The following is a 57,671-nucleotide window of genomic DNA, read 5'->3' on the forward strand; positions in this document are numbered from 1 at the left end:
CTCACGTACGCGGTCCGCAAGTTCGAAGAGGTCTGCGTGACCCGCTACGACGACGTAGTGGCGGAGGCGGGCTCGGCCGAGGAGCTGAAACACGGCTTCGGCGCGGCGATGGCAGGCACGTTGCGGACCGACGCGGCGATGCACCGTCTCTGGTACGACCTGCGCAATCAGAGCCTGTTCGAGGAGTCTTTCCGCGGCGATGTGCTCGACATCGACGAACAGCGCCAGGACATGGTGTGGCGCGTCGTGCGGCGCTACGCCGAGTTCACCGGCCGGCCGGCCCAGGTGTCGCCAGAGGTCGCGTACGCCGCCTTCGACGGCCTGTTCCAGCGCGCTTTGCTGCAGCAACTCGCCGGTCAGGACGCGGCCGCGGACGGCTTGGAGGCCGATGTCGCGGCTCTGCTCACGCACTTCGTCTGACGGTTACCCCTCCGGAGTGGCGATGCCGGGTGCGCCGGCCCGTCCGTGGTTAGGATGCGCTCGGACGGTCACCGGGTGAGAAGGGGTGCGCGAGCGTGCAAGCGGGGGACCTTGAACCGCCTGAGCCGCAGGCCGTTTCCGCACCGTTGACCAGGGCGGCGATCTTCCTGATGGTGCAGGTCGACGCCGGTGCCGAGCAGGTCGCGAAAGACCTTCTCGCCGATCTCGCCGGGCTGCAGCGCGCGGTGGGGTTCCGCGACGCGGGGGCCGGGCTGACCTGCGTCGCCGGGATCTCGTCGGCGGCGTGGGACCGGATCTACGGCGGTCCGCGACCGGCGGAACTGCACGAGCTGCCGGTTTTCTCCGGCGACAAGCACACGAGCGTCCTCACCGCCGAGGCCGACCTGCTGTTCCACCTCCGCGCCGAGCGGCTCGACCTGTGCTTCGAGCTGGAATCGCTGATCATGGACCGGCTGCGCGGTTCGGTGAAGGTGCTCGACGAGGTGCAGGGCTTCCGGTACTTCGACGCGCGCGACGTGCTCGGCTTCGTCGACGGCACGGAGAACCCGACCGGCAACGGCGTCAACCAGGCGGTGCTGGTGGACGACGACGAACCGTTCAATCGCGGCAGCTACGTGGTCGTGCAGAAGTACCTGCACGACATGGCGGCGTGGAACGCGCTCACCACCGAGCAGCAGGAACTGGTGATCGGACGGCGCAAACTGTCCGATGTGGAGATGTCGGACGAGGAAAAGCCCGCCGACGCGCACATCGCGCTCAACGTGATCACCGACGACGAGGGCAACGAACTCGACATCCTGCGCGACAACATGCCGTTCGGCCGTCCGGGGCACGACGAGTTCGGCACCTATTTCATCGGCTACACCAAATCTCCGGCGGTGATCGAGAAAATGCTGGAGAACATGTTCGTCGGGTCGCCGCCGGGCACCTACGACCGGATTCTCGACTTCTCCACGCCTCACACCGGCGCGCTGTTCTACGTGCCGACCGCGGACTTCCTTGAAGATCCGCCGGACGCCCCGCCCGAGCCGGAACCGCCGGCTGCCGCGACGCCCGCCGGGTCGTCGCTGGGCATCGGAAGCCTGCGAAGGAGCACTCGGTCATGAACAACCTGCATCGCGAACTCGCCCCGATCTCCGCCGCCGCGTGGGCGGACCTGGAGGAAGAGGCGAAGCGCACCTTCGCCGAGTTCGCCGCGGCGCGCCGGGTGGTCGACGTCGTCGTCACCGGAGACCCGGCACTCGCCGCGGTCGGCACCGGACGCCGCGAGCGCGTCGGCGACAAGTTCGACGGCGTCGCGACGAGCCTGCGCACGGCACAGCGGATCGTGGAACTGCGGGTGCCGTTCACGGTGTCGCGCGAGGAAGTCGATTCGGTCGAGTGGGGCGCGAAAGACGCGGACTGGCAGCCGGTGAAGGACGCCGCGCAGCAGATCGCGTACGCCGAGGACCGGATCGTAGTCGACGGTTTCGCCGAAGCGGGCATCACCGGCATCCGCCCGGCTTCGTCGCTTTCGCCGATCGCGCTGCCGCCGGAAGCCCCGCGCTACCCGAAGGCAATCGGCGACGCGATCGCCGAACTGCGCGACGCGGGCGTGGCCGGCCCGTACACCGTTCTGCTGAGCGACGACGAGTTCACCGCTGCGTACGAGGCGGCGAACCACGGTTATCCGGTGCTGGAACACCTGAAGCAGATCGTGGACGGCGAACTCATCCGCACGCCCGCGATCAGCGGCGCCTGCGTCCTGTCCACCCGCGGCGGCGACTACGAGCTCCACTTCGGACAGGATCTGTCCATCGGGTACTCCAGCCACGACGCGTCCACTGTGGAGCTGTACTTCTACGAGACGCTGACCTTCCTGGTCAACACCGCCGAGGCGGGGATCGGGCTGACCGCCTGAGGCGTTACCTGATCCTGCGGTCTTGTTACGCAGCGCGGACATTCGCCGAACCTTCCGGGGATACCCGCTCGCGATAGTTGCGGCGTGCTGCGGAACAAGATCAAAATCGTGCTGCTCGTGCTGCCCGCGATCGTCGTCGCCGGGTGCTCCGGCCTCCCGGTGCTCGACGGCGATCCGGACCACGACCCGGCTCAAGGCGGTGCTCCCGAAGGCGTCACGCTGAGGCCGTCCGACACGAGCTACCCGGCTGTCGGAAATCTCGATCCTGCGTTGCGGAAAGCGTTGCAGGAGGCGGCAACGGACGCGCGTCGGCGCAATGTGGACATTCAGATCGCGTCGGGCTGGCGGACGAAGGAGTACCAGCAGAAGCTGCTCGACGCGGGCATCGAAAAGTACGGCAGCCTGGAGAAGGCGCGGAAGTATGTGAACACGCCGGAACAATCGACGCACGTGTCCGGCAAGGCGGTCGACGTCGCCCCCACCCGAGCCGACGACTGGCTCATCCAGCACGGCGCGAAATACGGCCTGTGCCAGGTGTACGCGAACGAGATGTGGCACTTCGAACTGCTGACCACTCCGGGCGGGAAATGCCCGCCCACCCGTACGGACGCCGCCGGTTGACGTCCGTACGGGCGGCTGGGGTCACGGGGCCCAGTAGTTGCCGGACATCACCAGGTAGACCAGCAGTTTGATGGTCTCGCCGTAGTAAGTGTCGTCGTACGGGTTGCCCGCCATGTATTTCCACAGCGAATCGGTCCACGCCTGGTCGCCCGCGACCATCGCCGCGACCCCCACCGGATTCGCCGCGACCTCGGACTGGTCACTGGTTTTGGTCGGCGTCCCGTCCAATTTGGTGTGCGGGTAAATCTTGGCCGGGTTGGCGCCGGAGTGGCTCTTGTAGCTGGCCGATTCCTTCTTGGCGACCTCGGTCGCGACCTTGCCGCCGTACAGCAGCGCATCGGTGCCCATGTGCCAAGGCACCCGAACGGAGTTGTAGCCGACGATGTTGTCCGGCTGGTTCTCCAGATGATCCGCGGGCGCGGGCTTCGGGCTGTTGGTGTTCGCACCGACCACGAAGTCGGACAGCAGATTCGCGTTCGGCGAATACTTGCTGGTGAACTGGGTGATCAGCTGCTCGGTCCGGGTGACGACCTTGTTCCAGTCGTGCGCGGTGTCGTACTTCGCGAACGCGCGCAGGTGGTCGAGCATGAAGTCGGAGGGCCGGGTGTCGTCGTTGCCCGCGTCGTCGGCGATCTTGAGATGCCCGTCGGACGCGACGTCGTGCTTGTAGATCTTGGCAAGCCAGTCCTTGGCGGCGGCGCTGTAGCCGCCCCACTGCTTGTCCGCGAGAATCAGCCCGTAGCCGACGTCGAGATCGCCGTCGGTGGCCGAGTCAGGGGTCCCGTCGTCGGCGTACTTGCAGGTCTTGCCGTCGATCACCCACTGGAAGAGCCCCTTGCTGTCCCGGTGGTCCTGGACGAACTTCCACATCCCGTCGAAAATCGTCTTGGCCTGGTCGTCGTAGCCCGCCATCAACGGGACGATGTTCATCCCGTAGCCCTGGGCCTCGGAAACCGTGCCCTTGTTGGGCGCGTCGTCGGTCGCCCAGACGAGGTAACCGCCGCAAGCCTGGCGGAGGTAAGTTTTCTTCCAGGAGTCGTACTGTCTCTTGACCGCGTTGTCCTGCTCAGCCTGACTGACGGAAGGCCGGACACCAGTCTGATAGGTGACGTGCGCCGGAAACGGACGCGCGACGGACGCCGCAGTGGCAGGCCCAGCACCAGCCAACGCAGCAGTAAGCGAAACGGAAGCGGCAGCGAACAACGCCACCTTCCGGGAAGCGGGCATTTTCGGGGTCTCCTTGTTAGTTAACTTTCCTAACTAGGCGGCGTGAGAAAAGCCTGCTGTACCGGGTGTTTGGTGTCAAGATGTCCGGCCCTGAGCTCGAAGGTGAACCGGTTCCGTAGCGTTCCGTGAGGGCCACCCTCACAGCCGCTGATTCCCCGCGGCCGGTCCGTGAGGGGCTCCTTGAGGGACTTAGATTCCCTGAAGGAGCCCTTCACGGCTTTTGGCGTACGTGAGGGTCGCCCTGAGGGAATCTGATTCCGTGAGGGTTCCCCTCACGACCCTCCGCCCGTCCCGCGCCTGCTCGGGAAGCGCCCCAATGCCACATTGGGTGCGTCAGATGCACCGAACGCCACATTGGGTGCGTCGCATGCACCCAATGCCACATTGGGGCGCTAGCCCCCACCTCAAGCAGGCCGCCGCCGGTGTACGCAACTGTCGGTGCACCCACACCTCCCCCGCACCCCGATACGAAGCTCTCCTGCGGTCTGGGGTGGCTTGTCAAGGCATCTTTCCCGCCTTGACAAGCCACCCCAGACCGTCAGCACAATCAAGCTTCGGGGTGCCCCACCGCACTACAGACGGGCGATGTGCGAAGCACGAGCCGTCGAAAACGCCCCCCACGCTCCCTGCCCCAACCCAAGACCCATGGAATCATCACCCCCAGCAACACCCCAGCACCAGGGAGCCAGCATGACCACCGGCCGTCCGGCCCAAGTCGAACTCAACAGCGGCGTCCTCCCCGGCAACGTCCGGGCCGACGACTGGATCATGCTCGCCCTGGCAGTCGTCTCCACCGGCATGCTGGCCTGGCTCCTCATCGGCCCGCCCCCGCCCAACATCAGCCAGTGGTTCTTCCTCGCCGACTGCATCATCTGCGGCATCTTCTTCCTGGAACTCCTCCACCGCTGGCGCAAACAAGGCTGGCGCGCCGCCTTCCTGGCCCGCACCTGGTACGAAATCTTCGCGATGATCCCGGTCGCCCACCCGGCCTTCACCGCGAACCATCACGTCATCGGCGTAATCCTACTGATCATCCGCCTGGGAAGGGCCGCCGACCGCGCGGTAGGGGAGCAGTTCACCTACCGCCTGGTGGACAAACTCTCCGAACCCATAGTCCGCGCCATCAAAAAGCCCGTCACCATCGCCGTCCTCGACGAGGTGGTCAAGGTGCTGGAAACCGGGAACTACCCGGAGAACCTTGCCAAGTCCCTGAGCGAAAACAAGACCGAACTCCGCGCCATCATCACCGAAAAGATCTCCGAGGACCCGCAGCTGGGCAGACTGCGCAGGCTGCCGTTCCACGACGAGATCGTCCGCGCCACCGTCGACACGTCCTTCCGGGTCCTGCTGGAAGTCCTTCTGGACCCGCGCATCGACGACTTCTTCTCCTCCGTCGTCCGCGACAACCGCGAGCAGATCCGCCGCGCGGTCGCGCTCGGACTGGCCGATGTGGACGAGTCCCCGGACGAGCAGCTCCTGCGCACCCGCACCCAGCGCACCGCCGCGCACGAGTACGACGCCCAGCATCCGCGGCGTTGATCATCCATTGTGGACATACCTACCGTGCGCCGTCGGGTGCGCACTCTCCGTTGCAGCACAGGAGATTCACCGTTGACGCCGGGCAGTGAACGCGTCAACCGCTGAAAGAGTGCACTGTGGTCGCGCGGCGCGCGCACAGACGCCTGGAGTAGGGTGAGATCTCTCGTTCCGTTGCTGCACAAGGGTTGTGTTGGCGCGAGTACGGGGCGTTCCCGCCGGAGCCGAGGCAGACTGGAGCCGGCGGGGAGGTTGAGCGCGGTTTGGAGTCGTGGACGTGATTGATAGCGGGCAGCAGGTACGCAGGTGTCGCCGGCGGGACTGCACGGAGGATTCCTTGTGGCGCGGACTGTGCTCCGTGCACTGGAACCGCTGGCAGAGCGGCGCGGACGCACTCGAACTTCCAGACGATGACGTACCCCCGCCGCCCGCGCAGGTCTGGTGGCCGCCGGAGCGTTCGCACGCGCCGCTGAGCAGCCGGGTGCCGGGCTCGTAGCAGCCCCCGGCGCGCGTCGAACACGGTCGGCGCGCGCTCGGTTACCTCGGGCCACCGAAAGGCCCGGGCACAGCTGTTCCCCGGACCCGTGCGGATCCGGGGAACAAACGCCTTACCGGCGAGAACGCGGGATGTGCGGCTCGTCCGGCGCGGAGAGCATCCGCACCAGCCGGGCCCGCGCCACGCGGTAGAGCAGGTCGCCGTGCTCATCGGGGACGACCCTGCCGTCGAGGTCCCGGCCCGCCGCCCGCACCACCACCTTGATCGCCTCGGCGGGCACCCGGCCCGCGAATTCCCCGGTCAGCCACGTGGTGACCTCGTCGGTCACCCGGCTTCGCACCGTCATCGGACACTCCAGTCTCCGCTCGCGGGGCCGTTCGGGGCGGCCCCGGCACTGGTCCGACGGCCGCGCCCGGAACCCGTGACGCGAAACCCGAGAGAAAGTCTTTCCCGGCGGTGCGAATGAACCCGGGAGTAGGTCACCGCAACGCGTTGCGCGCGATCACCTCCGCGTACCACCGTGCGCTGCGCTTCGGCGTGCGCTGCTGAGTGCGGTAATCGACGTGCACGAGACCGAAGCGTTTCGCGTACCCCTCGGCCCATTCGAAGTTGTCCAGCAGCGACCAGTAGAAGTACCCGCGCAGATCAACTCCGTGGGCCAGTGCGTCGTGTGCGGCCCGCAGATGTGCGTCGAGGAAAGCGATGCGGTCGTCGTCGGTGACTTCGCCGTCGCGGATCGGGTCCGGATACGCGGCGCCGTTCTCCGTGACGTACAACGGCACCGGCGGATAGTCCCGATGCACTTGCAGCAATGACTCGGTCAGCCCGCCGGGACGCACCTCCCAGCCGGAATCCGTGCGCGGCGCGGCCGGGTCCGGGACGAAGTGCACCTGGTCGGCTCCCGGCCACTCCCGGCCCGCCGGGATGCTTCCCGGCCGCGCCGATCCGGCCACCCGGTAGCCGCGGTAGTAGTTCACGCCAAGCCAGTCGATCGGCTTGCCGAGCACCGCCTCGTCGCCGTCCTGCACCACGGCGTCGAAGCCGAACCGGGCCAGGTCTTCGCGCAGGTCAGCGGGGTAGCCGCCGCGCAGCAACGGGTCGAGGTACAACCGGTTCTGCAGTCCGTCGATCCGCCGGGCGGCGTCGGCGTCGGCATCGTCGGATGAGTCCGCGACGACCGGGTACAGGTTCAGCGTGATCCCGGACGGGCTGCTCGTGTGCTGCCGGAGGACGTCCATCGCCAGCCCGTGCGCCAGCAGCAGGTGATGCGCCGCCGCCACAGCAGCCTCCGGGGACGTCCGGCCGGGCGCGTGAACGCCCGAACCGTAGCCGAGCATCGCCGCGCACCACGGTTCGTTGAGCGTCGACCAGCTGGCCACCCGGTCGCCGAGCCGGGCCGCGATGACCTCGGCGTATTCGGCGAACCGGTACGCGGTGTCGCGCGCGGTCCAGCCGCCGCGATCCTCCAGCGATTGCGGAAGATCCCAGTGATACAGCGTCGCCCACGGCTGGATGCCCGCGGCCAGCAGCCGGTCCACGAGCCGGTCGTAGAAGTCCAGTCCGCGCGGTTCCGGTTTGCCGTGCGGGAGGATTCTCGGCCAGGACAGGGAAAACCGGTACGCGGTGAGCCCGAGCGACTGCATCAGCGCCACGTCGTCGGCGTAGCGGCGGTAATGGTCGGCCGCCGGGTCGCCGGTGTCGCCGCGGGCCACCGCGCCCGGGCGCGCGGCGAAGGTATCCCAGACGGACGTCTCGCGTCCGTCCACTGTGGTCGATCCTTCGACCTGGAAGGCCGCCGTGGCGGCGCCCCAGACGAACGCGTCCGGGAACGCGAGCACGTCGGGGATCGGCTGTGCGGACATGGTCACCCTTTCACGGCACCTTGCATGATCCCGGCCACGATCTGGCGGCCGAGCAGGAGGAAGACGATGAGGATCGGAATCGTGGCCAGCGTGGTGCCCGCGAGCACCAGCGAATAGTCGACGTAGTAACCGCTTTGCAGTTTCTCCAGCGCCACCTGCACGGTCGGATTGCCCGCGTCGAGCACCACCAGCGGCCACAGGAAATCGTTCCAGGACGTCATGAACGTGAACATCGCGAGGATCGCGGCGGCCGGGCGGACCGCGGGCAGGCACACGTTCCAGAAGACCCGGATCATGCTGCAGCCGTCCATGCGCGCGGCCTCGATCAGTTCGTACGGCAGAGCGTCCACTGTGTACTGCCGCATCCAGAACACGCCGAACGCGGTGACCAGGTTCGGCACGATCACCGACTGCAGTCCGCCCGCCCAGCCGAGTTTCGACATCGCGATGAACAGCGGGATGATTCCGAGCTGGGTCGGCACCGCGAGCGTCACCACGATGAATACGAACAACCCGTTGCGGCCGCGGAAGCGCAGTTTGGCGAAGGCGAACCCGGCCAGCGACGAGAAGAGCACCGTGGTGAGCGTGACCGTGCCGGACACAATGACGCTGTTGGCCAGCGCCCGCCAGAACGGCACGGTGTCGAACACCCGCGCCGCGTTGGCGAAGAAGTTGCCGCCCGGCAGCAGCGGCGGGATCCGTTCGGTGAGCATTCCGTTGTCACGGCTGGAGACGAGAAACGACCAGTAGAACGGGAACAGCGAGCCGAGCACGAACACGATCAGCACGCCGTAGGTCGCCCTGCGCGGTTTGCCGAGCCCGGTCATTTTCGCCTCCCCGCGAGCCGTCCGGTGACGAAGTAGTTGACGAGCGCGATCGCGATGATGATCAGGAAAAGCACCCAGGCGATCGCGGACGCGTAGCCGAGATTGAAGTTCTCGAAAGCGCTTTGGTACAGATACAGCGTCACCGTCTGGAACTGATGCGTGGAGCCGCCGTTGTTCGACCCGGGCATCGCGTCGAACAGCTTGGGCTCGGTGAAGATCTGCAGCCCGCCGATCGTCGAGGTGATGGTGACGAAGATCAGCGTGGGTTTGAGCAGCGGCAGCGTCACGTGGGTGAACCGGCGCACGGTGCCCGCGCCGTCGATCAGCGCGGCCTCGTGCAATTCCTTCGGAATCGCTTGCATGGCAGCGAGAACGATCAGCGCGTTGTACCCGGTCCACCGCCAGTTCACCATGATCGCGATGGCGACATGGCTGGCGAACCGATTGGCCTGCCAGTCCACCGGGGACAGTCCGAACGTCTGGAGCACGCCGTTGACGAGACCGTAGCGCGGCCCGAAAAGGTTCGCGAAAATGATCCCCAGCGCGACCAGACTCGCCGCGTAGGGCAGCAGGATGCCGACCCGCCAGCCGGTCGCGCCGCGCAACCGGAGACTGAGCACCGCGGCGAGCAGCACCGCGATGATCAGCTGGGGCACGCTGGACAGCAGGAAGATGCTGACCGTGTTTTCCAGCGCGTGCCAGAACTGCGCGTCGGTGAAGAGTTCCTTGAAGTTGTCCAGTCCGATGAAATCGGGATTGTCGTCGCCGGCCTCCCAATGAAACAGCGACACGTAAGCCGTGTACAGCAACGGGAACATGCCCACGATGGCGAACACGATAAAGAACGGTGCCACGTAGAGATAAGGCGAGACCTTGACATCCCAGCGCGCCAGCCGGTCGCGCAGGCCGGGCCGCGGTGCGGCCCGGCCTTCCGGAGCGACCTTGTCGATGACTGTCATCGTCAGCGGGCGAGTTTCTTCGCGCCGTCGACCAGCCGCTGCCAGCCGTCGGCGGCCGAGGCTCCTTGTTCCACCGACTGCAGTGCCGGGCTGGCGACGTTTTCCTGGATCTGACCGTCGTTCGGGCCCTTGTACTGCGGTTTCGCCACCTTCTTCGCCTGCTCGGCGAACAGTTCGCCGATCTTCGCGCCGCCGAAGTACGCGTCGGTGGCGTTCAGCAGCTGCGGGCTTTCCAGCGCCTTCGCCTGGCTCGGGAAGTTGCCCTTGGCCTCGAACGCCTTGATCTGCTGCTCCGGCGCGGTGAGCCAGGCGGCCAGTTCAGCGGCTTCCCGCGGGTGCTTGCTCTGCTTCGGCACGGTCAGATACGACCCGCCCCAGTTGCCGCCTCCGCCGGGAAACGCCGCGGTGACCGCCCATTTGCCCGCGTTGTCCGGCCCGGCCTGTTCCTTGATCACGCCGAGCATCCACGCCGGGCAGGCCTTTGTCGCGAACGCGCTCTGCTTGAACCCGGAATTCCATTCGTTGCTGAACGCGGTGAGCTTCGCCGATTCGCCTTTCGCGACCGCGTCGGTCACCTTCGCCCAGGCGTCCTTGATGCCCTGGTTGTTCTCCACGGTGAGCTTGTCGTTGGTGTCGAGGTAGCCGACCGGCAGCTGGTTGACCATGGAGTTGAAGTTCTGCGCCGCCGAATCGAACCACGCCTTGCCGGTCTTGGCGGTGTACTGGGCGCCGGCCGCGAAATAGCTGTCCCAGGTGGCGAACAGCGGTTTCACCGCCTGCGGGTCGCTGGGCAGCCCGGCCGCGGCGAGCAGGTCCTTGCGGTAGCACATGGCGAGCGGGCCGATGTCCGTGCCGTAGCCGATGAGCTTGCCGTTCTTGTCTTTGCCCGCGTCGTATTTCCACGAAAGCCACCGGTCCGGCGAAACGCCCGACGGCCCGATCTGGCTCAGGTCGTTGAACTTCGAGGACTTGCTGAGGATGTCCGACAGGTGGCCTTCCTCGACGGCCTGCACGTCGGCCAGTCCCGAGCCCGCCGCGAGTTTCGTCATCATGTCCTGGGCGTACGGCCCGCCCTGGCCGGTCTTGCGGTGGGTGATCTTGATGTTCGGGTGCAGCCGCTCGTACTCCGGGATGAGCGCCTCGTAGCCGAACTCCGTGAACGTCGCGAGCGTCAGGTCCACGTGCTCGTTCGGCCCGGCCGCCGCGGGCACGTCGCCGCCGCCGCCACCGCCGCACGCCGCGGCGCTCACCGCGGTCATCGTGATGCCCAGTGCCAGCACCAGGCCCTTCCGGAACGTTGTCACCGTCGTCAACCCCTTGGAAGTCGTTCTGGGAGCGCTCCCAGATGCCGAACGAGTGTGTTGCAGGTAACGGGGGATGTCAAGGCCAGAGTCTCCGGGAGCGCTCCCGGGCGGACCCCGTTAAGCTGACCCGATCGACAGTCAGGGGGTGGGCGGAGTGGCGCCTCGGTCCGAGGACGAGCGGCCGACGCTGGAGGACGTCGCGGCGTTCGCCGGGGTCTCGCGGTCCACCGCGTCGCGGGCGCTGAACGACGACGCGTACGTCAGCGCGCGCTCGCGCGAAAAGGTGCTGGCCGCGGCGCGTGACCTCGGGTATTCGCCGAACCAGGCGGCGCGCTCGCTCGTCACCCGGCGGACCGGTGCGATCGCGGTGGTGCTCTCGGAGCCGGAAGCACGACTGCTCGACGACCCGTACCGGACCGCGGTGATGCGCGCGGGCTACCGGGAACTGGCCGACGTCGGCTGTCAGATGGTGCTGCTCTTCAGCGACACCCGGGAGGATCTCGGCCGGACTGTGCGGTTTCTCGAGGGCGGACACGTCGACGGCGTGCTCGTCTTCGCTCCGCACCGTGCGGATCCGCTGCCCCGGGCGTTGCGGTTGCTGAAGCTGCCCACGGTGTTCGGCGGGCCGGCCGCCGATCTGCGCCGGGGAGTGCACCTGGTGGATTTCGACAACGAAGGCGGCGCCCGGCAGGCGGTGACGCACCTGGTGGAGTCCGGCCGTCGCCGGATCGCGACGATCGCGGGCCCGCAGGATCAAGGCGCGCCGATTGACCGGCTCGCCGGCTGGCGCAAGACGCTCGTGGACGCGGGGATCGACCCGTCCGGGCTGGCCGAGGAAGCCGACTTCACCCTGGCTGGCGGTGCGAAAGCGATGGCCGCGCTGCTGGAACGGGTGCCCGATCTCGACGCGGTGTTCGTCGGCAGCGACATGATGGCGGTGGGCGCGTTGCGCACGCTGTCGGATGCCGGACGCGACGTGCCCGGCGATGTCGCGGTGGTCAGCTTCGACGACAACGCCGCGCTGGCTCCGGCCATGACCCCGCCGTTGACCTCGGTGCATCAGGATCCGCGCGAGCAGGTCCACGCGATGGTCTCGACGCTGATGCGGCTGCTGGACGGCGAGGACGTCGCGCCGGGTGCGCAGATCCTGCCGGTGTCGCTGGTCGTCCGCGAGTCGAGCGGGTCCAGCTAGCTCGGTCCTTCCGGGACCCCTCCCAGCCGGGTCGTTTTACCTTCCCGGGCATGGGAGCGAACGAGGGGCGCGGCCGGACCGCCGCGGCGCGGGTGCGGGAGGTGTCGACCCCCGAGCTGTACCGGCGCAACCCGTTCCGGCTCGTCGGCCTCACCGCGGTCGCGACCCGGCGCGAGGTGCGGGAGCGGCGACTTCGAGTTCTAGGGGTGCTCGAAGTCGGCGGCGCGGTGCCGGACGGGGTGCCCGCGGACGCGACCGTCGACGAGGTGCGGGCTGCCTTCGACGCGCTCGGCAACACCGAACACCGGTTCGTCGACGAGGTCTTCTGGATCTGGGGCGTGCCAGTCGACTGCGAATGCCCGATCCAGCTCCACCGCGCGCACGACAACGCGGTCGCCGCCTACGCGGCAGCCCTCGACGCGGAGGCCGACCGCACCGACGACCACCCGACTCCCTTGTGGACCGAAGCCGCCCGTTGCTGGACGGTGGTGCTGCGCAGCGAATCCTTCTGGCGGCATCTGAACCACCGCGTCGAGAAGCTGGGCGATCGACGGCTTGACGAATCCACTGTGGACGGATTACGGACGGCGTTGCCGGACGCGTTGCTCGCGCCGTTGATCGAAGTAGCCACGAGGTCGGCTGAGCCGCAGCGGTTCACCGGGTATCTCGCGTTGTTCGAGGCTGATCGGCACGCGGTCGAGGACGCACGGGCGGCTATCGCCGACGGGACGTATCGGCGGGTCGAGGCATTGCTCAAAGACCTTCGCGGCGACCTGGACGGCAATCGGGTGCAGGCCGCCGCGGAGCGGGCCGTCAAAGAGGTCGAGCCGCTGTTCGACCGGCTCGAAGAGGTGGTCCCGCGGGCGGAATTCCGGCGGACCGCCTCGCTTTCGGAGTCGATCGCGGTGGTGGCGAACAACATCGGGGTTGCCCTCGCGGAGGTGCGCGGCGCGTCCGCGAGCCTGATCCGGGACGTGTTCGCGGTCGCCCGGCGATACAGCCTCGACCCGGAGACACTGGAAGCCGTGGCGCGCAACGAGTTCGCTGCAACGGTGTACGCGCCGACTCCACCGCCGGAACGGGAACCGTCGGCGGCGCGGATTTTCGGAGCATTGCTGCACGCGTTGGCAGCATCAGTGTTCCTGGCTTTGAAGCTTCCGGAAAGCGCGCTGCTGGCGGTCATCTTTCTCGGCGCGGTTGCCGGTGCGATGACGAATTGCCTCCTCGCGGCCCGGCCGTGGATCGAGCCGGGCCGGTACCCGGTTCTGCTGGGGCTGGACTTCGTGGTTTACCTGGCGCTCAGTCCGGTCGAGCTGCCGTATTGGCTGGCTGTCGCCGTGGCGGCGGCGCTGTTGTATGTCGCCCCGTTCGTTCGACTGCGGAGGAGATTGTGATGCGAGACCGGCGGGGCGAAGAAGCGCGGCAGCGCAAGCAGCACAAGGAATTCCGGATCGCCGAACCTGGCCTCCAGCCAGAAGAACGCGCTCGGTTGCGGGAATTGCTTGACCAGCTCGCCGCGGTATTGACCACTAAGGACGACGCGCCGCCACTGTCCGAATCGGACCTGGCCGAGGCGGCGACGGCGTTGTGGCGGGCGCGGCGAAAGCTCGCCGGTGCCGAGGACCGGGTGGCGCGGCAGGCGGGCCGGTTCCTCAGCGCGAGCCAAGACGCGCTCGACGCGGCGGGCGTGCTGGTGCAGGACCACGACCGGATCCCGTTCGGCTCCGGGATGGCGCTCGAGGTGCTGTTGTTCCAGGACGAACCGGACCTGGACGTCGAGCGGGTGGTGGAGACCGTGCGGCCGTCGATTTACCTGACCGGCCGCCGGATCCAAATGGGACAGGTCATCGTCGGGCGCCCGGCCGCCCGGGGGAACGGGGAAGCGGATGCGTGACACGATCGATTTCGGGATCGACCTCGGCACCACGAACAGCGCGATCGCGGTGCTCGACGACGGTGCGGTGTCGGTGATCAAGAACAACATGCAGATGGATTACACGCCCTCCGCGGTCTGGTGCCGCCGGCGCGGCGTGATCGAGGTCGGGGCGGGGGCGCGGCGCAGGCTCGAGGACGACCCGGACAGCGTGCAGGTCGAATTCAAGCAGTCCATGGGATTGCCGGACGCGCGGCGGGAATTCCCGAAGGCCGGGGTCAGCATGACGCCGGTGGAACTGTCCGCGGAAGTGCTGCGGTCGCTGCGCAGTTCCGTTGCTCCGCGGGAAATGCCGGACGCGGCGGTGATCACCGTGCCCGCCGCGTTCCTGCTGAACCAGACCGAGGCGACGCAGGAAGCGGCGAAACTGGCCGGGTTCACCGGGAATTGCCCGCTGCTGCAGGAACCGACCGCGGCGGCGTTCGCGTTCGGGTTCCAGAACGAAAGCAAAGGCGCGCACTGGATGGTGTTCGACTTCGGCGGCGGCACGTTCGACTCCGCGGTCGTCAGCACTGCCGAGGGAGAATTGAGCGTGCTGCACCACGCGGGCGACACGCACCTCGGCGGACGCAACATCGACCAAGCGGTGCTGGACCACGTGCTGGCTCCGGAGGTGGTGCGACAACTCGGGCTCACCGATTTCCGCCGGGACAACCCGCGCTGGCGGCGGAACTTCGCCCGGCTGCGCAGTACCGCCGAGACCGCGAAAATCCAGCTCTCCCAAGCGGAACAGACTCAGGTGCTGCTCGACCTCGACCGGGGCGACGGGCAGGAGGAGATGTTCGAGTACACCCTGCGCCGCGAGGAAGTCGATCAGGTCGCGCGACCGTTTTATCTCCGTGCCGTGCAGTTGTGCCGGACCGCGCTGGAGTCGGCAAACCTGCGCCCGGCAGATATCGACCGGTTGCTGCTGGTCGGCGGACCGACGCTCGCGCCCGGGTTGCGCGAGCTGCTGGCCGATCCGTCGGTCGGGCTCGGCATTCCGCTCGACCACAGTCAGGACCCGAGCACAGTGGTGGCGCGTGGTGCCGCCGCATACGCCGGAACTGTGGCGCGCCCGAGGACGGTACGCCCGGCGAAACGCGGCGAGTACTCGCTGGAACTGTCCTATCCGGCCACTACCAGCCTGCCGAGCGTGCCAGTGTCCGGCCGCTGCTCGACGGACGGTTCGGCGGACTGGGCGCGGTTCCGGATCGCGCTGAGCGCCCCGCAGCGCAGGCCGGTCTACCGGACGTCCGAGGTCTCGCTTTCCGCGGACGGCACTTTCACCGTCGACGCGGTGCTCGACGAGCTGAGCACGAACCGGTTCGAGATCGAGCTGCTCGACCCGACCGGCGCGCGCGTTCCGGTGCAGCCGGACTCGCTCACGATCACCCACCAGCTCAACGAAATGATGGGCCAGACCGTGGTCAACACGGTCGGCCTGACCGAGGCTGATGGTTCCTTCACCCCGATGTTGATGAAGAACGCGCCGCTGCCGGCCGCGAAACGGCAGACGTTCTTCACCACGGCGACACTGTTGCGCGGCAACACGTCCTCGGTGATCCGGATTCCGGTCGCGGAGGGCGAACGTCGCCGCGGCGAGCGGAACCAGCAGGTGGGCGTCATCGAAATCCGCGCCAAGGACGTGCGATTCGACCTGCCGCGCGGCAGCGAGGTCGTGATGACTTTCGAGATGGACGATTCGCGCCAGGTGTCCGTGGTGGCCGAGGTTCCGTTGCTGGACAACGAATTCGAGGCGGTCATCGACCTCAAACAGCAGCACGTGCCGGATCCGCAGACGCTGCGGCGGCTGCTGAACGAGCTGGAAGCGCGGCACGAGCAGGTGCGGACGCAGGTCGAGGGGACGCGGTCGGACCGGGCGCGCGGGCTGCTGAACCGGCTGGACGAACAGGGGAGCGTCGCGGCGGTCCGGGACGAGGTGCGCTCCGGCGGCACCGACGAGGGGGCCGCGGTCGCCGCGGAACGGCGGATGCGCGACGTGCAGGCGGATCTCGACGACATCGAGGCGGAGCTGCGCGTACCCGAAGTGCTGGAACGGCTGCGGGACCAGATCGACCACTGCCGCGAGCTGGTCGACCGGGTCGGCGCGGACGAGGACCGGACCGAACTGGCCGAGATCGAGCGCCGGTACGCGACCATCGCCGACTCGCACGACGCCGAAGCGGGCGAGCGGCTGTCCGAGCGGGCGCTGGACCTGCAAGTGCTGTTGCTGCGCCGGGACGGTTCGCTGGATCTGGAGGTGTTCAACGCGCTGCGGGCCGCGCGCGACACGATGTCCGACCCGGCTCGCGCGCGGGAGCTGATCCGGGAGGGCGAGCACGTGGTCGCGACGTCGAACTGGGCCGCGCTGCCGGACGTCAACCGCCGGTTGCGGCGTCTGCTCCCCGACGACCGGCCAGGTCAGCCAGGCGGCGGCATTCTGCGCGGGGAGCGGTGATGAGCGGGCTTTCGCAGGCACTGGAACGGGAACTCGTCCTCGCCGAAGGCGCCGACCTCGCCCGACGCGGCGATTACGAGGCCGCCATCGCACTCCTGGAACCGGATTCGGCGGGCGATCCCGCGCGGCTCGATCTGCTGGCTCGCGTACACGCACAGTCCGGCGATCTAGCGGCGGCGGATGCGGCGTGGGCAGCCGTCCTGGCTTTGCAACCGGACAATTCCGCTGCCGAGGCGGGACGTCGGGTGATCGCGAAAGTCCACTCTGGACGCTTGCGACGGCGGCCGGTTCGGCGATATCTGCTGACCGCCGGTGCGGTGGTGCTGGTCGGCGGCGCGATCGCGGGTGGGGTGGTGTTGACTACGCGACAGCCGCCTCCTCCGGTCGCCACCGCGGCCAAGTCGGACGACAGTCTCCGCGCAGAGCTGGATCGCCTCCACAGCCAGGAAACCCGTGATGCCGCCGCCGCGAAGGAACGGCAGGAGAGGTTGAAGCAGCTAACGCAAACGCTGGCGGCACCAGGTGTGTCCACAAAGGCCGGTTCCGACGCGGTCACTGTCAGCTTCGGCCGCAGTCTGTTCAGTCCTAACGCGACAACTCCGAACGCAGCCGGGCGAACGGCGTTGACCGATTGGGCTCCTGTCCTCAAAGGACAGTCCCTTCGCGTCACCGTGATCGGCCACGGCGTCGCAGTCCCCGGCGGCCCAGCAAGCGGCGGTTCAACGGTCTCCTTGGCTCGCGCGTCCTCGGCGGCCCGAGTGCTGGCCGCGGAGAGCGGGTTGCCGTTGACCGCGTTCGCCGTATCCAGCGCGGATCAAGGCGCGGATTCGGGCCGGACAGTCACACTCGAAGTGCGACCGACCGGCGCATGAAAGCCACATACAACGCGCCAGGCACGATGAGCCCGAGCAACCACGAGATGTCCGCGCCGCCAAGCAACGGAGCGATCGGCCCGACGAAAATGCCTTCGACGTTGGCGAACGGGATCTGCACCGCGATACCGAGCACGTACGCGGCCAGTGCGGGCCAGGCCCAGCGACCGTAGCGGCCGTTCGGGTCGTAGAGCGCGTCGAGGTCGTACTTTTCCTTGCGCAGCAGATAGAAGTCGACCAGGTTGATCGAGCTCCACGGCGTCAGGAAGTACAGCAGAAAGTCCAGGAACAACACGAAGTTCGACAGGAACTGCCCGCGGCCGAGGATGGCGATCACCGCGCCGACCACGCCGACGCCTGCGATGTAGCCGATCCGTGTCGCCTGGGAGAGCGCGGCGCGGCGGCCGAAACCGGTCAGTGCGGTCGCGACGGTCATGTAGCCGCCGTAGATGTTCAGCACGTTCACCGTGAACTTGCCGAGCGCGATGGCCAGCAGCAAGGGAATGAGCAGCGCTTCACCGCCGAGGCCGACGACGTACGCGACTTCGTGGCCCTTGAACGCCTTCCCGGCAATCGCGTAGGCCAGCGCACCGAACGACATCGCCCACACCGCGCCGAGCACCGTGCCGCCGTAGGTCCACCAGAACGTCGCGCGCACCGACGTCGCTGACGGCAGGTAGCGCGAGGTGTCGGCGACGTACGGGCCGAAGGTGAGCTGCCACGACGCGGTCAGGGAGACCGCGAGGAGGAACTTCGGGAAGTCCAGGTGCGGCGCGGCGAGCACGGCGCCGAGGTCGTGCCCGCTGATCAGCCGGATCGTCAGGTAGAGGAAGACGATCACGGACAGCGCGGACGCGAGCCAGCCGAACCGGTGGATCAGCCGGTATCCGACGATCGCGATCAGCGCCGAGGCGAGTGCGTAGACCGCGATGGCGGCGTCCGTCGGCAGGTGCGTGATCTGGGCGACGGCCTGGCCGCCGAGCAGCGAACCGCTCGCGAAGTAGCCCAGGTACATCACCACGACCAGCACCAGCGGGAGCGCCGCACCGTATACCCCGAACTGTGCCCGCGACTGGATCATCTGCGGAATGCCGAGCTTCGGCCCCTGCGCGGCGTGCAGCGCCATCGGAATGCCGCCGAGCGCGTTGCCCGCCACGACCGCGACGATCGCCCACAGCGGATGCACGCCGACCAGCACGGTCAGCGCGCCGGTGACCGCCGACGTGATCTGGGTGTTCGCGGCGAACCACAGGGTGAAGAGGCTGCGCGGGTGCCCGTGCCGCTCGGACTCCGGGACCGGGTCGATCGAGCGTCGCTCCAGTGTGGCCGCCACGTGCCCCTCCTGCGGTTCTTCGGTGATTGCGCTGGACGAACTCAACGTCAGCGCGCTCTTCCGGCCAAGTAGCCGCCGGACGATTCTGTCTCGGATCCCAGACCCTGACCAGCTGTCAGCGCCTGGCAGCGGACTGCCAGCGAAGTGTGCGGCCGGTGCCAGCGACGGCCGCCACTCTTCGGAGGTCACCAGCTCACCAGGGGAGAACAATGCAGACTCCAGTCACCATCATCGGCGCCGGCCTCGGCGGACTGACCCTGGCCCGGGTCCTGTACCTGCACGGGATTCCGGCCGAGGTCTACGAGGCCGAACCGTCGCCGATGTCGCGGTCCCAGGGCGGACTGCTCGACATTCACGACTACAACGGCCAGCTCGCCGTCGAGGCGGCCGGCCTGATGGACGAGTTCCGCGGCCTGATCCTCGAGGGCCGCCAGCAGATGCGGATCCTCGATCCCGACGGCACCGTCCTGCTGGACCACCCCGACGACGGCACCGGCGGCCGTCCCGAACTCCTGCGCGGCGAGTTGCGGCAGATGCTGCTCGACTCGCTCCCCGACGGCACCGTCCGCTGGGGCCGGAAGGTCAGCGGCGTCCGCACGGTCGCCGACGGCCACGAGGTTTCCTTTGCCGACGGGAGTTCGGTCGTCGCGAAACTACTGGTCGGCGCGGACGGGGCGTGGTCGCGGGTACGCCCGCTGCTGTCCGACGCGGTGCCGGAGTACATGGGCCTCGCCTTCGTAGAGACCTACCTCTACGACGCCGAGACCCGGCATCCGGCGGCCGCGGAAGTCGTGGGCGGCGGCGGGATGGGCTCACCCGGACCGGACCGGCGCATCATGGTGCACCGCGAACGCGACGCCCTGCACACCTACGCGATGCTCAACAAGCCTGCGGAGTGGTTCGACGCGCTCGACGGCCTCGAGCCCCAGGACGCGCTCGCCCGGATCGCGGCCGAGTTCGCCGTCTGGGCCCCGGAAATCCGCGAGCTGATCTCCGGCGGCGACACCCCGCCGATCCTGCGCAGGCACTACACGCTGCCGGGCGTGCACCGCTGGGAGCGGACCCCGGGCGTGACGCTGATCGGCGACGCGGCACACCTGCGCGGCCCGAACGGCGAAGGCGCGAACCTGGCCATGCTCGACGGTTCCGACCTCGCCCAGTTGCTGGCCGCGCATCCCGACGACGTCGAGACCGCGCTGGCTCTGCACGAGGAACGGATGTTCGCCCGCAGCGAGGCGATCGCCGCGGAGTCCGCGGAGATGGTCAAGCGGATCACCGCCGACAACGGCAAGGACACCGCGAAGGTGGTCGCCGAAGGGTTCCGCCGGATGCTGGCCAAGAAGCGGGAACCGGCGGAACGGGTCAGCTGAGGGGTGCCTGGCTGCCGCGAGGTACGGCGGGCTTCGGGTCGATGGCCTTGAACTGCTCGAGCAGGCGGCGGGCGGGCGCGGATTCCGCGTCGAACGGGTCAAGCTCGTGCTCTGCCCTGCCGGGCAGCAGGGTCAGCACGCCGTTGCAGCGGAAGCAGAAGGCGAGCTCGAACAAGACCCCCTCGGCACCGTGCGCGCGAACTCCGTAGCGGGGCAGGAAGCAGCGCATCAACTCCCCGTCTGGCAGGTCGGAGATGAGCTCGGCGGTCGCGGCGGCGTCCTCGCCGTCCCAAACGCCGAGCACGTCCCCGGGGATGCTGACCCAGTCCCGGGTCTCGATGTCGGTGATCCGGAGACATTCGAAGCGCCGGATCTGGTCAGCGGGGGTTGGCAGGTGCACCCGGTCACGATGCCATACCCGGGGATCGCCCGGCGCGGAAATTCAGGCTCCGGCGAGGCGGTGCGCTTTGAAGAACTGAAGGATGACCGGGGTGGCGTCGAGCGCGGAAGGAGTGTCGGAGTCGTTGTTCGGGCGAGTGCTCGGCCAGACGTGTCCGGCCCCTTCCATCCGGTAATGCACCAGCGAGCATCCAGGCCACCACTGCTTCACCACGTTCCGCACCGGAGAAACCGAGACGGGGTAAGGGAAACACCGGTCGCGGGCGGCCCAGCCGTTCAACCAGTCCGGAATGGACGGCAGTCCCTTGGCCGGATTGCCGGTATAGGGAATGGTGGTGTCGGCGGTGCCGTGGAAGTCGAGCAGCGCGACCTTCCGGCTCGGCTGGCAGGCGCCGCCCTGGGGGTAGAACGCGCCGGAAACGGGGGCGAACGCGGCGATCCGGTCGGCCATCCGGCACGCAAGCACGCCGACGAACCCGCCGCCGTTCGATTTGCCCGCCGCGTAGATCCGGGCCGGGTCCACGCACATCCGGTGCTGCAGCGAGGTGAGCAGGTCGCCGGTGAAGCGGACGTCGTCGACCGGGGCCGAGTAGGGTGCGCCGGTCCAGGCGGATTTGCCGTCGGTGCCGGTGACGCCCTGCGGGTACACCGCGATCACGTCCGAGCCGGAGAAGCCGGACAGCTGTTCCTGGTACTCCGCCGTGCGGCCGTGCCCGTGATAGGAGAGGACGACCGGGTACCGCCGGTGCGAGTCGTACCGCGCGGGCACGTAGATCCGGTACTCGCGATCGATCCCGCCGGAGGTCAGATGCTCGACGGTCGTGGCGCCGGGATGGGCGACCGCCTGCCCGCACCCGGTCGTCGGCGATACCGCTTCGGCCGATGCGGGCGCGGCGAGCACCCCGAGTCCGATCGCCGCCGCTAGTACGGCAACGCCTGCACGGAAACGTCCGGACATCCGATCCTCCTCGATCGACGGGCGAGCGCGACAATAGTCACCCCGCATCGGCCCCGGACGAACCTTTCGTTCATTGAGTTAACGGCTAGGCTCGTTCCCGTGACGGACGCGGAAGAGTCCTCTGTCAACCGCATCGCCGGCGGCCAGTTCGACAAGGTCGTGATGGCCGGGGCGGTGCACGGCGACATCAACGTCGGCCGGTCGGGCGACAGCCCGGCGGACCTGGCCGACCCGCTCATCGCCTCGGTCCGCCTGAAACCCGGCGGAACCTTGGCCGACCTGGTGCTCGACACCGATCCGCCGCAGGTTGCCGTGCCCGGCGGGACGGTCCACGTCATCACGGTGGAAGCCAGAACGAACCGAGCCGTCGTCCTGCAATCCGCGCGGATCGCGGTCGTCTCGCGAACCCGGCCGCGCCCGGCGTGCCTGGTGGTCCGGGTCGGCGGGCACCTGAAACCGCGCCCCTTCACGACCGACTTCGACGCCCCGTCGCCGCGGCTGGTCGCGGAGGGCCCGGACTTCCCCTTCACCGTCAGCGCCACCGATGTCGAGCAATTCGAAATCGAACCGATCACCACCACCCACGAGGTCGCCTGGCGGCTGGAAGTGGACTGGACCTGCGCGGGCCGCCACGGCACCACGGTCATCGACAACCACGGCGAGCCGTTCCACGCGTACCCGGTGCCGGCGCTCTACTCCGGCCGCTCGCATACGGTGCTCAGCTCCGGCTGCGACCTCTTCCACGAACGCGGCTGCCCGTCGAACCTGCTCGCCGCGTCGGGTGCGCCCGTTTCGCTCTGGGACCAGCCTTCGTCCTACCCCGTGCTGGCTCCGCTCGCGGAAACTCCGGCTGCCGTGGACCGGGATCCCGACCTGAAGGAATCGTGGCCCGAATACCGCCGCGTCGCCAACGCCATCCGGATGGCGGCCGCCTCGGGCGACTTGCGCAGCCACGAGCCGCCTGAGCGCCGCGCGCTGCTCATCCGAGTGCTGCGCTACCTCTTCGTCTCCGGCCAAGCTCATCCCGGCGCCGCCCTGGGCCGGCTCATCCACGCCGAATGGACCACGGCGCTGGGCGCGGACCACCCGGACACCCTCGCCGCCGCCAACCGCCTGGCCGGTTGCCTGATCGGCACCACCGAACACGCGGAGGCACGCGACCTGCTGGCCGACCTGCTGCCCCGGGCGAGCCGCGTCCTGGGCGAGGAGGATCCGCTGACGTTGATCGTCGCGAGCAACCTCTGCGTGGCGTACATGGGGCTGAACGAATACGAACGCGCCCGCGACCAGACGGAGGACGTCCTGGCCCGAACCCGCCGCGCCCTGGGGCCGGACGCACTCGGCACCTTGCGGACTACCGGAAACCTAATGCGGATCCACCTCCGCCTCGACGACCGGGCCGCGGCGCTTGAGGTGCTGGACGACCTGCTGCCGAGGTGCCGAAGGGTGCTGGGGGAGGACCATCCCCTGACGGTGAGTGCTGCCGCGGAGCTGGCTCAGATCCAGGAGTGAGTCAGGGTTTGCCTTGCTGCAGGGCGGTTTCCGCCGCGGTGAGGTGGTCCGGGCCTATGCCCTTGGCTGGATGGACCGGGATCAGGGCGGTCGCGAGGCGTCCTCGGCGTTCGAGGAACCGCTGCCGGGCGCTGGGGAACAGCTCGAAGTCGTCGTCGAGCCACGCCAAGGGCCGCCCCGCTGCGAAGCGGCCGACCGCGCCGTATTTCCAGTCCGGGTGCTGCTCGTAGGCACGGACGCCGACCACGGGTAGCGCGGGCAGCCCGAGCGCCGGTCCGACGGTGGTGTTGGCCTCGTCTTCCCACGAACTCACCCACGCCAGATCGGCGCCAGTCCGCTCGGCGAGAGCCAGCAGCGCGGCACCGTGCTCCGGATTGAGCCAGGCCCGCCGCCCGGCTTTCCGCCGCCAGAGCGAAACACGCCACTCGTGCTCGACGTAGCCGAGCGGCGGAGCCTCAGCCGCGAAAGGGTTCAGCGGCCCGTCCACGTCGAGCAGCAGAATCGGCTTCACGCTCCGACGCTACGCAGCCCTCTCGCCAGGTCAAGGACGGCAAAACCCCTTCGCCGCCAACACCCGCTCCACCGAAGCCGCCACCTGCGCCCCGGACAGTTCCCCGCTCTCCACCGCCCGCTGGAGCCGGTCCACGACCGCCCCCACGTCGTTGTGCCCGGAGGAGAACAACGCCTGATCCGCCCCCGCCTGCAGCGCCTTCAGCACCGCGTCCGGCAGCGCGAACCGGTCCGTGATCGCCTTCATCCCGCCGAGGTCGTCGGTGATCACCGGCCCCGTGAAGTGGAACTCGTTGCGCAGCAACCGATACGCCTCAGGAGCCAGCGAGGCGGGCTCGTCCCCGGTCAGCCCAGGCACCTCGAGATGCCCGACCATCACCGCGACCTGTCCGTAATCCGAGATGTCGCGATAAGGCACCAGATCGACCCGGCGCAGCTGATCCAGCGGCGGCGTGACGACGGTGCCCCGGTGCGAGTCGCCCGAACCGTGGCCGTGGCCGGGGAAATGCTTCAGCACCGGCTGCACCCCGGCCGCGCGCAGGCCCTCGGCGAAGGCCAGTGCGTACTGCCGCACCTTTTCCGGGTCCGGGCTGTAGGAACGGTCGCCGATCACCGCGTCGTCGGGTTCGTCGCTCACGTCCGCGTCCGGTGCGTAGTCGACCGTCACCCCGCGTGCCCGCAGTTGCTTGCCCCGCTGCTCGCCGATCGCGCGCACCTCGTCCGGCGTCTTCGAGGCCGCCAGCTGCCGGGCGCTCGGGAGCGAGCCGTCGAGGTCGTCGATGCGCTGCACGCGGCCGCCCTCCTCGTCGACCGCGACCGAAACCGGGATCTTCGCCGCCCGCTGGACCCCGTCGAGCGCGCCATTTTGCAACAGCGTGGTCTTTTTGTCTCCCACGAAGATCCCGCCGACCTGCTGCGTCCGCACGAGGTTCGCGACGCCCGCCGGATCGCCCGCGTTGACGCCCGGCACCACCAGCTGCGCCACGCGCGCCCGCGGATCCATCGCCGACACCGCCGACGCGCACGACCCCCGTCCTGGCACAGTCTGCGCCGGCGAGGTTGACGCAGGTGGAGCGGCTTGCGGCGAGCTCCCCGCACTCGGCGGGGTGAGCGCGGTGGGCGTTGCTGTTCCGGAAGCGGAACGATCCCCGGAGCACGCGGAAAGCGCACATATGAGCGTCAACGCGCTGACGGCTCCTGCGGTGCTCCAGCGGGGTCGTGCGTGCGCCTTCATCATTTCCTCTGCTGGTCTGGACAGGTCTCCGTGACGGTAACGGAACCCCACCGGCGGGCCCAACTTCACGCTGTGAAGAATGAGCGCGTCCCGACTAGAGATTTCGTGAAGCCGCGGTGGGCACACTGACCGGCACACGACAAGCACAGGCTCTGCACCGGGGAGGCAGCGATGAATCAGGTCAAGGTTGCGGCATGGGCTTCGGACCCGATCACCCTCGCGGGCCTCATCGACCATCTGCGCACGCGCCGCGAGGTGCGGGTGATGCCGGGCCAGCAGCGCGGTGAAGCCGCGGTGCTCGTGTTCGCCGCGAACCGCGTCACCCGCGAGGTGAAGGCGGCGCTGCGGGCCGCGGCCTCGGAGACCCCCGCGGCCATCGTGTTCGTCGCCGGATACGTCGACGCCGACGATCTCGCCGAGCTGGCCGCCTGGCACGTCGCGGCGGTGCTGCCGCGCGATGCGATCGGCGGCGACCAGCTGGTGCGCAGCATCGTGGCCGCCGCCTCCGGGCGCGAGACCTCGATGCGGGACCTGCTGCAGCAGGCGGAGACCCTGCGCCGGGGCGGCGACCGCACCAACCTGTCGCCGCGCGAGGTCGACGTGCTGCGGCTGATGGCCGAGGGCTGGGACACCGCGGAAATCGCGAACAAGCTCTGCTACTCGGAGCGGACCGTGAAGAACGTGATCTACGGAATGACGAACCGGCTCAAGCTGCGGAACCGTCCGCACGCCGTCGCCTACGCGCTGCGCGCCGGAGTGATTTGAAGGATGCTCACCACGTGCGAAAGCTGACCCGGCGCCCGGCCGTTGCCGCGCTCGCCGCCGCATTCCTGTTACTGGCGGCCGCGTGCGGTTCCGCCGCGTCCTCGGGGAAGATCACGCTGAGCGTGGCCACGTTCGGCGAGTTCGGCTACGCGCCGTTGTTCGAGCAGTATCAGAAGGACCATCCGAACATCGAGATCCGCAGCCGGGTCACCGATTTCGACACGCATTTCAAGAGCCTCGCCACGCAGCTGGCGGCCGGTCGCGGCGCGGCCGACGTCGTCGCGGTCGAGGAGCAGTACATCCCGAAGTACATCCGGGCCAAGGACAAATTCGTCAACCTGGCCGATTACGGCGCGGACAAGCTCAAACAGCAATGGGCGCCGTGGAAGTGGGCGCAGGGCACCGCGGGCGATTACGTCTTCGGGCTCGGCACCGACATGGGCAGCCTCGCGATGTGCTACCGCCGGGATCTGTTCCAGCAGGCCGGATTGCCGACCGACCGCAAGGCCGTCGCCGAGCTGATGCCGGACTGGCAGGGGTACGCGAATGCCGCCGCCCGGTTCACCGAAAAGCTGCCGAAGGTGAAGTTCGCCGATTCGGCGGGCACCGTTTACACCGCGATGCTCAACCAGTCGCCGGAGAACTACTTCTCCGCCAAGGACGATTCCTACATCGCCGACCGCAATCCCAGTGTGCGCAATGCCTTCCAGCTGTCCGGCGGTCTCGCGCAAGCCCACGAAACGGCCGGCGCGACCACCTACACCCAGGCTTGGAACGTCGCGATCAAACAGGGCACCTTCGCCACGATCGCGTGTCCGGCGTGGATGCTCGCGCAGATCAAGGAAGCCGGCGGCGACGCGGGTAGCGGCAAATGGGACGTCACCACGGTGCCGGGCAACAGCGGCAACCAGGGCGGTTCCTTCCTCGCCGTGCCGAAGCAAAGCGCGCACCCGAAGGAAGCCTACGATCTCGCGCAGTGGCTGACCGCGCCCGCGCAGCAGAAACGGCTTTTCCTTTCCGACGGAATCCTGCCGAGCGAGCCCAGCGTGTACCAGGATCCGCAGGTCGTCGCGCACACCGATCCCTATTTCTCGAACGCGCCGGTCGGCCAGATCTACGCGGCGTCGGCGGACCGGCTGCGGCCGAACTACCGCGGCCTGCACGACGCGGACGTGCGTCCCGAATTCGGCCGCGCGCTCGGCCGGATCGAGGACGGGACGGAGAACGTCGAGCAGGCGTGGGCCGACGCGGTCCGGATGGGCCGCGACGCGATCAAGTAGCTGTCGTGGACCGGAAGCTCACCCCCTACGTCTTCATTCTGCCGTTCTTTGTCCTTTTCGGACTGTTCGGCGCGTTCCCGCTGCTGTACACGTCGTGGGTTTCCCTGCATCGCTGGGATTTGCTGTCCGGCCCAGAAGGCGGCCTCGGCCTCGCGAACTACGCGGAGCTGTTCAGCGATCCGCGGTTCTACAACGCGTTTCTCAACACCGTCAGCATCTTCCTGCTCGCCGCGATTCCGCAGTTCTTCCTCGCACTCGGCATCGCCGCGCTGCTGAACCGGCCGCTGCGCGCGGCGACCTGGTGGCGGGCCGGGCTTTTGCTGCCGAACCTGGTGTCCGTGGTCGCGGTCGGGCTGGTGTTCGCGCAGCTGTACAGCTCGGGTTACGGCGTGGTCAACGAGGTGCTCGGCTGGTTCGGGGTGCCGCCGGTGTCGTGGCAGTCGCATCAATGGTCGTCGCATCTCGCGGTCGCCAGCATGGTGATGTGGCGCTGGACCGGGTACAACGCGCTGATCTATCTGGCCGCGATGCAAGCGGTCCCGCAGGATCTGTACGAGGCCGCCGCGCTCGACGGTGCCTCGCGCTGGCGGTCGTTCTGGTCGATCACCGTGCCCGGCATCCGCCCGACGATCGCGTTCACCGCGGTCGCCGGGACGGTCAACGGGCTCCAGTTGTTCGCCGAGCCGCAGTTGTTCGACGCGACCGGCAACGGCGGTGCGGGCGGCAATGACCGGCAGTTCCAGACGCTCACGATGTATCTGTACGAAAAGGGCTTCGGCAAATTCGACGCCGGATACGCGGCGGCGCTGTCCTGGGTGATGTTCGTGATCTGCCTGGTGTTCGCGATCTTCAACTACCGGCTGGTGCGCCGGTTCGTGGGTGCGCCGTGATCCGCCGGGGCCGGGCCGGGGGCTGGGTGTACGCGGTGCTGGTGGGGCTGGTCGCCTCGTCGCTGTTCCCGCTGTACTGGTCGTTCGTGGTGTCCACTCGGGACAATGCGGCGATCGGCGAGACCTCTCCGCTGCTGCTGCCCGGCGGCCATCTCTTCGACAACATCCAGCGCGTCTTCACCACGGTGGACTTCTGGCTCGCGATCGGCAATTCGCTGATCGTCGCGACGACGGTGATGGTGTCCAATGTGGTCCTGTCCAGCTTCGCGGGCTTTTCCTTCGCCCGGCTCCGGTTCCGCGGTCGCAACACGCTGTTCTTCATCGTGGTCGGCTCGGCGATGGTGCCCGCACAGCTGGGCGTCGTGCCGCTTTACCTGGTGGTGAGCGATTTCGGCTGGTACGGCCGGCTCGAGGCGGTGATCGTGCCCGCGCTGGTGAGTGCGTTCGGCGTGTTCTGGATGCGCCAGGCGTGCGAGGGTTCGATCGACCAGGACCTGGTAGACGCGGCCACTGTGGACGGAGCGTCGATCCTGCGCACGTTCTGGCACGTGGCAGTCCCGGCGATCCGTCCACAAGCGACCGTTCTGGCCATGGTGACCTTCCTCGGTGCGTGGAACGACTACTTCTGGCCGCTGGTAGTCCTGGACCCCGCGCAAACGCCGACCGTGCAGGTCGTCCTGTCCCAGCTGGCCAGCGGCTACTTCACCGACTACGCCCTGATGCTGACCGGCGCGACCCTGGGTGTCCTGCCGGTGATCATCCTGTTCCTGCTCCTCGGCCGAAACCTGGTGCGCAGCATCTCGACCGGCCTACGGACGTCGTGAGACGTACTGCCCGAAGAACCCGGCGATCGCGGACCGCTGCACGGTGATGCTCACCCGAGGATCAATCGTCCCGATCCGAGTCTCCTGAACCTTCGGATCGACCGGCACTTGCTGCGCCAGCTTCGGCAGGAACCACTGGACATCGGTGTAGCTGTAATGCATCGCGGTCGCCAGCGTGATGTCCTGCTTGGGTGCCGAAGTGTGCTCCCACAACGACTTCCACGCCGGTGACGTCCGATGGCTGCGCGCCTGACCGTCGCTGGTGCTGCCCGATGACCCCATCAGCAGCACCGGCCGCGTCACCCCGTCCGCGCCCGCGCGAGTGAGCTGCTTGCCGTCGACGTCGTAAGCGAGCCACCCGTCCAGATCGGCCGCAGCGTCCACCCGGGAGTCCACCGTGGACACTTCGGCAGCGGTATCCCCGCCGAACGAATGCCCGATCACCCCGACCCGGCTCAGGTCCATCGCCTTGCCGAGCCCAGGAATGCCGGGCAGCTGGTCAAGAGTGAACCGGACATCCGCGACCCGCGTCCGCATGCCCGCCACCAGGTCCTTGCTCTGCTGAGAGAACACCACGCGCCCGTCCGGGAACACCACGAACGGTGCCTCACCGGTGTGATCGATGGTCACCACGATGTACCCACGACTGGCGAGATCCTCGGCTGTCGCACTGCCCAGCGCCCGCAGCGATGCCCAACCCGGCGAGTACACGATCACCGGCCACCGCCCCAGCACCGACGCGTTCGCCCGGGCGTGCGTCCGGACGGCCGCCCAGTCGACCTTGCCGGTCGGCAGCCCCAACGCTGGCGCCGCCCCCTGGTCAAAGTACGCCGCGGCCGCCGCGGGCAGGTACGGCGCCTTCGGCCCAGCGCCGGGCCGAGTGGGATACCAGACGCTGATCATCAGCTCCCGGCCCCGCGCCGAATCGACGAGATGGACATCGCGCTCGCCAATCGCGTGCGGGCCAGTTGGGGTAGGCAGCTCGAAAGTGGTCTCCGCCGCGGCGGGCGCGGCCCCTAAGGCGGTGAGGAGGAGGGCAGCGGCGAGGACTGTTCGGAAGCGCATGCCGGAACTCTGCCGTTCCAGCCTGGTCGCCCGCGCCTGCCGACCGTCGCCGGTGACCCCCGACTTTCGTCAACCGGTCCGGCGTGCCACAGCAGTCGCGAGCTCACTGCGCGACGGCGCATCCAACTTCCCGAGCAACCGCACGACGTGTGCCTGAACCGTCCGCCGAGGCAACCGCAGCTCCGTCGCGATTTCCGGATTCGACCGCCCAGCCGCGACGAGCCGGGCGATCCGGACCTCCAGCATCGACAGCGACTCCCACCCGTGCTCCGGCCGCGCCGACGTCAGCGAAGTCCCACGCTGCACGCCGACCGCCTGCAACCGCGTCTCCGCGTGCTCCAGATTCCACGCGGCCGAAAGCTCCGTGTACAGCGAAGCCGCCTCATCGAACGCGGCCTGCGCGGCGTCCAGCCGACCCACCCGAGCCAGCAGCACCGCCGAGTCCTCCAACGCGCTGGCCAGCTCCGGTTTCCGCCCCACCGCGCGGAAATGCTCCACCGTCCGCAGCACCGGATCCGGATCCTCGCCCAGCAACCCCCGGCACCATTCCGCGGCCGCGAACGCCCGCGCCGGTTCGAGTTCCTTCTCCGCCTCTTCGACACACACCGCCAGCGCCCGCTCCGCCGCGGCCCGGTCGCCCGCCGCCAGCGCGATCTGCGCGAACTGCGGCAACCACTGATGCCGCAACATCATCTGCGCGTAAGTCGGATTCAGAATCGGCTCGAACACCGTGATCGCCTTCTGCAGATCACCCTCCTGATAGGCGACCAGCGCGTGCGCGGCGAGCAAAAAGTCGAAACTCTCCCGCTCGGCACTGGTCGCGGGCGCATGTTCCTCCGCCGCGTCCAGCAGCGCCGCGGCCTGCGCGTGCTCGCCCCGCCGCGCCGCGATGAGTGCCGCGACCCCGTGCAGCAGCAGCGCCGCCGCACCCGGTTCCCGCAGGCCGAAGAAAGTGATCGCCGGACCGTCCTCGGTCACCGTGTCCAGTTCGACCAGCGCTTCGTCCCACCGGCCTTCCCAATACCGGTGCACCGCAACGGAAACCTGCAACCCGCTCGGCATGCTGTGCCGCCGCGTCACCTCGGCGGCCTCCTGCAGCGTCCGGTTCGCGTCGTCCAGCCGGTCGAGGTTCTGCAGCGTGAAGACCCGGTTGTCCAGCAGATCCAGGTGCAGGTCGGCCAATTCGTGCTCGTCGCCGACGGCCGCGATCGCCTCGTCCACGTGCTTCAGCGCGCTGGCGTGGTGCCGCCGCACGGAATCGACCAGCCACAACGTCTGCAGCGCGTGCGCGGTGAGGTAGCGGTCGCCGTCCGCCTCGGCCCGCGCGCGATGTGCGGTCTTCTCCGCGACGTCGAGGTCGTCGAGCCCGCCGCGCCGGAAGTTCGCGAGCAAATGGCGGCCGCGGACCCGCCACAGCTCCGGCACTCCCGGATCCTCCGCCGGATTCCCGAGCGTTTCCACCGCGAGCTGCACGTCGCCGCGGCGGAACCGCATCGCGGACACGACGTGGCGCATCTCCGCCGCGTTGTCCGGATCGCGCGACACCGCAAGCGCTTGCAACGCAAGGTCTTCCGGACTGCGTTCGAGCCGGAACAACACCCGCACCAGCGCGACCAGCAACGGTTCGCGGCGCGGATCGTCGTCCTCGACCACGGCGAGCGCGCGCTCCAGCAGCTCGACCGCGATCAGCGGGGCCCGGTTCGACACCGCGCTCTGGTGTTCCACGAGCCAGTCGAGCACCCAAGGGTCCACAGTGGACGGAACGGCCACGAGCTGCTCGGCGACCCGCTTCACCGGCGCGCCGATCTTGGCCAGGGCTTCGGCCGCCTGCCGATGCTGCGCGGCCCGCGTTTCCGGCGACAGATGGTGGTACAACGTCTGGCGCAGCAACGGAAGCCGGAACGCGAGCTGGGTTCCGGTGTCGAGCAGGATGTTGTCCGCCAACGCCGCTTCGAGCGGGCCGAGCAGGTCCGAGGGACGCTGTCCGAGCACCGCCGCGATGTCGCCCACCGCGAACTCCATGCCGAGAATCGCGCCCCAGCCGAGCACCTGCCGGGTCTGGTCGGGCAGCAGCTCCAGCCGCCGGTTGACCGCCGCGACGATCGATTCCGGCGGCTCGAACCGCAGCGGATCCGGGACGTCGGCGAGCCCGTCGAGGTGTTCGACCGCGCCCGAGTGCACCAGCGCGTCCAGCATTTCCTTGAGGTACAACGGATTGCCGCCGGCACGAGCGGTCAGGTCCCGCAGCCGCGGCCCGGGATCCGCGCCGATCTGCCGCTGCAGCAGGCACAGAACGTCGTCCTCGCCGAGCGGACCGAGGTCGAGCACGATGCCGTCCCGGGTCTCGACGCCGCGGCGCAGCTGAGTGATTTCCGGCCGCTCCGGTGCCGGTCGTGTCGCGGCGACCAGCAGCAACGGCAGCTGCCGGGCAGCCGCGGACAATCGGTGCCACACCAGCACGCTCGACTCGTCCGCCCACTGCAAATCGTCGACCACGAGCAACAGCGGCGATTCGGCGCACAGTTCGTCGACGAGCGCGAGCAGCCGGTCCACCGAATCCAGCACCGGGTCGCCGACGCGCCGCACCGGTTCCTCGCTGCTCAGCGCGACGCGCGCGCGGCGCGGATCCGGCGAATGCGCGTCGATCGCCAGGCATTCGTGCATGACCTGCAACGGGAACCGCATGCTCAGCTCGTCCGCGGCGACCCAGGCGACCTGCAGACCGCCGGCGTCGCCGAACGCGTGTGCCAGCAGCTCCGACTTCCCGATCCCGGCCTCGCCCTCGATCCACACCGCCCGCCCGCGGCCCGCGCGGACGCCGTCGAGCAGCTTGCGCAGCTTGCCGACCTCGGCTTCCCGGCCGAGCAACGGGTCCTGCGGCACCCGCACGACCGGCTCCGGCACCTCGGGCCGCGGCAGGTCCAGCGCCGGGTCTTCGGAGAGCACGCGCTGGTGCAGTTCGCGCAGCCCCGGACCGGGCTCCACGCCTAGCTCGGCGCGGATCGTGCGGCGTGCGTCGCGGAACACGTCGAGCGCGTCGGAATGCCGGCCGCTGCGGTAGAGCGCGAGCATCAGCGAGGCCCGCAGCGATTCGCGCAGCGGATACTCGGCGGTGAGCGCGGTCAGTTCGGCGATGATCTCCTGGTGGCCGCCCATTTCCAGCCTGCTGCGGGCTGCTCGGTCCAGGGTGTCCAGCCGCAGCTCGGCCAGGTATGCGCGATGCCGCTCGGCGAAGTTGCCGGGCACGCCGGACAGCGCTTCGCCGTGCCAGAGCTTGAGCGCGGCACTGAATTCAGCCACCGCCCGGTTGTGCGCCCCGGCCTCAGCCTCGCGTTTGCCGTTCTCCCGGTGCTGCTCGAACTTCGCCGAGTCCAGCGCTTCCGGCGCGAGGTCGAGCGTGTAGCCAGCCGGGCCGGACCCGAGCACCGTCGACGCGGACCATCGGGTGCGTTCCGGCTCCAGCGCGCGGCGCAGCCCGGAAATGTAGGTGTGCACGCTGCCTTCGACACTGGCCGGCGGCGACTCGCCCCACACGCCCGCGATCAGTTCCGCGCGCGGCACCGGCCGTCCGGCGGCGACCGCCAGCATGGCGAAGACCGCCCGCTGCCGCGCGGGTCCGAGCGAGATTTCGGTCGTCCCGCGCCAGGCGCGCAACGGGCCGAGCGCCGTCACCCGCAAATCCCCTGGCATGCCGTTCCATTCGCCGTGTTGACCGAGTTTACCGGTCGATCATGGACGCGAGTCCACCCCGGTTCACTCTCCTGCCGCACGCGCGCGGACCGGACTGGCCCGCCGGATGCCGTACGGCTGCATCCGCGTCTCGGCCCGCCGCACGTCCCAAGCCGCGCCGACCGAGGTGTAGCTGGTGAGTGCCGCGAGGAAAGCCGTGCGCGCCTCGTCGAGACGGCGGTACTCGGCGAGCAGGATCGCGGCGTCCTCGCTGGCCCGAGCGTGTTTGAGCATCCGTCCGGCGGCCTCGTAGTGCGTGGCGGCGCCGAGGATCGCGTCCGGATCCGCGGTGACCAGGCCCCGGCAGTGCGCGGTGGCCGCGGTGTGCGACGGCGGAGTGTCGTACCCGCTGGTGTCGCCCATCAGCCGCAGCGCCCGGAACGCGTGCGGCTGGTCGCCGAGCTGCATGGCGAGCCGGGCGAGGTCGGGCAGCCACTGCTGGCGCGCCGCGGGCGGATAGTTCTGGCCCAGCAACGGGAGAAGCGCGGCGAGCGCGGCTTCCGGATCGCCTTCCAGCTCGGCGAGCTGGGCGCGCGCGGCGAGCAGGTAGTCGCCGCCGTTCGGTTCGAGGCCGTGCGGGAACTGGTGCCGGGCCGCCGCGTCGAGATGTGCGCGCGCCTCGTCCGGTTCGTCCCGGTGGCTCGCGATCAGCGCGCCGACGCCGTGCACCAGCAACGCCGATCCCGGGCTGCGCAACACATACGACGCGGTTTCCGCACCGCCCCGGATCACCGTGTCGAGTTCGGCCAGCGCCTCGCCCCACCGGCCGCGCCAGTAGTAGTGCACCGCGCCGGCCAGGTGCATCTCGCCGGGCACCGCCCGGGTCGCGGCCAGCCGGCGCGCGGTGCTCAGGTCCGCGTCGTTGTCGAGTCCGTCCAGCACACCCAGTTCGGACAGATCCGGTGCGGCCGCTCGATGGTCGACGGCGAACCGCTCGATGGTCACGCGCAGGGTTTCGTGCCGCCCGCGCCACATCTCCGGCACCTTCGGATCGGCCAGCGTACGGCGGACTTCCGCCGAGGCTTCGGCGAATTCGCCGCGCCGGTAATAGATGTAGGCGAGGATCCAGCGCATTTCCGCGGCCTGCCTGCTGTCCTGGGTGCGCGCGACGACCGAACGCGCCTCCGCTTCCGGCTCCCGGCCGAGCCAGAACAGCAGCCGGGCGAGCGTGGCAGTGAGCGGTTCGCGGGCCTCGGCGGGCAGCACAGCCTGCTTGACCACCTGTTTGAGCAGATCCACCGCGACCCGCGGCGACTGCGCGGCGACCGTGCCGATGTGCTCGACCAGCCAGTTCGCCATCCACGGGTCAACCTGCGCGGGAGCCGCCGCCAGTTGTTCGGCGACGCGTTCCGCACCCGCTCCCGCACCATCGAGCGCTTCGGCCAGCTGCCGGTGCAGCGCGACGCGCATCGCGGCTGGCGTCTTTTCGTACAACACGCGGCGCAGCAACGGATGCCGGAACGCGAGCAGATCGCCGGACTCGACCAGCACCCCCGCGGTGAGCGCTTCTTCGACCGCGGCGACCAGTGCGGTCGGCGCGCGTTCGGTGGCGATCGCGATATCGGCGAGCGAGAATTCCTTGCCCAGCAAGGCGGCCCAGCGCAACAGGTCTCGCGCGGAACTGGAGAGGAAGATCAGATACAGCGTGACCCGCGAGCCGAGCGGCGACGGGATCGAGCGGCACGACGAACCGTCCACAATGGCGTGCGCGCCGTCGAGCAGGATCATCGAATTGGCGAGCAGGGTTTCGACGATTTCCGTGGCGTAGCGCGGGTTTCCGGCGGCGTGGCCGAGCAGCACCGAGAACATCCGGTTCGGCGGCGCGCCGGTGAGATCCGCGGCGATCTTCCGGATCTCGTGGTCCGGCAACGGTTCCAGCCGCAGCAGCGAGGTCGCGCCGGACGACAGGTCCGCGGCCAGCGCTTCGAGCGCGGCCGAGCGGGGGAGCGGACGGCTCGCTCCGACGAGCAGCAGCGGCAGCCGCCGAGTCTCGCGGGCGAGGTGCTGCCACACCTGCAACGTCGTTTCGTCCGCCCATTGCAGATCGTCGACCACGAGCACGAGCGGGCCGTCCGCGCACAGCTGCCGGACCAGTCCGAGAATGCCCTGCACCGGGTCCAGGTCCGGGTTCTCGGCGAGCGCCACCGCGAGTTCCGCGCGGCGCAGGTCCGAGGCCCGCGGGTGCACGCCGAGCGCGTCCAGCAGCGGACGCAGGGCAAAGCCCTGGTCGAGCGAGTCCGCGGCGGCGAACAGCGCGGGGTAACCGGTTTCGTGCGCCAGCGCGACGGTTTCGGCCAGCAGCGCGGTCCGGCCGATTCCCGGTTCGCCCTTCACCCACACCGAACGGCCGAGGCCGCCGCCGAGACCGGCGACGGCCTCGCTGAGCAGCTGCAGTTCGTCTTCCCGCCCGACGAACGTCGCCGGACGCGGCGGCAGCACCGGCAGCGGGAAGCGGGGGACCTTCGTGACCGGCGCGGGCGTGACCGCCTCGTCGACGGCCAGCAGCTTTTCGTACAGCTCCCGCAGCGCGGGACCCGGCTCGGTGCCGGACGCTTCGACCAGCCGCTCGCGCAGCTCGGTGTAGACGGTGAGCGCCTCGTGATGCCGGCCAGCCTGGTCGAGTGCTCGCATGAGCAGTCCGTGCAGCGGCTCGCGGAACGGGTGTTCCGCGGCGAGTTCGCCGAGCTGCGTGACGAGCCCGGCGGATTCGCCCGAGTCCATCGCCAGCTCGGCCCGGCGTTCGACGGTCGCCAGCCGCAGTTCCTCCAGCCGCACCCGCTGCGCGGTCGCGTAATGCCCGGAGAGACATTGCAACGGCGTGCCGTCCCACTCCCCGAGAGCCTCGTCGAGCACGCTCCGCGCCTCGGCCCGGCGTCCCTCGGCGAGCAGCCGGTTGCCGAGGTCGCGCAGGGCGCTGAAGCGGTGGACGTCGATCTGCTCCGGTTCGACACAGAGCGAGTAGCCGGATCCGGTGGACGCGATCAGCCGCGATTCGGCGCCTTTGCGGCGGCCCGGTTCGAGGACGCGGCGCAGCCCGGAGATATAGGTGTAGATGCTCCCCTGCGCGCTGGCCGGGGGCGAGTCGCCCCACACCGCGTCGATGAGCACTTCGCGGGAGACGGTGCGGTTCGGCGAGAAGGCCAGTACTGCGAAAACTGTGCGCCGATGAGCGGAACCGAGGTCGAGCTGCCGGTCGCCGAGCCAGGCTCGCACCGGTCCGAGCAGCTGGATTTCCGGCGCCGGGACGCCGCCGGATGCCGACATCGGTCTCCCTTCACGCGCTGACGGATCGTCACACGCCGGATGCCACTGGTGAGCTTACGCCGAAAAGGTGACGTCGCGGGACCGCCCCGGGTTGCTTTTGCCGGTCTTGTCCAGCGAATTGTCCGGTGGACATGGTCGGGGGAGAGGCCCGCCGGTGAACGCCGGGCAAACCGGCCGGGCGGTCCGGCAGGCACACCTGCCGCGACAAAGGGGCATCGGCCGCGCTCCCCGGTTTCCGGACGGGAATCCCTGCGGCAGCCTCGATGAGGAACCCGCGCGCTCGATTCGCGGCTTCGGCGCGGCGGTGGTGAGGAGGAGGCGTGGACCCGGTTCCGGCCCCGGCGGGGGCGAGGTTCGCGGCGGCGATCGACGCGGCGAACGCCTGTTTCGGCACGGTGAACAGCGAAATGGCGGCGCTGCAGGCGTCGTGGCGCGGCGAGGCGGCGGTGCGCTTCGGCCAGGCGATGAACGATTGGGAGCAGCAGTTCGATCGCATTCTGGCAAGTCTGGCAGATCTCGTGGACGTCGCGCGCGGTACGGCCGCGTCCACCACCGCACAGTGCTCAGATGAGCGCGTGCGGTGTTCTGATCATCGATGAGCGGCGATCCCGGCTTCGAGCAGGCCGCCGAAGTGTTGTCCCGGATCCGCCGCACGACCGGCGACCTCGGCGCGGTGCTGGCGGAACTGGAGTCGGCGGTGGAACCCGAGGTGGCCGCCTGGCCCGCCGCGGCGCGCGCCCGCTACCGGGAGGCCAAACGGGAGTGGGCCGCCGCGCTCGACCGGATGCCCGAATGCCTCGACCGGGCGGCGCAAGCCTTCCGCGAGATCTCGTCTCCAGACCCGAAAAGAGGCCGCTGAGCAGGGAAAACCCCGGTTTTCTCCACCGGCCTTCACGAGCGCGCCAGAAAACGTGAAGTCTCGCCCGCCACACTGCGTCCAGGCAATGTGAAGGGGGTAACCGTGAAGCTCGTCAAGGTCGCAGTGCTCGCCTCGGACCCGATCACCCGGGCCGGAGCCGCGAGCCTGCTGGGTTCGCGCCCGGAACTGGTCCTGCTCGGCCAGGACGCGGCGAGCCAGGCGGACGTGGTCCTCGTGATGGAGGAGCACGTGACCGACCGGGTGCTGTCGCAGGTGCGGGACCTCGGCAGGCAGTCCGAGCAGCTGACCGGACCGCATCTGGTGATCGTGGTCGACCATTTCCGCGAGAGCGACCTGATGACGGCCGTCGAATGCGGGGTCGTCGCGATCCTGCCGCGCCGCGAAACCGGCGGCGGCGAACTGGTCGCGGCAGTACTGGCCGCGGGCGACGGCACGGCAACGCTCCCGCCGCGGCTGCAGGGCGCGCTGCTCGCACAGGTGCAGCGAATGCGCCGCGACGTGCTGGAGCCGAACGGCCTCACGCTGTCCGGCCTGGCGTCGCGCGAATGCGACGTGCTGCGTCTGGTCGCCGAGGGCTATGGCACCGAGGAGATCGCGACGAAGCTCTGTTATTCGGAGCGGACGGTCAAGAACGTGCTGTACGGCCTGATGACCCGCTGCGGTCTGAACAACCGTGCGCACGCCGTGGCCTATGCCCTGCGCGCCGGCGCGATCTAGTCTTCTGACCCATGGCGCAGACGGCGGTAGAGATCGCTCGCGGAGTGCGGGCAGGGGAGCTGGACCCGGTCCAGGTGACCGAGGAAGCACTCGCCCGGATCGCAGCAGCGGACGGCGTCGTCGGCGCGTTCCGCCGCGTGCGTTTCGCCGAGGCGCGAGCCGAAGCCGCCGAAGTCGCGGCCCGCCCGGACCTCGCTTCGCTGCCCCTGGCCGGCGTCCCCGTCGCGGTCAAAGATGTCACCGATGTCGCTGGCGAATACCAGGGCTGGGGTTCAGAAGCAGGCCCCCGCGACCTGGCGACCGCCGACGGCCTGATCGCCACCCGCCTGCGCGCAGCCGGCGCGGTCATCGTCGGTCTGACCCGCGTGCCGGAGCTGTGCATCTTCCCGACCAGCGACGACCCATCCGGCATCGCCCGCAACCCCCGCAACCCAGCTTTCACCGCAGGCGGTTCCTCGGGCGGCAGCGCGGCCGCGGTAGCCGCGGGCCTGGTCCCGATCGCCCACGGCACCGACGGTCTGGGATCCATCCGCTTGCCCGCCGGAATGTGCGGAATCGTAGGCCTGAAACCCGGCCGCGACGTGGTCCGCGAAGACGCTCCAGGCTGGTTCGGCCTCTCCACCCACGGCCCACTGACCACGACGGTCGCCGATGCGGCCCTCCTGATGTCCGTCCTGGCCGACCGCCCGGAATGGGCCACCCTGACGCCCCCGGGTTCCCTGCGCATCGCGACGTCCACCCAGGTCCCGTTCACCCGAGCTCCCCTGCCGCGCCCGCTCCGCGCCGCCGTCGACCAGGCCGCTTCGCTCCTTTCGGCTGGCCACACCGTCACTTCCGCGACCCCTGCCTACCCACTCCGCGCCCTAGGCGGCCTGGTCGCCCGCTGGTTCGCCGGTCCGGCCGAGCAGGCCGCGGGCACCTTCGACCTGTCGCGCCTGCAACCCCGCACCCGCGCCCACGTCCGCCTCGGCCGCCTGACGGCACGCCTGGTCAACGACCGAGCCCGCGACGAATGGGAGGCGATCGCGGAGCAGTTCTTCGAGTCCCACGACGTGCTGGTGACCCCGACGTTGGCGACCCTGCCGCTGAAAGCCCGCCGCTGGCACCGCGAGCCGTGGCTGGCGAACGCAGTCCCGTCCTCGAGGGTGGCGTCATTCACCGGCCCGTGGAACCTGGCCGGATACCCCGCGCTCTCGGTCCCGGTGGTCCGGCACCCCGTCCATGACCTGGCGATGTGCGTGCAACTAGTAGCCCGCCCCGGCGGGGAACCAGTGCTGCTGGGGCTGGCGGCGGAACTGGAATCGGCGAACCCCTGGCCGCGGACGGTCTAGGGGATCACTGGCTTGATGCCGTGAAGGGCTCCTTGAGGGAAACGGATTCCCTCAGGGAGCCCTTCACGGACTTGATCTCAGGCCCCGGCTCGGCTTGCGTGCTTGGTGGGACCGCGCGTCTTTTCGCCGGATGTTGCCGACAAGCAGGCTCGCGCGGAGGGGTTCACGGCGGCTGGGTTAGCCGCCGCGCTGGTTTCGCCCGCGGAACGGGGTGGAAATCCGTGCTTGCTGCGCACCAGCCAGGCCGTCGCGGACGCGCTGTCCGCTGAGATGCCCTGTCGTTCAGAGCTGCGCGGGAATCCGCCACGTCGACCAGCCCGCCGACCGCCGCCACGGAGCCTGGACGGGGGGTGCTTGTCGGCTTCGCGCTCGCCGCCTTCTTGGGCGCGGCTTCGCGTTGCATAACTGCGCCGCCGTGCCGATCCGCCGGTGACGAGGCACCCCGGCGCTGCGTGCCGTGGCTAAGTTGCTGGGCTCGCGCGCCGTGTACGGCTGGGACTTGGCCGCCGGGCGGTGTCCAGGTTGGCGGCCTCACCGGATGCCGTGGGTTAGCTGCTGGGCTGATCGCCGTCTGTGGCTGGGCTTGGCGTTGGTGCCCGCCGGGCCGTGCCCAGGTCGGCGGCCTCATCGCATGCCGTGGCCAAGTTGCTGGGCTTGCCCACCGTTCGTGGCTGGGGCTTAGCGCAGTGAGCCCGCCGAACCATGTCCGGTCCGACGGGCTCACTGGATGCTGTGGGTTAGCGGCTGGGCTGGTCGCCGTTTGCGGCTGGGGCTTGGCGTTGGTGCCCGCCGGGCCGTGCCAGGTTGGCGGCCTCATCGCATGCCGTGGCTAAGTTGCTGGGCTTGCCTGCCGTTTGTGGCTGGGGCTTAGCGCAGTGAGCCCGCCGAACCATGTCCGGTCCGACGGGCTCACTGGATGCCGTGGGTCAGCTGCTGGGCTTGCCCGCCGTCTGCGGCTGGGACTTCGCGCCGTTCGCCGTCGAACCGTTTCCGTTCTTCGCGCCGTTCCCGGCGGAGCTTTCCGTCGCCCCGCCGTTCGCGGACGAGCCGTTCCCGGTCGCGCCCTTGGCCGCAGAACCGTTCTCGCCCTTCGGCTTCGGCGACGGTGCGGGCTTCGGCTCGACCGGGGCCGGCGAAGGGTCTGGCTTCGCCGGGTCGTCGCCGCCGACCAGTTTTGACGCGGCGGGCAGCACCGATTCCGACGGCAGCGCCGTGAGCAAGCCTTCGCTGCGGCCGAGGACCTCGTCGGCCAGCGCCAGGTTCTTGCGGGCCTGTTCGCGGATCTCGGCGAGCCGCTCGACCTTGCGCGTCGCCGCGGTGGTGCGCTGGGCTGCCTGCGTGGTCGCCTCGTCGAGACGGCGCTTGGCCTCCGCCGTCGCCTCCTCGACGCGGCGGGTCGCCTCCGCGGTGGCTTCCGCGATGCGGCGTTCGGCCTGGTTTTTGCTGGCCGTGCGCTGGTCGGCGATCATCTTTTCGTGCGCGGTGCGCTCGGCGGTGATCTTCGCGTCGAAATCACGCTCGATCTTGCGGCGCTTGCGCTCGGCTTCGTTGTCGAGGAGTTCCCGGCGCTGCGCCGCCTCGACCGTCAGCCGCTGCACTTCGGCGCGGGTTTCCTTCAGCGCGGCCTCGTGCTCCGAGTGCAGCGCTTCGGCCTGCTTGTCCAGCTCCTCGACCAGGCGGTGGTACCGCTCGCGCAGCTTCGTGGACGCCTCGGTGGACGACGCCCAGTGCTTCTCCGCCGCCACCTGCGCGCGCTTGGTGATCTCCTCGGCCCGCGCGTTCGCGAGCGTGACGGTGCGCTGCATCCGCTCGTCCAGGTCCTCGAGCCGCTCCGGCGGCTTCATCAGTTCCTCGACCCGCGACTGCAGCTTCGACACCTCGCCGCGCGTCGTCTCGAGTTCGCGCGACAGCGTGGCGACCTGGGCGGCCGCCGCGTCGCGGTCGGTGATCAGCCGGTGCAGCTGGCTTTCGAGGTGGTCGAGGTACTGCCGCACCTCGGTGCGGTCGAAGCCGCGCCAGGCTTCGGTGTACTCGCGCCGCAGCGGGAGGAGGCCGTTGTCTCGCTCGGGAACCATGCCCACGACCGTACCCGCGCACCTGGCGTGCGTGCCGCCAGGAGTGGCGAATCACCGCCCCGGGTCGATTCTTCCTGTCGATCTCGCCTGAACGGCCTCACCCGCCGCGCGAAGCCGTCACTACCAGTGGAAGCCGCGCGACAGCCGGGCCAGCGCCATCGCCGCGCGGGACAGGTGTTTCTCGCCCCGCCCGATCTTCAGTTTCCCGCTGCCGCCCGCCGCCGCGGAATCCGGGAAGATCCGGAAACCCTGGTACGCGATCGCGTCGGTCAGCCCCGGCGCGAGCGTGTAGGTGAGCCCGATCGCCTGGCCCGCCGGGGTGCCGATGTGCTTCGGCCGCTGGATCAGCGCCTTCAGCACCATGTCCGCCGCCTGCTCCGGCGATTTCGTCGGGAACGCGTCGTAGATCTTCGTCGGCCGGATCATCGGCGTGCGCACGAGCGGCATGTGGATGGTGGTGAAGGTGATCCCGTCGCCGTGCGTTTCGGTCGCCGCTATCCGGGAGAAGTAGTCCAGCGCGGCCTTCGACGCGGCATAGGCGGAAAACCGCGGCGCGATTCCCTGCACGCCGATCGAGGACACGTTCACGATGTGCCCGAATTTCCGCTCCGACATGTGCGGGAGGACCGCCAGGATCAGCCGCACCGCGCCGAAGTAGTTGATCGCCATCGCGCGCTCGTAGTCGTGCATCCGGTCGTACGACAGCTTGATCGACCGCCGGATCGAGCGGCCGGCGTTGTTCACGAGCATGTCGATCCGGCCGTGTTCGGACAGCATCGCGTCCACGGCCTTGCGCACCGAATCCTCGTCGGTGAGGTCGGCCGGGTACACCGACGCGGTGCCGCCTGCCGCGATGATCTCGTCGCGCACTTCTTCCAGTTCGTGCTGCCGCCGCGCGACCAGCAGCGGCACCCCGCCCGCCGCGGCGACCTTCAGCGCGGTCGCCCGGCCGATGCCCGACGACGCGCCGGTGATGATCACGCGGCGGCCGTCCAGTTCGCCGCGCGGACCGTGCTTGCGCGCGCGGAACGGGTCGAGGTGTTCGCGCCAGTAGCGCCACAGCGTGGGGGCGTATTCCTCGAGCCGCGGCACCTCGACGCCGCTTCCGGCCAGCGCCTTGCGCGTCTCCGCGGACGCGAACACCGACGGGAAAGCCATCGTTTCCAGCAGCACCGGCGGAATGCCGAGCCGCTCCAGCACCGCGTCGCGGGCGATGGTGAACCCGGGAATGTGCTCGCTGAGCTTGACCAGCCCGACGATTCCCTTCGACACCCTGTCGCCGAGCTGCACGGTGATCGTCGGCGCCCCGGCGGCGCGGGCGAACGCGTTGTAGACCGACACCACCGGCTGCGGTTCGGGGTTCACGAGGTGGAAGGCGCGGCCGTCGAGACCCGGGGTGGTGACCAGCTCCAGCAGGGCCTTCGCGACGTAGTCGACCGGAACCACGTTGGTGTCGCCCAGATCCGGTCCGGCGGACGGGACGTCGGGCAGCCCGGCGAGCCTGCTGATCGCGGGGAAGAGGTAGTACGGGCCGTCGATCTTGTCCATCTCGCCGGTCTGCGAATCGCCGACCACGACCGCGGGGCGGTATACCCGCCACGGCACCTCGTGCTGGTCCCGGACGAGCTTCTCGGCCTCGAATTTGGTGCGGTGGTACGGCGTGATCAGGCGCTGTCCCACGTCGAACATGTCCTCGGTGAACAGTCCTTCGTGGTCGCCCGCGACGGCGACCGACGAGACGTGGTGCAGGCACCCGGCGTTCAGGTCCGCGGCGAGGTCGATGACGTTCTGCGTACCGTCCACATTGGCCCGGATGCTGGTTTCGTCGTCGGCGGTGATGTCGTAGAGCGCAGCGAGGTGGATGACGTGGTCGACGCCGCGCAGCGCCTCCCGGTCCGCCTCGGACACTCCCATCAGCGGTTCGCCGAGGTCGCCGGTCACGAGCGTGACGCGGTCCGGATGCGGCCACGCGTCGACGAGCGCGGCCAGCTTCCCCCGCGACGACGCGCGCACCACCAGCGCGACCCGTTCCACGTCCGGCCGGGTGAGCAGCTGCCGGGTGACCTGGCGCCCGATCAACCCGGTCGCGCCTGTCACCAAGAACGTCGCCATCTCCATCACCCTCCGCCGTGCCGCCGCCTGGACCCATGGGCATTCTGCTGCATGGACGCCGCCCTGACCACAACGCGGCAGGGTGAGGTTACTCGCAAGTAACTTAGCGTCGGCACGGGGTCCCGCAGGTGGCAGCGGATTTCCGCGAACGAGGGGCCGCTCAGAAACTGCGCGAATGGACCCCTCGCGCGGGTTCAGCGGGTCGCGAGGGGACCCCTCACTCCGGGTCCGCGATCACGACGCGGTTCTCCTCGTACCCGTCGCTCCCGCCGATCCAGCGTCCGCCGCAGGTCACCAGGACGACCCGATGCGGACCGGCCTGCCCGAAGAGATCGTCGGCGCGGCTCGGCAGATCGTTCTTGTGCACGGTGACCAGCTGCGAAATCCGGTAACGGCTCGTCTTGCCCGCGCGGTCCACGATCGTCACCACGCCGCCGATGCGCTCGCTCCACAGTTCCGAGAACGGCCCGGTCGCACCGCGCCAGTTCACGTGGCCCGCGAACACGCTCGCGCCGCTGACCGCTTCCAGATCCGCGCCCCACCAGGCCGCCTGGCCGATGTCCGACGGCACCGGAAGCGTGTTGCCCGGCCCGAGGTCCTGCCGCACCATCGCCGCGGTCCCGCCGCCGGGCAGCCGGATCGTGCCCGGCGCCTGCGGTCCTGGTTCCGGAGCTTGCCGATGCTCCGCGGGTGCCGCCGGCGGAGCGGCCGCTGAACTGCTGGGCGGCGGCGCCGCTGAACTGCTCGACGGCGGCGGCGCGGGAGCCAGCTGCTGCGGGGAAGCGGCCGGAACGGCGGCGGCGACCGGGGACGCGCTCCCGGCCACCACCGTCGTCGGCGGCGAACTGATCACGACCGTCGCGAGTTCCACTGCCAGCACGCTCGCCGCGCCGAGCACGAACCCGCCGACCAGCCGTCCTTTTCCGCTCATCTGCCTTTGCTGCTTTCGCTTACCGCCGCGCCGACCGCCGAGCGGCGAACCCGACCAGCCCCGAACCGACGAGCACCAGCGCGGCGAGACCCGCGATGCCAGCGGTGGAGAAGCTCGTCTCGACAGTGCCCTTGGCCATCGTCACCGGCAGGTCGCCGGCGGGAATCGCGTGCGGCACTTCGTTCGGCGTGTTGGCCACAGTCAGCGCGAGTGTGCCGCCCGGCGTCAGCGATCCGCACGCGGCGGGGGGATTGTTCGGGTCGAACGCGTTGGTGTAGCCCGGCGGCGCGTTCACCTCGACCACGCAGATCTCCTGCGGGGCCAGCAGATTCTCGACGGTCGCGGTGCCGTTCTCGCCGCTGGTGGTGACCACGGCGGGCTGTCCGTCGGGCCCGTTCAGCGGCTTGCCGTCCTGGCCGGTGGCCGCGGTCTTGCGGTCCTTGCCGGTGACCCGCAGCGTCGCGCCGCCGATGCCCTTGCCGGTCTTGGCGTCGGTCTTGGTGACCTGCACCTTGCCCGGCTTCGCTACCGCAACGGCGCCTTGGGCGGTCAGTTGCTTCTCGCCGCCGGTGCCGACGACGCTCTGGATCCCGTCCTTGGTGTTGACCGGGTTCTGCACGGTCGGCTTGTCCGCGGGCGCGGACAACGAGGCGACGAGCTTCGGCTGGTCGCCGGTCGGCGTGACCTTCACCGTGACCGTGCCGTTCGCATCGGTCTTCAGAGTCGTGTCTTTCTGTGCGGCCTGAGGCGCGGAGTTGCCCGCCGAAGAATCGGACGCCTTCTCCGTGTCTGCCTGCTTGTCCGCTTGGCCGATGGTTCCGTCGGTGGCGGCCAGCTTCACCGGAACGTCCGGGATGCCCTTGCCCTTGGAGTTCTTCACCGTGACCGTCCAGGTCGCGGGCTGGCCGAGGTGCTGATCGCCCTTCGGCGCGGTGACCGACGCGGTCCACGGGCCGCGGTTCGCCTCGGCCTCGGCCTTCATCTTGGCCACGTCCTTGGCGGCTTCCGGGGTGAGGAGCTTGAAGTATTTGTCCTCGGGATAGGCCGCCTTGTTCGGGGGCGTGCCGAAGTCCGTGTCGCCGGGCGTCTGCGTTTTGGCGGTCCACGAGTGCAGCAGATGAGCGAGCGCGGCTGCCTCGTCGTCATCGGAGGTGTTGCCGTAACGCAACAGCAGGTAGGAGATGTTGCCTGCGATGTCGGGCTCCAACGGCTTGCCCCACTTCGTCAGCAGATCTTGACCTGGTTGGTACTCCTCGTCGCTGTCCGGTGCCTTCAGGTGGAAGCTGACGCAGAAAACGTCCTTGCCGCCCACCTTGTAGGAGCCGAGCCAGTCCTTGTATGTGACGCCGTCTGACTCTTTGTGCTCGATGTTTCGGCCGTGGCCGGTGACGGCGGCCGCCGAGGCCGGGGTCGCCCCGATCGCGGTTACGGAGAGTGCGCCGAGCAGTGCGGTCGCGACCAGCCCGGTGGCCGCGCGCCAGCGAGCGCGCGGGCGTGAGATCCACCCCATGGTGTGTTGGCTCCTTCGACGTGCCTGCCGACGCCTGAACGGCGTCCTCGCAGTTCACCTGATCGAACAACTCCCCGACACGCGTTCGGTCACTTCCCGGACACGCGATGTGAAGGTTCGCGGGTCAGCGGGGGAGTTGTCTAGAGACCATCGGGTGACCTGCGGTGAACGGTCGTGACCTTCATCGCCTACGGTGGCCGTAACGGGGGTGGCCCCACCCGTGCGGGTGATGAGTAAAATCTGCTTTACCCGAACGGGAACCAGCGAGCCGCCGCGGTCGTTGAACCCGATGCAAGGTGCCATAAAGTCCAGGAGGACAGGTGCGTTCCAGCAGCAACCCGGCGTTCCGCAATCTCCCGCGCGGCGCGGCCGCGACCGGGCAGTACGGGCCGAACGTCGGCTTCGACCAGCCCTACGGCCAGCCGCAGGGCCAAGGCGGCGTCCCGGGTTACGGCCCTGGCCAGATGGGCACCGCCTCCGCCGACCGTCCGATGACGGTCGACGACGTCGTCATCAAGACCGGCATGTCGCTCGGCGTCGCGCTCGTCGTCGGCGTGCTCACCGCGATCTGGGCGCAGTCCCAGCTCGTGCGCGACTCCCTCGGCAGGCTTTCGCCGAGCGGCCCGCTCCTCGGCGCGCTGATCGGCGGGCTCGTGGTGGGCCTCGTCGTGTCGCTGGTGATCATCTTCAAGCAGAAGCCGAGCGGTCCGCTCACGCTCGTCTACTCCGGCGCCGAGGGCCTGTTCCTCGGTGCGCTCAGCGGGTTGTTCGAGGTGTTCCTGCCGGGCATCGCCCTGCAGGCGCTCATCGGCACCGCGGGCGTGTTCGTCGCGATGCTGGTCGTCTACAAGACCGGCGCGGTGAAGGTCACGCCGAAGCTGACCAAGTGGATCGTCGGCGCGGTCGCAGGCGTCGCCATCCTGATGCTGGTCAACCTGGTCACCGCGCTGTTCTTCGGCTTCAACCCGCTGCGCGACGGCAGCCCGCTCGCCATCGTCTTCAGCCTGGTGGTCATCGGCATCGCCGCGTTCAGCTTCCTGCTCGACTTCGACCAGGCCGACAAGATGATCCGCGCCGGCATGCCGTCGAAGTGGGCCTGGTACGCCGCGTTCGGCCTGATGACCACGCTGGTGTGGCTGTACCTCGAGATCCTGCGTCTGCTGTCTTACCTGCGCGACTAGCCGTCGCACAGGTTTCCCGGGAAGGGGCGCTCCGCGTTACGCGGAGCGCCTTTTCTGTTTTTCTGCCGGGAAGCTCTGCGCGTCCCCGAGGCCGTCGTGTTGGATGTGCCCGGTCGGAATCTTTCTTTCGGGTTTGCGAGGCATCACGTGAGCGTTCCCCCGCACGGGCACGGACCGCAGCAGGGCTACGGACAGCAGGGCTACGGACAGCAGGGCTACGGACAGCAGGGCCAGTCGCCGTTCCAGCAGCACTACGGTCCGGGCGGGATGCCGCCCCAGCAGAGCCCGAAGCGAAACTTCCCGACCAGGACAGTCGTGCTGGTCGCCGTAGCGGTGGTGATCGTGGCGGCGGGGGTCGTCATCGGCTTCCTCAAGTTCGGCAACTCGACCAGCAACACCCACGCCAGCGACTGCATGCACATCGAGAAGTCCGGCTCGACCACGACGACGAAAACCGTCGACTGCGCCGATCCCGGGGCGAACGTCAAGGTCGCGGTCGCGCGCGCCAACCGGAGCGGCACCTGCCCGCGCGGCGACTACTACCGCTACACCACCGGCGGCAAGAACCACCGCGTGCTCTGCCTCATCCCCAACGTGCAGCAAGGGGATTGCCTCGCCGGGCTCCAGACCGCCAGCACGACGTACCAGAAGGTGCCGTGCACCGACCCGCAGAAGAACGCGGAGATCGTCAAGCTGGTGCCCGGCGCGAAGGACCGTTCGGCGTGCGAGGGCAGCGGTTCGACCACCGTCCGCTGGTACTCCGACCCGGAGGAAGCCATCTGCATCAAGAGCTGACGGGCGGTACAAAGGGGCCGTCCGGACGCCCGGTTTCGGCCGTTCGTCGCACTCCGTGAGACAGGCTGCGTCCGGGGCTCACCGGGACCTAACGTGGATCGCCGCCCCCCCCGCCGGGCGGGCTCCGTGCATCCCCGACCCCCTCAGGAGACGTGGTGGCGACCACCGATTCCCCTGTCGACGAGCGAAAACTTCTCGACTTCCCCACCTCGTGCGCGGCTCCGGCGCCTAAACCGGAGGACCCGGTCAAGGTCGTCCCGCTGGCCGTCGCCGCGGTGCTCGCGGTCGGGCTGACCGCCTACGTCTGGGCCGCGCACGGCGCGAAGTTCGGGGTCCTGCTCGTGCTGGGGCTGGCGCTCGGCCTCGCGCTTTTCCACTCCCGCTTCGGGTTCACGTCCGCGTGGCGGCAGCTGATCGCCGTCGGCAACGGCCAGGGCCTCCGTGCGCACACCCTCCTGCTCGGCACCGCCGCGACGCTCATCGCACTCATCTGCGGCACCGGCGCGGGCCTCTTCGGCAGCAAACCGGTGCCGGTGACGAACGTCGGGCCGATCGGGCTCGCGTTGTTCGTCGGGGCCACGTTGTTCGCGATCGGCATGCAACTCGGCGGTGCGTGCGCGTCCGGGACGCTGTTCGCGGTCGGCGCCGGGCAGTCGACGATCGTGCTGACCCTCGGCGGTTTCATCACCGGTTCGGTCCTCTACACCTGGGGCTATCCGCTGTTCACCGGCTGGCCGCAACTGTCCGGGTTCCTGCTGTCGGACCACGTCGGCTGGTTCGGTTCGTGGGCGATCACGATCGCGGTGCTCGCCGCGATCGTCCTCGCGACCCGCGTGGTGCAGAAGCGCCGCGTGCCGCCGCCGGTCGACACCGTGCCGACCGCGCGCGGGTTCGCCCGGATCTTCCGCGGCTCCTGGCCGATCCTCGCCGGCGCGGTCGTGCTCGGCGTGCTGGCCGGCGCGGTGTACCTGGTTTCCGGCGGCATCTGGGGCGTCACGAGCGCGTTCAGCCTGTGGGGCGCGAAAATTCTCCAGGTGTTCGGACTGCACCCGGAGCAGTGGGAGTTCTGGCAGCTGAAGGCGAACGCGACGTCTCTGTCCAAGCCGATCTGGCAGGACAAGACGAGCCTCACCGACATCGGCATCATGATCGGCGCGTTCGTCGCCGCCGCGGCCGCGGGCGCGTGGAAGATCCACAGCTCGATCCCGTGGCGCACCGCGGTCGCCGCGATCCTCGGCGGAATCCTCATGGGCATCGGCGCGCGACTGGCGAACGGCTGCAATATCGGCGCGTACCTCGGCGGAATCTCCGTCGGCAGCCTGCACGGCTGGCTGTGGGGCGCGTTCGCGCTTTTCGGCACCTGGATCGGGCTGAAACTGCGGCCGTTGTTCGGTTTGGGCAACCCTGTGCGCACGGACAGTATCTGCTGAGCCGATCGGGGACTTTTCGCAGGTCATCGTGACTGCGCGAAAAGTCCCCACGCATTTCGCCCGGCAGCGAAAAAGACTGCGTCGCCGCTTGCCGCTCGGCTAGTCTGGAGCGCGCGCAAGGGGGAACCGCCGTCGTATTGTCGCGTCGCGGGCTTGCGCATCACCACTAACAGATGGGGTTCCGCATGTCCGCACCCGCGACTCCGGCCGCGCCGGATGCCGGTGACAAACTCGACCGGGGAGTGCTGAAGGTCGCTTCCGTGGTGGTGCTCGGCGCCATCATGGCGATCCTCGACACCACTGTGGTCAACGTCGCACTCCAGAAGCTCACCATCCAGTTCGCCACGTCCTTCGACACCATCCAGTGGGTCGCCACCGGCTACATGCTGGCCCTGGCGACGGTCATCCCGGTCACCGGATGGGCGTCCGACCGGTTCGGCACGAAGCGGCTGTACCTGCTCGCGATCGGCACCTTCCTGATCGGCTCGATGCTGGCCGGGCTCGCCTGGAACGTCGAATCGCTGATCGCGTTCCGCGTCGTGCAGGGCCTCGGCGGCGGCATGCTGATGCCCGCGGGCATGACGATCCTGACCCGCGCGGCTGGTCCGCAGCGGATCGGCCGGGTCATGGCCGTGCTGGGCGTGCCGATGCTGCTCGGCCCGATCTGCGGCCCGATTCTCGGCGGCTGGCTGGTCGACTCGGTGAGCTGGCGCTGGATCTTCTACATCAACGTCCCGATCGGACTGATCGCCTTCGTGCTCGCGCTGCGGCTGCTGCCGAAGGACAACCCGGAGCCGGGCAACCGGTTCGACTTCCTCGGCATGCTGATGGTGTCGCCCGGCCTGGCCGCGCTGATCTTCGGTGTTTCGCGGATTCCGTCCACCGGCACCGTCGGCGCGCTCGAGGTGTGGCTGCCCGCGCTGGCCGGGATCGTGCTGCTGGTCGCGTTCGTGCTGCGGGCGCGGACCATGGAGCATCCGCTGATCGACCTGAAGCTGTTCCGCAACCGGTCGTTCTCGGTCGCGATGATCACGATGGCGGTGTTCTGCGTCGGATTCTTCGGCGCGATGCTGTTGCTGCCCACGTATTTCGTGCTGGTGCGCGGCGAGAGCGCGCTGCACGCGGGTCTTCTGCTGGCCCCGCAGGGCCTTGGCGCGATGCTGGCGATGCCGATCACCGGACGGCTGGCGGACAAGATCGCCCCGCGCCGGATCGTGGTGCCCGGCCTGGTCTTCATCGCACTGGGCATGGTGGTGTTCACGCAGGTCACCGCGACCACCCCGTACTGGCAGCTGCTGGCCGCGCTGTTCGTGATGGGCATCGGCATGGGCTGCACGATGATGCCGATCACCTCGGCCGCGCTGCAGACGTTGCAGTCCAAGGACATGGCGAAGGCCTCGACCGCGACGAACATCCTTCAGCAGACCGCGGGCGCGATCGGGTCCGCGGTGATGTCGATCATCCTGGCGGCGCTGCTCGCCGGGAAGTTCGGCGTCCCGACGAGCCAGGGCCAGCTGGTCGCCACCGCGGCGACGATGAACCCGGCCACGCACGACGCCGCGGCCGGCCTCGCGGGCGAGTCGTTCGCGACGACGTTCCTGTGGGGCACGATCCTGCTGGCGCTGTGCCTGGTGCCCGCGTTCTTCCTGCCGAAGAAGCGCGTGGTGCCCGAGGCGACGGGCTCCGACGACGTCGCTCCGCCGGTGCTGATGCACTGACCCGCACATCGAAAAGGGCCGTCCGCGAACCCCCGCGGACGGCCCCTTTTGCGTCGCTCAGGCGGAAATGCGCCCCCGAGGTACGTGAGGGGAACCCTGAGGGAATCTGATTCCCTCAGGGTTCCCCTCACGGACTTTTCCCGGGAGCTGAGGCAGGTTGGCCCGCGGATTCAGGAAAGCCGCTCCAGCACCATCGCCATGCCCTGCCCGCCGCCGACGCACATCGTCTCGAGGCCGAACTGCTTGTCGTGATGCTGCAGGGAGTTGATCAGCGTCGAGGTGATCCGCGCACCGGTCATGCCGAACGGGTGGCCGACCGCGATCGCGCCGCCGTTGACGTTCAGCCGGTCGAGGTCGATGCCGAGGTCGCGGTAGGACGGGATGACCTGCGCGGCGAACGCCTCGTTGATCTCGACCAGGTCGATGTCCGAAATGGACAGACCGGCGCGGGACAGCGCCTGCTTCGACGCCTCGACCGGGCCGTAGCCCATGATCTCCGGCGACAGGCCGGTGACGCCGGTGGACACGACGCGCGCCAGCGGCGTCAGGCCCAGTTCGCGCGCCTTCGTGTCGGACATGATCACGACAGCCGCCGCACCGTCGTTGAGCGGGCAGCAGTTGCCCGCGGTGATCCGGCCGTCGGGGCGGAAGACCGGCTTCAGCCCGGACACGCCCTCGAGCGTGACGCCCGCACGCGGCCCGTCGTCCTTCGACACGACCGTGCCGTCCGGCAGCGTGACCGGCGTGATGTCCTTGGCCCAGAAGCCGTCCGCGATGGCCTTCTCGGCGAGGTTCTGCGACCGCACGCCGAACTCGTCCATCTCCTCGCGGGTGACGCCCTTGAGCCGCGCGAGGTTCTCCGCGGTCTGGCCCATCGCGATGTAGACGTCGGGGAGCTGCCCGTTCTCGCGCGGGTCCTGCCAGCTGTCCGCGCCGGACTCGGCGGTGGCCTGGGTGCGCGCCTCGGCGTCGGCGAACAGCGGGTTGTGCGTGTCCGGCCAGGAGTCGGAGCTGCCCTTCGCGAACCGCGACACGGCCTCGACGCCCGCCGAGATGAAGACGTCGCCCTCGCCCGCCTTGATCGCGTGCAGCGCCATCCGGGTGGTCTGCAAGCTGGAGGAGCAGTACCGGGTGATGGTGCAGCCGGGCAGGTGGTCGTAGCCGAGTTCGACGGCCACCGCGCGGCCCATGTTGAAGCCGGACTCGCCGCCGGGCAGACCGCAGCCGAGCATCAGGTCGTCGATGTCGGCGGGGTCGAGCTGGGGCACCTTGTCCAGCGCCGCGCGCACCATCTGCACGGCAAGGTCGTCGGGGCGCATCCCCACCAGCGAGCCCTTCCCGGCGCGGCCGATCGGGGAACGGGCGGTGGAGACGATGACGGCTTCGGGCATGACTGACACATCCTCGGGTCGGCGGCACTAAGCGGTTGCTCACCATCTTGCCGCGTCCGGCGTCCGTCCGAAAGCCGAAGGCGACATGCACCACCTTGCTCCCGTGGGAGGATTTCCGCCGTGACCGAGCGCAACCGGGTGTTGTCCACCCGCACGATCGCGTGGTGGGGGACGGGCATCGTGCTGCTCGCGGCCGTCGCGGCGGCGTTGCTGCTGTGGCTGCTCGGCGGCGGCACCCCGGCCGATTCGTCGCGGCTCGACGCGCTGCGCACGGCCTCGAGCATCGTCGTCGGGACCGGCGGCGCGGCCGCGCTCCTGCTCGCCGCGCGGCGGCAGCGGTCCGCGGAACTGGACCTGGAACAGAAGGACCACGACGCGACCGAGCGCCGGATCACCGACATGTACGGCAAGGCCGCCGACCAGCTCGGCAGCGACAAGGCCCCGGTCCGGCTGGCCGGGCTGTACGCGCTCGAACGGCTCGCGCAAAGCCACGCTGACCAGCGGCAGACCATCGTCAACGTGCTCTGCGCGTACCTGCGGATGCCGTTGGACGGCACGGACGAAGAGGTGCAGGTCCGCAAGGCCGCGCAGCGGATCCTGATGCTGCACCTGCGTCCGGGCGGCGGCGAGGAGCCGAACGGGTCGTACTGGCCGGACATCGACCTCGACTTCTCCGGGGCCAGGCTCGTCGCGCTGACCCTCACGCACTGCAGAATCCGTTCCATCGTGTGCTACCAGACCAAATTCGAGGAATTCGCGACCTTCCGCGGCACCGAATTCCGCAGCAAAGCCGATTTCCACGAAGCGGTGTTCCGCGAACGCGCGGACTTCCGCGGCACGGTCCTCGGCGGTGGAGACGACGTATTCCGCGGCGCGCAGTTCGAGAAGCACGCGGAATTCGGGACGCACTCGGAAGCCGGGCTGGCCGGCGCGCTCGCGAAGCCCGGCTACAAACGGACCTGGCCGCCTGGCTGGACCGAAGAACCCGGCGACGACGGCTGGCTCCGGCTGGTTCCATCGGGTGTTTCGAAATAACCGCGGAACCACTAGGATCGGTGAAGAGTCAACAAGAAGAAGATGATCCCTGATTAGGAGGTGAACCGGTCATGATGGCCCTCAAGCGTTACTGCGCGGCATTGCGGGCCGGGACGGATCTCCGGGACGGGATCACGGATCGGCGTGCGGCGGCCCTCGGGCCCGCCCCGGTGTCGACGCGCGGCTTGGTGGCTGCCTGAGGTCCGCGCCGGGGAGGCCCGACCTCGCCTGGCGTCGCCCGTGGCCCCGACGCGCACCCGGAGACCGCCCGCCGATCCCGCGCTGGCCGGTCCGGGGCCCGGCTGTTTAGGCTGGTCGCCGTGGAGTACGCAGAACACATCGTGGACCTCGTGGGCAACACCCCGCTGGTCAAGCTGAATTCGCTTACGCGGGGGCTCAAGCCGCTCGTGCTCGCCAAGGTCGAGTACGTCAACCCGGGCGGCAGCGTGAAGGACCGGATCGCGCTGCGGATGATCGAGGCCGCCGAGGCCTCCGGAGAACTGCGCCCAGGCGGCACGATCGTGGAGCCCACCTCGGGCAACACCGGGGTCGGGCTGGCCATGGTCGCCCAGCGCAAGGGCTACCAGTGCGTGTTCGTCTGCCCGGACAAGGTGAGCGAGGACAAACGCAACGTGCTGCGCGCGTACGGCGCGCGCGTCGTCGTGTGCCCCACCGCGGTCGCGCCCGAGCACCCCGACTCGTACTACAACGTGTCCGACCGGCTCGTGCGCGAGATCGAGGGCGCCTGGAAGCCCAACCAGTACGCCAACCCGGAGAACCCGGCCAGCCACTACCACTCCACCGGCCCGGAGCTCTGGCGGCAGACCGACGGCAAGATCACCCACTTCGTCGCGGGCGTCGGCACCGGCGGCACGATCTCCGGCACCGGCAAGTACCTGAAGGAGGTCAGCGACGGCCGCGTCCAGGTCGTCGGGGCTGATCCCGAGGGCTCGGTGTACTCCGGCGGCACCGGACGGCCGTACCTGGTCGAGGGCGTCGGCGAGGACTTCTGGCCGGAGACCTACGACCGGAACGTCGCCGACCAGATCATCCCGATCAGCGACGCGCACTCGTTCGAGATCACGCGCCGGCTCGCGACCGAGGAAGGCCTGCTCGTCGGCGGTTCGTGCGGGATGGCCGTGGCCGCCGCGCTGAAGCTGGCCGAGGGGCTGACCGAGGACGACGTCGTGGTCGTGCTGCTGCCCGACGGCGGCCGCGGCTACCTCACCAAGGTGTTCAACGACGCCTGGATGTCGTCCTACGGCTTCCTGCCGCCGGATTCCTCCGGCGCGACCGTCGGCGACGTGCTCACCCGCAAGTCCGGCGCGCTGCCCAGCCTCGTGCACTCGCACCCGAACGAGACGGTCGCCGAAGCGGTCGCCATCCTGGCGGAATTCGGCGTGAGCCAGATGCCCGTGGTCAGCGCCGAACCGCCGGTGATGGCCGCCGAGGTGGTCGGCGCGGTCAACGAGCGAGACCTGCTCGATGCGCTGTTCACCGGCAAGGCCCACATGGCCGACCGGCTGGAGACGCACATGTCGCCGCCGCTGCCCACGATCGGCGCGGGCGAGCAGGTGAGCGCCGCGATGAAGGCGCTCGAAGGGGCCGACGGCGCGCTGGTGCTGATCGACGGCAAGCCGGCGGGCGTCGTCACCAGGCACGATCTGCTCGCGTTCCTCGCGGGCAGATAGGCACAAGCTCACCGACGCCGGCCGGGGCGTCTGCGCGCGTCCTGGCCGGGCATCCGATAGCGTTACGGCCGAATAGAACTTTTTCGCGTCCTCGTCAAGGGGGTTCAAGACCCACATGAGTGCTCCGCAGCCACCGAACCAGCCCTGGGACGGCGGCCAGCAGCCGCCGCAGGGCCCGTCGAGTGGTCCTACACCGCAGCAGGACAGTCCCTTCGGCGCGTCGGAGCCGACCCAGGTGGTCCAGCCGGGCCAGCCGCAGCAGCCCGCTCAGGGCGGCGGCACCTTCGGCGACACCCCGGAACCGACGCAGGTCGTGCAGCCGGGACAGCCGGCTGACTCGAACGCCACGCAGGTGGTCAACCCCGTGAGCGCCGAGGGCAACGCCGAGTCGACGCAGCTGGTGCCGCCGAGCCAGCAGCCGCAGAACATCCCGTACGCCCCGCCGCCGAGCGCGGCGGACAACCCGGCCGCGGTCGCCGGGTTCGGCGCCCCGCAGGGCTTCGGCCAGCCGGGTCAGCCCGGGCACCCGGGACAGCCGGGTCAGCCTGGACAACCGGGTCAGCCGCCGCAGGGCTTCGGCCAGCCGGGCGGGTTCGACCAGGGCGGCTTCGGCGCCCCGCCGCAGGGTGCGTTCGGCCAGCCCGGGCAGCCGGGTCAGCCGGGCTTCGGCCAGCCCGCCCCGTTCGGCGCGTCCGCCGCGCCGTCGGCGGGCGGCGGGAACGCGCTGTACGGCTACATCGCCGGCGGCGTCACCGCGGTGCTCGGCCTGATCGCGCTGATCGTGTCGTTCAGCTACATGAGCGACACCAGCGACTACTCGAAGCTGTACGAGAGCTCGAGCCGGTACCAGAAGCTGTTCGACGAGGCCGGTCTCGCCTCGCCGGGCACGCTGCTGTTCTACGTGATCATGATCCTGGTCGGCGCGGTGATCGCGCTGGCTGGCGGCGTCGCGCTGGCTCTCGCCTCGCGCGCGGCCGTGATGCGCAAGCTCGCCCCGATCGGCGTGCTCGTCGGCGGCGTGCTGTTGCTGCTGTTCTCGATCCTGGCGAAGTCCGGGACCTCGGTCAGCAGCTCCTTCGCCGACAAGTACGGCGGCGCGAGTTCCAGCGCCACGAGCGGCGGCGGCATGCTGACGCTGATCCTGGGCATCATCATCCTGATCATCGGCGTGGTCGCGATCATCCCGGCGACCTCGCAGTACGTCGGCCTCGGTTCGTCCTCGGGCGGCCAGGGCGGTCCTGGCGGACCGCAGCAGCCGGGCGGTTTCGGCGGCGGCGCTCCGCAGGGCTTCGGCCAGCCGCAGTCCGGCGGTTTCCCGCCGCCTGGTGGTCCGAACCCGAACAGCGGGGGCTTCCCGCAGCCGGGCGGTCCGAACCCGGGCAGCGGCGCGAACCCGCAGCCGGGCTTCGGGCAGCAGCCGCCTCCCGGTTACGGCCAGCCGGGCCAGCAGCCGGGCTACGGCCAGCCGCCGCAGCAGCCGGGCGGTTTCGGCCAGCCGGGCCAGTACCCGCCGCCGGGCGGGCAGCAGCCCCCTCCGGGCTACGGCCAGCCGGGCCAGCAGCCGCCGCAGCAGTGGTGACTCGCTGAATCTCCGCGAAGGGCGCCTCCGTCTCCCGACGGCGGCGCCCTTCGTCGTTCCCAGTCCGTTTTTCGCGGGGTTCGCGCGGAGCTGGTGGCCTTTTCCCGGCGATTCCGGCAGCCGGGGGAATTGCGGCGCACATGCGCTCGCGCCGGTCCCCAACGGTGCGTTTCCGGGCTAGGGTGGGCGCCGTCCGAATCGCCTTCCCAGCCCGAGGGGGACCTGCCGTGAGCGGCCTGCACGCACTTCCGGCACGGCAGCGGGAACGGGAATCCTCCCTCGCGGAACCGGTTCCGCACCGCCCGAAGGGGAGCACCGCGATCGCGGCCGGGCTGTTCGGTCTCGTCGCCGCCGCGACGGCAGGCTATCTCCCGGCAAGACTGTTCCTCGACATTCCGTCCGGATTCAGCCTCGGCGATCTCTCGCCGCTGACCCTCGCCGATCTCGGCGCGTATCTCGCCGCTTCGCTGGTCTTGCTGATCGGCGCGATCGCGACCTTTTTCCGCGCGACAGCCGGTGCGGTGCTGCTGATCGCGGGCGCGTTGCTCGCAC

Annotated in this window: 47 protein-coding genes (2 of these 47 cut by a window edge); 28 read left to right on the forward strand and 19 right to left on the reverse strand. The window is 69.4% G+C overall.

Annotated elements, in window-relative coordinates; genetic code table 11:
- The 4 genes from FKO37_RS09520 to FKO37_RS09535 form a co-directional block, all read left to right on the forward strand.
- On the forward strand, nt 1-420 hold the 3' portion of the coding sequence (locus FKO37_RS09520; protein ID WP_043828030.1) for a TetR/AcrR family transcriptional regulator. 195 nt of this gene lie to the left of the window's left edge; the window shows 420 of its 615 coding nt (coding positions 196-615); its start codon lies off the left edge, out of view; the stop codon is at nt 418-420.
- 95 nt (nt 421-515) lie between these two features.
- Nucleotides 516-1,547 (forward strand): Dyp-type peroxidase, encoded by a 1,032-nt coding sequence (locus FKO37_RS09525; protein WP_134667467.1) that lies wholly within the window; start codon nt 516-518, stop codon nt 1,545-1,547.
- A complete protein-coding gene (locus FKO37_RS09530) occupies nt 1,544-2,341 on the forward strand; it encodes a family 1 encapsulin nanocompartment shell protein (protein ID WP_238604260.1) in 798 nt (265 codons plus the stop codon). Before FKO37_RS09525 ends, FKO37_RS09530 begins: the two co-directional genes overlap by 4 nt.
- Before the next feature lie 84 nt (nt 2,342-2,425).
- Nucleotides 2,426-2,962 carry a D-alanyl-D-alanine carboxypeptidase family protein gene (locus FKO37_RS09535; protein WP_051171630.1) on the forward strand — a complete coding sequence of 179 codons (537 nt, stop codon included), beginning with the start codon at nt 2,426-2,428 and terminating at the stop codon, nt 2,960-2,962.
- A 21-nt stretch (nt 2,963-2,983) separates the two neighbouring features.
- On the opposite strand, the gene FKO37_RS09540 is transcribed toward FKO37_RS09535, so the two are convergent.
- Nucleotides 2,984-4,189: a glycosyl hydrolase family 8 gene (locus FKO37_RS09540; protein ID WP_238604261.1), complete on the reverse strand. Its 1,206-nt coding sequence runs from the start codon at nt 4,187-4,189 to the stop codon at nt 2,984-2,986.
- A 690-nt stretch (nt 4,190-4,879) separates the two neighbouring features.
- Between FKO37_RS09540 and FKO37_RS09545 the strand changes: the two genes are divergently transcribed.
- Nucleotides 4,880-5,728: an ion transporter gene (locus tag FKO37_RS09545; RefSeq protein ID WP_238604262.1), complete on the forward strand. Its 849-nt coding sequence runs from the start codon at nt 4,880-4,882 to the stop codon at nt 5,726-5,728.
- 605 nt (nt 5,729-6,333) lie between these two features.
- On the opposite strand, the gene FKO37_RS09550 is transcribed toward FKO37_RS09545, so the two are convergent.
- The 5 genes from FKO37_RS09550 to FKO37_RS09570 form a co-directional block, all read right to left on the reverse strand.
- Nucleotides 6,334-6,567, reverse strand: coding sequence for a hypothetical protein (locus FKO37_RS09550; RefSeq protein WP_134667463.1), 234 nt, complete (start codon nt 6,565-6,567; stop codon nt 6,334-6,336).
- Between the two features lie 133 nt (nt 6,568-6,700).
- On the reverse strand, nt 6,701-8,083 hold the full coding sequence (locus FKO37_RS09555; RefSeq protein ID WP_238608243.1) for a GH1 family beta-glucosidase: 1,383 nt from the start codon (nt 8,081-8,083) through the stop codon (nt 6,701-6,703).
- A gap of 2 nt (nt 8,084-8,085) precedes the next feature.
- Nucleotides 8,086-8,910: a carbohydrate ABC transporter permease gene (locus FKO37_RS09560; protein WP_037816787.1), complete on the reverse strand. Its 825-nt coding sequence runs from the start codon at nt 8,908-8,910 to the stop codon at nt 8,086-8,088.
- Nucleotides 8,907-9,869: a carbohydrate ABC transporter permease gene (locus FKO37_RS09565; protein WP_238604263.1), complete on the reverse strand. Its 963-nt coding sequence runs from the start codon at nt 9,867-9,869 to the stop codon at nt 8,907-8,909. The genes FKO37_RS09560 and FKO37_RS09565 overlap by 4 nt, the downstream gene beginning before the upstream one ends.
- 2 nt (nt 9,870-9,871) lie before the next feature.
- Complete coding sequence (locus FKO37_RS09570; RefSeq protein WP_238604264.1) at nt 9,872-11,173, reverse strand: ABC transporter substrate-binding protein; 1,302 nt, start codon at nt 11,171-11,173, stop codon at nt 9,872-9,874.
- Between the two features lie 154 nt (nt 11,174-11,327).
- On the opposite strand from FKO37_RS09570, the gene FKO37_RS09575 reads away from it, so the two are divergent.
- Genes FKO37_RS09575 through FKO37_RS09595 form a run of 5 tightly spaced genes read left to right on the forward strand, consistent with a single transcriptional unit; the run spans nt 11,328 to nt 17,610 of the window.
- Nucleotides 11,328-12,365, forward strand: a complete 1,038-nt coding sequence (locus FKO37_RS09575; RefSeq protein ID WP_238604265.1) for a LacI family DNA-binding transcriptional regulator — start codon at nt 11,328-11,330, stop codon at nt 12,363-12,365.
- A 50-nt stretch (nt 12,366-12,415) separates the two neighbouring features.
- A complete protein-coding gene (locus FKO37_RS09580; protein ID WP_238604266.1) occupies nt 12,416-13,759 on the forward strand; it encodes a hypothetical protein in 1,344 nt (447 codons plus the stop codon).
- Complete coding sequence (locus FKO37_RS09585; RefSeq protein WP_238604267.1) at nt 13,759-14,259, forward strand: hypothetical protein; 501 nt, start codon at nt 13,759-13,761, stop codon at nt 14,257-14,259. Before FKO37_RS09580 ends, FKO37_RS09585 begins: the two co-directional genes overlap by 1 nt.
- Entirely contained in the window at nt 14,252-16,738 is a 2,487-nt protein-coding gene (locus FKO37_RS09590; RefSeq protein WP_238604268.1) for an Hsp70 family protein, read from the forward strand. The genes FKO37_RS09585 and FKO37_RS09590 overlap by 8 nt, the downstream gene beginning before the upstream one ends.
- Complete coding sequence (locus FKO37_RS09595; protein WP_238604269.1) at nt 16,738-17,610, forward strand: hypothetical protein; 873 nt, start codon at nt 16,738-16,740, stop codon at nt 17,608-17,610. Before FKO37_RS09590 ends, FKO37_RS09595 begins: the two co-directional genes overlap by 1 nt.
- Here FKO37_RS09595 and FKO37_RS09600 read toward each other — a convergent pair.
- Entirely contained in the window at nt 17,579-18,943 is a 1,365-nt protein-coding gene (locus tag FKO37_RS09600) for a cytosine permease (RefSeq protein ID WP_134667455.1), read from the reverse strand. The genes FKO37_RS09595 and FKO37_RS09600 overlap by 32 nt on opposite strands.
- 209 nt (nt 18,944-19,152) lie before the next feature.
- Between FKO37_RS09600 and FKO37_RS09605 the strand changes: the two genes are divergently transcribed.
- Entirely contained in the window at nt 19,153-20,313 is a 1,161-nt protein-coding gene (locus tag FKO37_RS09605; RefSeq protein ID WP_037816778.1) for an NAD(P)/FAD-dependent oxidoreductase, read from the forward strand.
- Here the strand turns inward: FKO37_RS09605 and FKO37_RS09610 are convergent.
- Together FKO37_RS09610 and FKO37_RS09615 are read right to left on the reverse strand one after the other, a co-directional pair.
- Nucleotides 20,306-20,713, reverse strand: coding sequence for a hypothetical protein (locus FKO37_RS09610; RefSeq protein WP_238604270.1), 408 nt, complete (start codon nt 20,711-20,713; stop codon nt 20,306-20,308). The genes FKO37_RS09605 and FKO37_RS09610 overlap by 8 nt on opposite strands.
- Before the next feature lie 42 nt (nt 20,714-20,755).
- A complete protein-coding gene (locus FKO37_RS09615) occupies nt 20,756-21,670 on the reverse strand; it encodes a PHB depolymerase family esterase (RefSeq protein ID WP_238604271.1) in 915 nt (304 codons plus the stop codon).
- Between the two features lie 99 nt (nt 21,671-21,769).
- On the opposite strand from FKO37_RS09615, the gene FKO37_RS47515 reads away from it, so the two are divergent.
- Complete coding sequence (locus FKO37_RS47515) at nt 21,770-23,182, forward strand: tetratricopeptide repeat protein (RefSeq protein ID WP_238604272.1); 1,413 nt, start codon at nt 21,770-21,772, stop codon at nt 23,180-23,182.
- A gap of 1 nt (nt 23,183) precedes the next feature.
- On the opposite strand, the gene FKO37_RS09625 is transcribed toward FKO37_RS47515, so the two are convergent.
- The gene (locus FKO37_RS09625) at nt 23,184-23,693 is read right to left on the reverse strand and encodes an HAD domain-containing protein (protein WP_238604273.1); all 510 of its coding nucleotides are present in this window, start codon (nt 23,691-23,693) and stop codon (nt 23,184-23,186) included.
- Between the two features lie 30 nt (nt 23,694-23,723).
- Nucleotides 23,724-24,695, reverse strand: a complete 972-nt coding sequence (locus FKO37_RS09630) for a glycoside hydrolase family 3 N-terminal domain-containing protein (protein ID WP_374204237.1) — start codon at nt 24,693-24,695, stop codon at nt 23,724-23,726.
- A gap of 402 nt (nt 24,696-25,097) precedes the next feature.
- Here FKO37_RS09630 and FKO37_RS09635 point away from each other — a divergent pair, with 402 nt between their 5' ends.
- The 4 genes from FKO37_RS09635 to FKO37_RS09650 are packed head-to-tail and all read left to right on the forward strand — an operon-like array spanning nt 25,098 to nt 28,685.
- A complete protein-coding gene (locus FKO37_RS09635; RefSeq protein ID WP_037816773.1) occupies nt 25,098-25,691 on the forward strand; it encodes a LuxR C-terminal-related transcriptional regulator in 594 nt (197 codons plus the stop codon).
- A 14-nt stretch (nt 25,692-25,705) separates the two neighbouring features.
- The gene (locus FKO37_RS09640) at nt 25,706-26,971 is read left to right on the forward strand and encodes an ABC transporter substrate-binding protein (RefSeq protein WP_238604274.1); all 1,266 of its coding nucleotides are present in this window, start codon (nt 25,706-25,708) and stop codon (nt 26,969-26,971) included.
- A gap of 5 nt (nt 26,972-26,976) precedes the next feature.
- Nucleotides 26,977-27,861, forward strand: a complete 885-nt coding sequence (locus FKO37_RS09645) for a carbohydrate ABC transporter permease (RefSeq protein WP_037816770.1) — start codon at nt 26,977-26,979, stop codon at nt 27,859-27,861.
- Nucleotides 27,861-28,685 carry a carbohydrate ABC transporter permease gene (locus FKO37_RS09650; RefSeq protein WP_043828178.1) on the forward strand — a complete coding sequence of 275 codons (825 nt, stop codon included), beginning with the start codon at nt 27,861-27,863 and terminating at the stop codon, nt 28,683-28,685. Before FKO37_RS09645 ends, FKO37_RS09650 begins: the two co-directional genes overlap by 1 nt.
- Here FKO37_RS09650 and FKO37_RS09655 read toward each other — a convergent pair.
- The 3 genes from FKO37_RS09655 to FKO37_RS09665 form a co-directional block, all read right to left on the reverse strand.
- A complete protein-coding gene (locus FKO37_RS09655; RefSeq protein WP_238604275.1) occupies nt 28,671-29,750 on the reverse strand; it encodes a hypothetical protein in 1,080 nt (359 codons plus the stop codon). The genes FKO37_RS09650 and FKO37_RS09655 overlap by 15 nt on opposite strands.
- A 69-nt stretch (nt 29,751-29,819) precedes the next feature.
- Entirely contained in the window at nt 29,820-33,440 is a 3,621-nt protein-coding gene (locus tag FKO37_RS09660) for a BTAD domain-containing putative transcriptional regulator (protein ID WP_238604276.1), read from the reverse strand.
- A gap of 63 nt (nt 33,441-33,503) precedes the next feature.
- Nucleotides 33,504-36,743, reverse strand: a complete 3,240-nt coding sequence (locus FKO37_RS09665) for a BTAD domain-containing putative transcriptional regulator (RefSeq protein ID WP_037816764.1) — start codon at nt 36,741-36,743, stop codon at nt 33,504-33,506.
- A gap of 320 nt (nt 36,744-37,063) precedes the next feature.
- On the opposite strand from FKO37_RS09665, the gene FKO37_RS09670 reads away from it, so the two are divergent.
- From FKO37_RS09670 to FKO37_RS09685, 4 genes are all read left to right on the forward strand, one after another.
- Nucleotides 37,064-37,342 carry a WXG100 family type VII secretion target gene (locus FKO37_RS09670; protein ID WP_238604277.1) on the forward strand — a complete coding sequence of 93 codons (279 nt, stop codon included), beginning with the start codon at nt 37,064-37,066 and terminating at the stop codon, nt 37,340-37,342.
- A complete protein-coding gene (locus FKO37_RS09675) occupies nt 37,339-37,602 on the forward strand; it encodes a hypothetical protein (RefSeq protein WP_134667447.1) in 264 nt (87 codons plus the stop codon). Before FKO37_RS09670 ends, FKO37_RS09675 begins: the two co-directional genes overlap by 4 nt.
- 102 nt (nt 37,603-37,704) lie before the next feature.
- The gene (locus FKO37_RS09680; protein WP_037816759.1) at nt 37,705-38,340 is read left to right on the forward strand and encodes a response regulator transcription factor; all 636 of its coding nucleotides are present in this window, start codon (nt 37,705-37,707) and stop codon (nt 38,338-38,340) included.
- 11 nt (nt 38,341-38,351) lie between these two features.
- Nucleotides 38,352-39,671 carry an amidase gene (locus FKO37_RS09685; protein WP_238604278.1) on the forward strand — a complete coding sequence of 440 codons (1,320 nt, stop codon included), beginning with the start codon at nt 38,352-38,354 and terminating at the stop codon, nt 39,669-39,671.
- A gap of 926 nt (nt 39,672-40,597) precedes the next feature.
- Here FKO37_RS09685 and FKO37_RS09690 read toward each other — a convergent pair.
- From FKO37_RS09690 to FKO37_RS09705, 4 genes are all read right to left on the reverse strand, one after another.
- Nucleotides 40,598-41,746 carry a cell division protein DivIVA gene (locus FKO37_RS09690; protein ID WP_238604279.1) on the reverse strand — a complete coding sequence of 383 codons (1,149 nt, stop codon included), beginning with the start codon at nt 41,744-41,746 and terminating at the stop codon, nt 40,598-40,600.
- Nucleotides 41,747-41,866: 120 nt separating this feature from the next.
- Nucleotides 41,867-43,858, reverse strand: a complete 1,992-nt coding sequence (locus FKO37_RS09695) for an SDR family oxidoreductase (protein WP_037816885.1) — start codon at nt 43,856-43,858, stop codon at nt 41,867-41,869.
- Nucleotides 43,859-44,075: 217 nt separating this feature from the next.
- Nucleotides 44,076-44,789, reverse strand: a complete 714-nt coding sequence (locus tag FKO37_RS09700; RefSeq protein ID WP_037816753.1) for a class F sortase — start codon at nt 44,787-44,789, stop codon at nt 44,076-44,078.
- A 19-nt stretch (nt 44,790-44,808) separates the two neighbouring features.
- On the reverse strand, nt 44,809-46,299 hold the full coding sequence (locus FKO37_RS09705) for a collagen binding domain-containing protein (RefSeq protein WP_037816750.1): 1,491 nt from the start codon (nt 46,297-46,299) through the stop codon (nt 44,809-44,811).
- A gap of 320 nt (nt 46,300-46,619) precedes the next feature.
- Between FKO37_RS09705 and FKO37_RS09710 the strand changes: the two genes are divergently transcribed.
- The 4 genes from FKO37_RS09710 to FKO37_RS09725 all read left to right on the forward strand — a co-directional run bounded on the left by FKO37_RS09710 (nt 46,620) and on the right by FKO37_RS09725 (nt 51,423).
- Nucleotides 46,620-47,480 carry a Bax inhibitor-1/YccA family protein gene (locus tag FKO37_RS09710; protein WP_037816748.1) on the forward strand — a complete coding sequence of 287 codons (861 nt, stop codon included), beginning with the start codon at nt 46,620-46,622 and terminating at the stop codon, nt 47,478-47,480.
- 147 nt (nt 47,481-47,627) lie between these two features.
- Nucleotides 47,628-48,275, forward strand: a complete 648-nt coding sequence (locus FKO37_RS09715; RefSeq protein WP_238604280.1) for a hypothetical protein — start codon at nt 47,628-47,630, stop codon at nt 48,273-48,275.
- A gap of 152 nt (nt 48,276-48,427) precedes the next feature.
- The gene (locus FKO37_RS09720) at nt 48,428-49,705 is read left to right on the forward strand and encodes a YeeE/YedE family protein (protein WP_374204238.1); all 1,278 of its coding nucleotides are present in this window, start codon (nt 48,428-48,430) and stop codon (nt 49,703-49,705) included.
- 185 nt (nt 49,706-49,890) lie between these two features.
- Nucleotides 49,891-51,423, forward strand: coding sequence for a DHA2 family efflux MFS transporter permease subunit (locus FKO37_RS09725; protein ID WP_134733396.1), 1,533 nt, complete (start codon nt 49,891-49,893; stop codon nt 51,421-51,423).
- A 170-nt stretch (nt 51,424-51,593) separates the two neighbouring features.
- Here FKO37_RS09725 and FKO37_RS09730 read toward each other — a convergent pair whose 3' ends face one another.
- The gene (locus tag FKO37_RS09730) at nt 51,594-52,814 is read right to left on the reverse strand and encodes an acetyl-CoA C-acetyltransferase (RefSeq protein WP_037816740.1); all 1,221 of its coding nucleotides are present in this window, start codon (nt 52,812-52,814) and stop codon (nt 51,594-51,596) included.
- Between the two features lie 120 nt (nt 52,815-52,934).
- On the opposite strand from FKO37_RS09730, the gene FKO37_RS09735 reads away from it, so the two are divergent.
- The 4 genes from FKO37_RS09735 to FKO37_RS09750 form a co-directional block, all read left to right on the forward strand.
- On the forward strand, nt 52,935-53,849 hold the full coding sequence (locus FKO37_RS09735; RefSeq protein ID WP_238604282.1) for a pentapeptide repeat-containing protein: 915 nt from the start codon (nt 52,935-52,937) through the stop codon (nt 53,847-53,849).
- A 320-nt stretch (nt 53,850-54,169) separates the two neighbouring features.
- A complete protein-coding gene (locus FKO37_RS09740) occupies nt 54,170-55,540 on the forward strand; it encodes a cystathionine beta-synthase (protein ID WP_037816738.1) in 1,371 nt (456 codons plus the stop codon).
- A 115-nt stretch (nt 55,541-55,655) separates the two neighbouring features.
- The gene (locus tag FKO37_RS09745) at nt 55,656-57,119 is read left to right on the forward strand and encodes a hypothetical protein (RefSeq protein ID WP_238604283.1); all 1,464 of its coding nucleotides are present in this window, start codon (nt 55,656-55,658) and stop codon (nt 57,117-57,119) included.
- A 227-nt stretch (nt 57,120-57,346) separates the two neighbouring features.
- Nucleotides 57,347-57,671, forward strand: the 5' portion of a protein-coding gene (locus FKO37_RS09750; RefSeq protein WP_199817904.1) for a hypothetical protein. It continues 221 nt past the right edge of the window; the window shows 325 of its 546 coding nt (coding positions 1-325); the start codon lies at nt 57,347-57,349; its stop codon lies beyond the right edge, outside the window.

The sequence above is a fragment of the Amycolatopsis sp. Poz14 genome (assembly GCF_006704225.1).
In the GTDB taxonomy this organism is placed as follows: Bacteria; Actinomycetota; Actinomycetes; order Mycobacteriales; family Pseudonocardiaceae; genus Amycolatopsis; species Amycolatopsis nivea.

What these genes read in the sequence shown, in the direction of transcription:
- FKO37_RS09605 (WP_037816778.1), top strand. Translation starts at nt 19,153, where the DNA reads ATGCAGACTCCAGTCACCATCATCGGCGCCGGCCTCGGCGGACTGACC.
- FKO37_RS09580 (WP_238604266.1), top strand. Translation starts at nt 12,416, where the DNA reads ATGGGAGCGAACGAGGGGCGCGGCCGGACCGCCGCGGCGCGGGTGCGG.
- FKO37_RS09665 (WP_037816764.1), bottom strand. Translation starts at nt 36,743, where the DNA reads ATGTCGGCATCCGGCGGCGTCCCGGCGCCGGAAATCCAGCTGCTCGGA.
- FKO37_RS09725 (WP_134733396.1), top strand. Translation starts at nt 49,891, where the DNA reads ATGTCCGCACCCGCGACTCCGGCCGCGCCGGATGCCGGTGACAAACTC.
- FKO37_RS09615 (WP_238604271.1), bottom strand. Translation starts at nt 21,670, where the DNA reads ATGTCCGGACGTTTCCGTGCAGGCGTTGCCGTACTAGCGGCGGCGATC.
- FKO37_RS09730 (WP_037816740.1), bottom strand. Translation starts at nt 52,814, where the DNA reads ATGCCCGAAGCCGTCATCGTCTCCACCGCCCGTTCCCCGATCGGCCGC.
- FKO37_RS09695 (WP_037816885.1), bottom strand. Translation starts at nt 43,858, where the DNA reads ATGGCGACGTTCTTGGTGACAGGCGCGACCGGGTTGATCGGGCGCCAG.
- FKO37_RS09585 (WP_238604267.1), top strand. Translation starts at nt 13,759, where the DNA reads ATGCGAGACCGGCGGGGCGAAGAAGCGCGGCAGCGCAAGCAGCACAAG.
- FKO37_RS09700 (WP_037816753.1), bottom strand. Translation starts at nt 44,789, where the DNA reads ATGAGCGGAAAAGGACGGCTGGTCGGCGGGTTCGTGCTCGGCGCGGCG.
- FKO37_RS09655 (WP_238604275.1), bottom strand. Translation starts at nt 29,750, where the DNA reads ATGCGCTTCCGAACAGTCCTCGCCGCTGCCCTCCTCCTCACCGCCTTA.
- FKO37_RS09540 (WP_238604261.1), bottom strand. Translation starts at nt 4,189, where the DNA reads ATGCCCGCTTCCCGGAAGGTGGCGTTGTTCGCTGCCGCTTCCGTTTCG.
- FKO37_RS09705 (WP_037816750.1), bottom strand. Translation starts at nt 46,299, where the DNA reads ATGGGGTGGATCTCACGCCCGCGCGCTCGCTGGCGCGCGGCCACCGGG.
- FKO37_RS09675 (WP_134667447.1), top strand. Translation starts at nt 37,339, where the DNA reads ATGAGCGGCGATCCCGGCTTCGAGCAGGCCGCCGAAGTGTTGTCCCGG.
- FKO37_RS09565 (WP_238604263.1), bottom strand. Translation starts at nt 9,869, where the DNA reads ATGACAGTCATCGACAAGGTCGCTCCGGAAGGCCGGGCCGCACCGCGG.
- FKO37_RS09660 (WP_238604276.1), bottom strand. Translation starts at nt 33,440, where the DNA reads ATGCCAGGGGATTTGCGGGTGACGGCGCTCGGCCCGTTGCGCGCCTGG.
- FKO37_RS09630 (WP_374204237.1), bottom strand. Translation starts at nt 24,695, where the DNA reads ATGGATCCGCGGGCGCGCGTGGCGCAGCTGGTGGTGCCGGGCGTCAAC.
- FKO37_RS09590 (WP_238604268.1), top strand. Translation starts at nt 14,252, where the DNA reads ATGCGTGACACGATCGATTTCGGGATCGACCTCGGCACCACGAACAGC.
- FKO37_RS09595 (WP_238604269.1), top strand. Translation starts at nt 16,738, where the DNA reads ATGAGCGGGCTTTCGCAGGCACTGGAACGGGAACTCGTCCTCGCCGAA.
- FKO37_RS09545 (WP_238604262.1), top strand. Translation starts at nt 4,880, where the DNA reads ATGACCACCGGCCGTCCGGCCCAAGTCGAACTCAACAGCGGCGTCCTC.
- FKO37_RS09635 (WP_037816773.1), top strand. Translation starts at nt 25,098, where the DNA reads ATGAATCAGGTCAAGGTTGCGGCATGGGCTTCGGACCCGATCACCCTC.
- FKO37_RS09555 (WP_238608243.1), bottom strand. Translation starts at nt 8,083, where the DNA reads ATGTCCGCACAGCCGATCCCCGACGTGCTCGCGTTCCCGGACGCGTTC.
- FKO37_RS09560 (WP_037816787.1), bottom strand. Translation starts at nt 8,910, where the DNA reads ATGACCGGGCTCGGCAAACCGCGCAGGGCGACCTACGGCGTGCTGATC.
- FKO37_RS09745 (WP_238604283.1), top strand. Translation starts at nt 55,656, where the DNA reads ATGAGTGCTCCGCAGCCACCGAACCAGCCCTGGGACGGCGGCCAGCAG.
- FKO37_RS09530 (WP_238604260.1), top strand. Translation starts at nt 1,544, where the DNA reads ATGAACAACCTGCATCGCGAACTCGCCCCGATCTCCGCCGCCGCGTGG.
- FKO37_RS09690 (WP_238604279.1), bottom strand. Translation starts at nt 41,746, where the DNA reads ATGGTTCCCGAGCGAGACAACGGCCTCCTCCCGCTGCGGCGCGAGTAC.
- FKO37_RS09685 (WP_238604278.1), top strand. Translation starts at nt 38,352, where the DNA reads ATGGCGCAGACGGCGGTAGAGATCGCTCGCGGAGTGCGGGCAGGGGAG.
- FKO37_RS09550 (WP_134667463.1), bottom strand. Translation starts at nt 6,567, where the DNA reads ATGACGGTGCGAAGCCGGGTGACCGACGAGGTCACCACGTGGCTGACC.